This is a genomic window from Massilia sp. PAMC28688 (genome assembly GCF_019443445.1).
In the GTDB taxonomy this organism is placed as follows: Bacteria; Pseudomonadota; Gammaproteobacteria; order Burkholderiales; family Burkholderiaceae_D; genus Telluria_A.
Genome location: NZ_CP080378.1, coordinates 1,545,015 through 1,602,254 on the forward strand (window position 1 = coordinate 1,545,015; position 57,240 = coordinate 1,602,254).

The 57,240-nt window shown below is 61.2% G+C and carries 51 protein-coding genes, 4 tRNA genes and 1 pseudogene (2 of these 56 running past the window's edge); 18 read left to right on the top strand and 38 right to left on the bottom strand.

The genetic code is table 11. The features are described from left to right. From KY495_RS06920 to KY495_RS06940, 5 genes are all read right to left on the bottom strand, one after another. A protein-coding gene (locus KY495_RS06920; RefSeq protein WP_219882951.1) for an SUMF1/EgtB/PvdO family nonheme iron enzyme crosses the window boundary here: on the bottom strand, positions 1–176 show its beginning. 634 nt of this gene lie to the left of the window's left edge; the window shows 176 of its 810 coding nt (coding positions 1–176); it begins with the start codon at positions 174–176; the stop codon falls past the left edge of the window. Between the two features lie 282 nt (positions 177–458). Next, positions 459–2,147 (bottom strand): M14 family zinc carboxypeptidase, encoded by a 1,689-nt coding sequence (locus KY495_RS06925; protein WP_219882952.1) that lies wholly within the window; start codon positions 2,145–2,147, stop codon positions 459–461. A 31-nt stretch (positions 2,148–2,178) separates the two neighbouring features. Beyond that, positions 2,179–3,681: an ATP-binding protein gene (locus KY495_RS06930; protein ID WP_219882953.1), complete on the bottom strand. Its 1,503-nt coding sequence runs from the start codon at positions 3,679–3,681 to the stop codon at positions 2,179–2,181. Continuing rightward, entirely contained in the window at positions 3,678–4,601 is a 924-nt protein-coding gene (locus KY495_RS06935; RefSeq protein WP_229518517.1) for a hypothetical protein, read from the bottom strand. Before KY495_RS06935 ends, KY495_RS06930 begins: the two co-directional genes overlap by 4 nt. Before the next feature lie 20 nt (positions 4,602–4,621). Continuing rightward, positions 4,622–5,272 (bottom strand): response regulator transcription factor, encoded by a 651-nt coding sequence (locus KY495_RS06940; protein ID WP_229518518.1) that lies wholly within the window; start codon positions 5,270–5,272, stop codon positions 4,622–4,624. Between the two features lie 311 nt (positions 5,273–5,583). Between KY495_RS06940 and KY495_RS06945 the strand changes: the two genes are divergently transcribed. The 5 genes from KY495_RS06945 to KY495_RS06965 all read left to right on the top strand — a co-directional run bounded on the left by KY495_RS06945 (position 5,584) and on the right by KY495_RS06965 (position 10,986). Then, the gene (locus KY495_RS06945) at positions 5,584–6,249 is read left to right on the top strand and encodes an energy transducer TonB (protein WP_219882955.1); all 666 of its coding nucleotides are present in this window, start codon (positions 5,584–5,586) and stop codon (positions 6,247–6,249) included. A gap of 170 nt (positions 6,250–6,419) precedes the next feature. Next, positions 6,420–7,094, top strand: coding sequence for an energy transducer TonB (locus KY495_RS06950; RefSeq protein ID WP_219882956.1), 675 nt, complete (start codon positions 6,420–6,422; stop codon positions 7,092–7,094). A gap of 52 nt (positions 7,095–7,146) precedes the next feature. Next, positions 7,147–7,911 (top strand): hypothetical protein, encoded by a 765-nt coding sequence (locus KY495_RS06955; RefSeq protein WP_219882957.1) that lies wholly within the window; start codon positions 7,147–7,149, stop codon positions 7,909–7,911. A gap of 111 nt (positions 7,912–8,022) precedes the next feature. After that, positions 8,023–9,186, top strand: a complete 1,164-nt coding sequence (locus tag KY495_RS06960) for a glycerophosphodiester phosphodiesterase (RefSeq protein ID WP_219884143.1) — start codon at positions 8,023–8,025, stop codon at positions 9,184–9,186. A 165-nt stretch (positions 9,187–9,351) separates the two neighbouring features. Further along, positions 9,352–10,986, top strand: a complete 1,635-nt coding sequence (locus KY495_RS06965; RefSeq protein WP_219882958.1) for a M28 family peptidase — start codon at positions 9,352–9,354, stop codon at positions 10,984–10,986. A 74-nt stretch (positions 10,987–11,060) separates the two neighbouring features. Here KY495_RS06965 and KY495_RS06970 read toward each other — a convergent pair whose 3' ends face one another. Further along, complete coding sequence (locus KY495_RS06970; protein ID WP_219882959.1) at positions 11,061–11,513, bottom strand: tellurite resistance TerB family protein; 453 nt, start codon at positions 11,511–11,513, stop codon at positions 11,061–11,063. A 70-nt stretch (positions 11,514–11,583) separates the two neighbouring features. Further along, a complete protein-coding gene (gene sodC, locus KY495_RS06975) occupies positions 11,584–12,114 on the bottom strand; it encodes a superoxide dismutase family protein (protein ID WP_219882960.1) in 531 nt (176 codons plus the stop codon). 183 nt (positions 12,115–12,297) lie between these two features. Here sodC and KY495_RS06980 point away from each other — a divergent pair, with 183 nt between their 5' ends. Beyond that, complete coding sequence (locus KY495_RS06980; protein ID WP_219882961.1) at positions 12,298–12,855, top strand: hypothetical protein; 558 nt, start codon at positions 12,298–12,300, stop codon at positions 12,853–12,855. Between the two features lie 80 nt (positions 12,856–12,935). Here KY495_RS06980 and KY495_RS06985 read toward each other — a convergent pair whose 3' ends face one another. From KY495_RS06985 to KY495_RS07005, 5 genes are all read right to left on the bottom strand, one after another. Then, on the bottom strand, positions 12,936–13,277 hold the full coding sequence (locus KY495_RS06985) for a hypothetical protein (RefSeq protein ID WP_219882962.1): 342 nt from the start codon (positions 13,275–13,277) through the stop codon (positions 12,936–12,938). Positions 13,278–13,291: 14 nt separating this feature from the next. Continuing rightward, entirely contained in the window at positions 13,292–13,768 is a 477-nt protein-coding gene (locus KY495_RS06990; RefSeq protein WP_219882963.1) for a hypothetical protein, read from the bottom strand. Between the two features lie 123 nt (positions 13,769–13,891). Continuing rightward, the gene (locus tag KY495_RS06995) at positions 13,892–16,009 is read right to left on the bottom strand and encodes a TonB C-terminal domain-containing protein (protein WP_219882964.1); all 2,118 of its coding nucleotides are present in this window, start codon (positions 16,007–16,009) and stop codon (positions 13,892–13,894) included. Positions 16,010–16,285: 276 nt separating this feature from the next. Continuing rightward, positions 16,286–16,576: a DUF1877 family protein gene (locus KY495_RS07000; protein WP_219882965.1), complete on the bottom strand. Its 291-nt coding sequence runs from the start codon at positions 16,574–16,576 to the stop codon at positions 16,286–16,288. Positions 16,577–16,631: 55 nt separating this feature from the next. After that, positions 16,632–17,165, bottom strand: coding sequence for a hypothetical protein (locus KY495_RS07005; RefSeq protein WP_219882966.1), 534 nt, complete (start codon positions 17,163–17,165; stop codon positions 16,632–16,634). 336 nt (positions 17,166–17,501) lie between these two features. Between KY495_RS07005 and KY495_RS07010 the strand changes: the two genes are divergently transcribed. After that, entirely contained in the window at positions 17,502–17,828 is a 327-nt protein-coding gene (locus tag KY495_RS07010; RefSeq protein ID WP_219882967.1) for a hypothetical protein, read from the top strand. Positions 17,829–17,945: 117 nt separating this feature from the next. Here KY495_RS07010 and KY495_RS07015 read toward each other — a convergent pair whose 3' ends face one another. Then, positions 17,946–18,500: a hypothetical protein gene (locus KY495_RS07015; protein ID WP_219882968.1), complete on the bottom strand. Its 555-nt coding sequence runs from the start codon at positions 18,498–18,500 to the stop codon at positions 17,946–17,948. 137 nt (positions 18,501–18,637) lie between these two features. Then, a complete protein-coding gene (locus KY495_RS07020; RefSeq protein ID WP_219882969.1) occupies positions 18,638–19,021 on the bottom strand; it encodes a helix-turn-helix domain-containing protein in 384 nt (127 codons plus the stop codon). 98 nt (positions 19,022–19,119) lie between these two features. Between KY495_RS07020 and KY495_RS07025 the strand changes: the two genes are divergently transcribed. Continuing rightward, on the top strand, positions 19,120–19,947 hold the full coding sequence (locus KY495_RS07025) for a class I SAM-dependent methyltransferase (RefSeq protein ID WP_219882970.1): 828 nt from the start codon (positions 19,120–19,122) through the stop codon (positions 19,945–19,947). Positions 19,948–19,956: 9 nt separating this feature from the next. On the opposite strand, the gene KY495_RS07030 is transcribed toward KY495_RS07025, so the two are convergent. Beyond that, positions 19,957–20,721 (bottom strand): SDR family oxidoreductase, encoded by a 765-nt coding sequence (locus KY495_RS07030; protein WP_219882971.1) that lies wholly within the window; start codon positions 20,719–20,721, stop codon positions 19,957–19,959. Positions 20,722–20,900: 179 nt separating this feature from the next. Here KY495_RS07030 and KY495_RS07035 point away from each other — a divergent pair, with 179 nt between their 5' ends. Further along, entirely contained in the window at positions 20,901–21,767 is an 867-nt protein-coding gene (locus KY495_RS07035; protein WP_229518519.1) for a metallophosphoesterase, read from the top strand. Between the two features lie 97 nt (positions 21,768–21,864). Here KY495_RS07035 and KY495_RS07040 read toward each other — a convergent pair whose 3' ends face one another. Next, a complete protein-coding gene (locus KY495_RS07040) occupies positions 21,865–22,059 on the bottom strand; it encodes a BrnA antitoxin family protein (protein WP_229518520.1) in 195 nt (64 codons plus the stop codon). Positions 22,060–22,415: 356 nt separating this feature from the next. Here KY495_RS07040 and KY495_RS24360 point away from each other — a divergent pair. The 5 genes and pseudogenes from KY495_RS24360 to KY495_RS07065 form a co-directional block, all read left to right on the top strand. Next, a pseudogene (locus KY495_RS24360) lies at positions 22,416–22,589 on the top strand (hypothetical protein); the annotation flags it as partial. 9 nt (positions 22,590–22,598) lie between these two features. Then, positions 22,599–22,979, top strand: a complete 381-nt coding sequence (locus tag KY495_RS07050; RefSeq protein WP_219882973.1) for a hypothetical protein — start codon at positions 22,599–22,601, stop codon at positions 22,977–22,979. Between the two features lie 587 nt (positions 22,980–23,566). Beyond that, positions 23,567–24,229: an ABC transporter substrate-binding protein gene (locus KY495_RS07055; protein ID WP_219882974.1), complete on the top strand. Its 663-nt coding sequence runs from the start codon at positions 23,567–23,569 to the stop codon at positions 24,227–24,229. A 1,028-nt stretch (positions 24,230–25,257) separates the two neighbouring features. Then, a complete protein-coding gene (locus KY495_RS07060; RefSeq protein WP_219881154.1) occupies positions 25,258–26,250 on the top strand; it encodes an IS5 family transposase in 993 nt (330 codons plus the stop codon). Between the two features lie 199 nt (positions 26,251–26,449). Next, positions 26,450–27,247, top strand: a complete 798-nt coding sequence (locus KY495_RS07065) for a hypothetical protein (protein ID WP_219882975.1) — start codon at positions 26,450–26,452, stop codon at positions 27,245–27,247. 80 nt (positions 27,248–27,327) lie between these two features. Here KY495_RS07065 and istB read toward each other — a convergent pair whose 3' ends face one another. Then, positions 27,328–28,104, bottom strand: coding sequence for an IS21-like element helper ATPase IstB (istB, locus tag KY495_RS07070; RefSeq protein WP_219884141.1), 777 nt, complete (start codon positions 28,102–28,104; stop codon positions 27,328–27,330). A gap of 2 nt (positions 28,105–28,106) precedes the next feature. Then, positions 28,107–29,720 carry an IS21 family transposase gene (istA, locus tag KY495_RS07075; RefSeq protein ID WP_219882976.1) on the bottom strand — a complete coding sequence of 538 codons (1,614 nt, stop codon included), beginning with the start codon at positions 29,718–29,720 and terminating at the stop codon, positions 28,107–28,109. A gap of 265 nt (positions 29,721–29,985) precedes the next feature. Between istA and KY495_RS07080 the strand changes: the two genes are divergently transcribed. After that, the gene (locus KY495_RS07080) at positions 29,986–30,894 is read left to right on the top strand and encodes a hypothetical protein (RefSeq protein ID WP_219882977.1); all 909 of its coding nucleotides are present in this window, start codon (positions 29,986–29,988) and stop codon (positions 30,892–30,894) included. Between the two features lie 121 nt (positions 30,895–31,015). Here the strand turns inward: KY495_RS07080 and ltrA are convergent, their stop codons facing one another. The 14 genes from ltrA to KY495_RS07150 all read right to left on the bottom strand — a co-directional run bounded on the left by ltrA (position 31,016) and on the right by KY495_RS07150 (position 46,921). Continuing rightward, the gene (gene ltrA, locus KY495_RS07085; protein ID WP_219879920.1) at positions 31,016–32,383 is read right to left on the bottom strand and encodes a group II intron reverse transcriptase/maturase; all 1,368 of its coding nucleotides are present in this window, start codon (positions 32,381–32,383) and stop codon (positions 31,016–31,018) included. 460 nt (positions 32,384–32,843) lie between these two features. After that, a complete protein-coding gene (gene rpoC, locus KY495_RS07090; RefSeq protein ID WP_219882978.1) occupies positions 32,844–37,076 on the bottom strand; it encodes a DNA-directed RNA polymerase subunit beta' in 4,233 nt (1,410 codons plus the stop codon). Between the two features lie 123 nt (positions 37,077–37,199). Beyond that, complete coding sequence (gene rpoB / locus KY495_RS07095) at positions 37,200–41,306, bottom strand: DNA-directed RNA polymerase subunit beta (RefSeq protein ID WP_219882979.1); 4,107 nt, start codon at positions 41,304–41,306, stop codon at positions 37,200–37,202. Positions 41,307–41,564: 258 nt separating this feature from the next. Next, positions 41,565–41,942: a 50S ribosomal protein L7/L12 gene (rplL, locus tag KY495_RS07100; protein WP_219882980.1), complete on the bottom strand. Its 378-nt coding sequence runs from the start codon at positions 41,940–41,942 to the stop codon at positions 41,565–41,567. A 98-nt stretch (positions 41,943–42,040) separates the two neighbouring features. Next, complete coding sequence (gene rplJ, locus KY495_RS07105) at positions 42,041–42,577, bottom strand: 50S ribosomal protein L10 (protein ID WP_219882981.1); 537 nt, start codon at positions 42,575–42,577, stop codon at positions 42,041–42,043. Positions 42,578–42,843: 266 nt separating this feature from the next. Next, the gene (rplA, locus tag KY495_RS07110; RefSeq protein WP_219882982.1) at positions 42,844–43,542 is read right to left on the bottom strand and encodes a 50S ribosomal protein L1; all 699 of its coding nucleotides are present in this window, start codon (positions 43,540–43,542) and stop codon (positions 42,844–42,846) included. Then, positions 43,542–43,973 (bottom strand): 50S ribosomal protein L11, encoded by a 432-nt coding sequence (gene rplK / locus KY495_RS07115; protein WP_219882983.1) that lies wholly within the window; start codon positions 43,971–43,973, stop codon positions 43,542–43,544. The genes rplA and rplK overlap by 1 nt, the downstream gene beginning before the upstream one ends. 113 nt (positions 43,974–44,086) lie before the next feature. Continuing rightward, positions 44,087–44,710, bottom strand: a complete 624-nt coding sequence (gene nusG / locus KY495_RS07120) for a transcription termination/antitermination protein NusG (protein WP_219882984.1) — start codon at positions 44,708–44,710, stop codon at positions 44,087–44,089. Position 44,711: 1 nt separating this feature from the next. After that, on the bottom strand, positions 44,712–45,098 hold the full coding sequence (gene secE, locus KY495_RS07125; protein WP_219882985.1) for a preprotein translocase subunit SecE: 387 nt from the start codon (positions 45,096–45,098) through the stop codon (positions 44,712–44,714). 34 nt (positions 45,099–45,132) lie between these two features. Continuing rightward, positions 45,133–45,208, bottom strand: a tRNA-Trp gene (locus KY495_RS07130). Positions 45,209–45,311: 103 nt separating this feature from the next. Then, positions 45,312–46,514, bottom strand: coding sequence for an elongation factor Tu (gene tuf / locus KY495_RS07135; RefSeq protein WP_219882917.1), 1,203 nt, complete (start codon positions 46,512–46,514; stop codon positions 45,312–45,314). A gap of 98 nt (positions 46,515–46,612) precedes the next feature. Then, positions 46,613–46,687, bottom strand: a tRNA-Thr gene (locus tag KY495_RS07140). A 30-nt stretch (positions 46,688–46,717) separates the two neighbouring features. After that, positions 46,718–46,791: transfer RNA gene (locus tag KY495_RS07145), tRNA-Gly, on the bottom strand. 45 nt (positions 46,792–46,836) lie between these two features. Then, positions 46,837–46,921 (bottom strand) — tRNA-Tyr (locus KY495_RS07150). A gap of 434 nt (positions 46,922–47,355) precedes the next feature. On the opposite strand from KY495_RS07150, the gene KY495_RS07155 reads away from it, so the two are divergent. After that, a complete protein-coding gene (locus KY495_RS07155; RefSeq protein WP_219882986.1) occupies positions 47,356–48,069 on the top strand; it encodes a PEP-CTERM sorting domain-containing protein in 714 nt (237 codons plus the stop codon). 81 nt (positions 48,070–48,150) lie between these two features. Here the strand turns inward: KY495_RS07155 and KY495_RS07160 are convergent, their stop codons facing one another. From KY495_RS07160 to KY495_RS07170, 3 genes are all read right to left on the bottom strand, one after another. Beyond that, on the bottom strand, positions 48,151–49,680 hold the full coding sequence (locus KY495_RS07160) for an HDOD domain-containing protein (RefSeq protein ID WP_219882987.1): 1,530 nt from the start codon (positions 49,678–49,680) through the stop codon (positions 48,151–48,153). Positions 49,681–49,690: 10 nt separating this feature from the next. Further along, positions 49,691–51,322, bottom strand: coding sequence for a response regulator (locus KY495_RS07165; protein WP_219882988.1), 1,632 nt, complete (start codon positions 51,320–51,322; stop codon positions 49,691–49,693). A 157-nt stretch (positions 51,323–51,479) separates the two neighbouring features. Further along, positions 51,480–53,060, bottom strand: coding sequence for a DUF3369 domain-containing protein (locus KY495_RS07170; RefSeq protein WP_219882989.1), 1,581 nt, complete (start codon positions 53,058–53,060; stop codon positions 51,480–51,482). Positions 53,061–53,340: 280 nt separating this feature from the next. Between KY495_RS07170 and KY495_RS07175 the strand changes: the two genes are divergently transcribed. Further along, entirely contained in the window at positions 53,341–53,841 is a 501-nt protein-coding gene (locus tag KY495_RS07175; RefSeq protein ID WP_219882990.1) for a chemotaxis protein CheW, read from the top strand. 1 nt (position 53,842) lies between these two features. Here KY495_RS07175 and KY495_RS07180 read toward each other — a convergent pair whose 3' ends face one another. The 3 genes from KY495_RS07180 to KY495_RS07190 form a co-directional block, all read right to left on the bottom strand. Next, positions 53,843–54,790, bottom strand: a complete 948-nt coding sequence (locus KY495_RS07180; protein WP_219882991.1) for a J domain-containing protein — start codon at positions 54,788–54,790, stop codon at positions 53,843–53,845. A gap of 160 nt (positions 54,791–54,950) precedes the next feature. Beyond that, positions 54,951–55,265 carry a hypothetical protein gene (locus tag KY495_RS07185; RefSeq protein WP_219882992.1) on the bottom strand — a complete coding sequence of 105 codons (315 nt, stop codon included), beginning with the start codon at positions 55,263–55,265 and terminating at the stop codon, positions 54,951–54,953. Next, the gene (locus KY495_RS07190; protein WP_219882993.1) at positions 55,262–56,410 is read right to left on the bottom strand and encodes a class I SAM-dependent methyltransferase; all 1,149 of its coding nucleotides are present in this window, start codon (positions 56,408–56,410) and stop codon (positions 55,262–55,264) included. The genes KY495_RS07185 and KY495_RS07190 overlap by 4 nt, the downstream gene beginning before the upstream one ends. A 37-nt stretch (positions 56,411–56,447) precedes the next feature. Between KY495_RS07190 and KY495_RS07195 the strand changes: the two genes are divergently transcribed. After that, positions 56,448–57,240, top strand: the 5' portion of a protein-coding gene (locus KY495_RS07195; RefSeq protein ID WP_219882994.1) for an SDR family oxidoreductase. 8 nt of this gene lie beyond the right edge of the window; 793 of the gene's 801 nt are visible here — the first part of the coding sequence; its start codon is at positions 56,448–56,450; the stop codon falls past the right edge of the window.

Sequence of the window (57,240 nt, forward strand, 5' to 3'; positions counted from 1 at the left end):
GTGACTGTGCGTTCCACATACTCATGCTCCGCGCACATCTTAACGTCGGCGGGGCAAGTGATGGTCTTGATTGTGCCGCGCGGGATCTTCACAGTGATTGGCGGAGCAAGGGCGGAGGCAACGCTGGCGTCGCTCGAGAATAGCAAGGCACAGGTGAGCAAAAACGCAGATTTCATGGCTGAACGGACGAAGATAAAAGTAACATTATAGCAATGTTGCGAATGCCGAAGTCTGGGCTTCTGTCGCGTTGCAGCATGACGTCGATCGGGAAACGCATCCATGTGAAGTTGAACATGTCAATCGGCACTGGATTCGGGCGCAGCAGTTTAGCCGCGCCCACGCGCGCATTGCGACAGAATCAATCAGACTGCGCACGAAGGAGACGTGCGGCCCTGACTTGAGGGAGGGCCAGACGCATGGCGGCGCTAGGAATGTTCCGATAGCGCCGCCACGCCAAACTACATCACCGACAGCACCGGATAGCGGCGCCATTCCGGTTCCACGTAGCGCTGGCAGTTCGCGAAGATGAAGTCGAGCACCGCCACCTGGTCCGACAGCTTGTCGGGATTGGCAGCCTTCCAGGCCTCGAAGCTGGCTCGCAGTTGCGGCTCCGATTCGAGCAGTTCCAGCGCGTGGTCCTCGAACACGTAGTCGGAATAGGCTTCCTTCTTTTCCAGCACGCTGTTGAAAAAGCCCCAGCGGAAAAAGCTGTCGTGGCCCTGGGGCTCCAGCGTTTCAATCGCGTAGCGGGCCTGGTCCTGGTCGAGCGGCACCCACCAGTCGCCGGCCTTGAGCGTCAGCTGCACGGTTTCCGCCACCAGCGCCACCTCATCGTGGAACATGTGGCCTTCGTAGGCCCCCGCGCGCGATGTGACGGACTTGATGCGGTAGACCCGCACTTCCTGCACCCGGTCTTCACCCAGCTGCTCCATTTGCACTCCGTTCCACTGCAGGCGCTCGACCGCTTCGCGCCAGGCACGCGGCACCACGTAGGCGCGCGGGGTGGCCACCGTGATATCGGCCGGGAAGTGGTTGTAGTAGGCGATCTCGCGCTCCCACGGCGCGCTGCGGTCATACGACAAGCGCGTGTAGTTGCCCAGTTTACTCGGGCTGTACCTGGCTTCATATCCCTGGAAGCGGAAGCTCGACGGCCGGCTTTCATCCATTGCCCAGTGCACCGGCCACTCGCGTCGCGTCTTGCCTTCATCGCGCGCTGCACGGCGCAGCCGCATGATGTCTGCACCGTTGGCGACGGTGAAGTCCAGCGCCGTGTCGACCAGCGCGCGCATGGAGTCATAGCGCGCCTCGAACGGCTTGAGCATGTGCGTTTCGGGCATGAAGCCGATGGTGTGATGGAGCGCAGCGAAGCCGGTCGAAAAGCGCGCGGTCTCCAGGAACTCCGCAATGCCGTGGTCCGGGCAGTCCTTGACCGGGTTGACGTAGGGGCAGGTTGGCCAGCCACGCCGCGCCATTTCGGCAAACATGTGCGGCAGCATGGTGTCCTGCAAATACGCGCCCAGTGCGCCGCCAAGCTTGTCGGTCTGGGTGTGGATGAGGGTCATGGTGTACGGGTAGTCGGCACCGTTGGAGGTGTGGGTGTCGACCATCACGTCCGGGTCCCAGGCCGTGAAGAACTTGTTGAAGGTCTGGGCGTTGAGCGTGTCGCACTTGATGAAGTCGCGATTGAGGTCCAGGTGCCGCGCGTTGCCGCGAAAGCCGAATTGCTCCGGCCCGTCCTGGTTCACGCGCGAGGTGTTGGCGCGGTTGATGCTGCCGTCCACGTTATACATCGGTACAAACAGGAACACCGTCTTGCCCAATGCCGCCAGCCGCTCGGGCTGGGTGCAGAAGTCGCGCACCAGCGCCATGCAGGCGTCCACGCCTTCCGGCTCGCCTGGATGGATACCGTTATTGTTGAAAAAGACCGGGCGGCCCGCAGCCTTGAGCGTTTCGCGGGCGAACACGCCGTCGGCCGTTACCACCCCGGCGTGGATCGGCAAGCCGCAGTCGGAGGTGCCGATGACGCTGAAGTTAAGCACCTGCGGGTACAGGCGCGCGAGGTTTTCGTACCAGGCGATGCAGTCTTCCCAGGTGGTGGTCTGGTTCTTGTTGCCCTGCTCGTAGGGCGTACGCAGTTCGTTGGACATGTGGTCTTGTGGATGCAATGGTTCGTTAAGATCAGGCGATGATCTCTTCCCGGGTAGGGAGCGAGATGGAAATGACGGTGCCCCGGTCGGGCTCCGAGCTGAATTCGATTTTGCCCCCCAGGGCGTACACGCGCTCGCGCATGCCGATGATGCCGATGCCCGACGAGGTGCTGCCGGTGGAAAAACCGGCGCCGTCATCGTCAATTTCGATGTGCAGCATGTGTTCGGCGTCCGACAGCGTGAGCGTTACCTGGGCATGGGTGGCCCCGGCGTGCTTGAGGATGTTCGACAGCGCTTCCTGGATGATGCGGTAGGCGGAAATGGCCAGCTCGTTGCCCAGGCCCGTGAAGTCACCCTCGGAATGAAACTCGAAGCGGCATTCAGGATGCGCGGTATCGTAGTGGCGGATCATCTCTTCCACCGCGCCGTGCAGCCCGAGCATGTCCAGCACTTCCGGACGCAGGCGCCGCACCAGGCGCCGCCCGCTGGCGTACAGGTCGAGCGTGAGCTTGGTGATGGCGGCCGACTTGGCCTTGATCTCTTCGATGGTGGGATTGGCTTCCAGCTTCGACGCCAGGTGCAGGATGCTTTGCGACTCCAGGCGCGCGGCGATCAGCGAGGCATTGAGTTCATCGTGAATTTCGATGGCGATGCTCTTGCGCTCATCTTCCACGATCGAATTGACCTTTTGAATCAGCTTGCGCTTGTCCGCGTCGGCGCGCAGCGCTTCGTTGCGCGACTCCACCAGGTCCTTGGTGCGCTCGGCAACCTTGTTTTCCAGGTCCTGGCGTGACTGGCCCAGTGCCACCGACATTTCGGTGATCGATTCCTGCAGCTCGCCCACCTCGCCGCCGGTGGTCACGGCCAGCGCCACGCGGTAGTTCCCACCGCGGATTTCGCGCAGCGCGCCGATCGAGGAATTGAGGGGAATGGTCAGGCTGCGCGCCAGGAAGTACGCCAGCGCGCCGCTGACAGCCAGCGCCAGCGCGGCCATCGCCAGCTCGATCTGGAAGCGGCGCGCCTGCTTGTCGAGCATGTTCGATGGCGACATGGTCACGCGCACATAGCCAACCAGCTCGGTCGGAAAGGTGGGCGGCTTGGTGTCGCTGGAACCCGACACGTGCGGCACGCCATTGTCCGAAAACAGGTTGATCCACGTGACCTGTTTCATGATGGGCGCTTCGTAATAACGGTTTTCGGCATCCACCGCTGCCTGCGAGGCCACCGTGATAGCCACTTTCTGGTTCACGTCCACCACATCGATGCGGTAGATGCTCTTGTCCGACTGGACCAGGCCATTGATGGTCAGGCGCAGGTCAGCCAGATTGCCGGAGATGACGTTGTACTCGCTGGTCTCGGCCAGTGCCTTGGCCAGAATGCGGCCACGCTCGGCCAGCTCCTCGGCCACCTGGGCGCGGTGCGAATACCACGAGTAGCCCACAAAGGAGGTGAACAGGAATACCACCGGCAGCATGGTAATGAAGGCCATGCGGGTGCCGATGCTCCAGCTTTGCCAGAAGCGCAGTTTTTTCATGGTCGCCTCGCAGGTGCGGGGACGGGCGGCTCGCGCCCGAATTTGCGCGCCTCGTCGCTCACTGCCACCTGCAGCGAACGGGCCACGCCCTCGTTGATCACGGTGCGGAAGTAGCGCGGAAACTGGGGCGGCGCCAGCTCGCCCGTTTGCACGAATTCCAGCGCCAGATCAGCCACGTGCGCGTTGATATGCTCGATGTTCGAGTAGGTCGTGGCCAGCGCCCCGGCGCGTACCATGTCGGCCGAGAACCCGATCACCGACTGGTTGTGGCGATAGGTCGAGAGCAGCACGTTGCGAAAGTTTTCGGCCGAGTACACGTTCCGGTCCGGCATGGCCAGCAGCACCTGCGCCTGACCCACGCGGTTGAGCGCGAAGTTAATATCGTCACCCTCCACGTAGTCTTCGATTTCCACCTCGGAGCCGGCCAGCACTGGCTTGAGGAAGCTGGTGTCGTGGCTGACGATGGCCGCCACCCGCACCGGGCGCTTGTAAAGCAGCGAGATCAGGCGCAGCTGGTCGGCCGGCGCCGGCTCGGCGTAAATGGCGGTCATGCTCATCAAGCGGGTGGGCGACAGGCCGCCAGTCACGAGGCGCCATACCTGGCTGGAAGTGTAGGCCGCGATGACGACGCAGTCGCATTTGCGGGCCAGGACATTGCGCAGCGCGACCGGGCCGATGGTCACGTAGACCATGCGCCGCTTCTGCGCCAGTTCGGTACGAAAGCCGCCGAAGATCGGCAGCAGGCGCTTGGAGAGGTCGTCGGAAATGCGGCGCGTGACGCTGGAGTCGTCGCCGGTGACGATCTGGAATCGGAAGCCGCCCTTGATATCGACGGCGGAGCCCGCGCCCTGCACCTGGGCGATGGCGGTGCCTGCTGCCGCGCAGCTCCACAACCCCGCAGCCAGAAGAAGCCGCCGCATCCGACTGCGCATGGGGATCACTAGGGCTCGATCAGGCCGTGCTTGACCGCCAGCTTGGTGATGTAGGCCTGCCGGTGCACGCCCAGTTTTTCCTTGACCGACTGGCTGATATTGCTGATGGTCTTGGTGGACAGGTTGAGCTTTTCCGCAATCTCGGCGTTGGTCAGGCCTTCTGCCATGAGCTTGAAGATTTCCAGGCCGCGCTGGTCCAGCTGCGACTGCGGCGAAGCGTCGCCCCGGACCGACAGATTGGCCAGGCGCTCGGCGATCTGCGGCAGGAAATACAGCTTGCCTTCCGCAGCGTGGCGCACGGCCGTGGCCAGGTCGGCCGGGTCGCAATCCTTGGTGACAAAGGCGCGCGCCCCAAGGCGGTAGGTTTCCTTGATCAGGCTGTCCTGGTCGAACTGGCTGAGAAAGACGATCTTTGCTTGAGGGAATTTCTTGAGGATATCCTGGGCCGCATCGAGGCCGGTGAGCTCTGTACCAAACCGTATGTCGATGACCATGACATCAGGCTGCAGTTGCGCGTACATGGCAGTGGCTTCATCGGGCGTCTTGGCCTGGCCCACCACGTCCATTCCCACACCGGCGAGCGACATGGCAAAGCCGGTCATGACGATTGGGTGGTCGTCGGCCAGCATGACGCGAATTGATTTTTGCTCAGTCTGCACTTTTACATCTCCAGTGGGTACGGCAACCCGCGCTTACATCTTCTTACCATTGAATGGCATCAATGTGTGGGAGCTAACGGAATAGGCGAAGCGACAATGAGATTATTTCACACATCGAAGCGCGACGCGAGCAATCTGGCTCCCCGGGCACGGCCGGCCGCATGCCGGATACGGAGGCTGTTTGGCATCCACAGCTACCGCCTCACTTCCTTCAATTTGCCATGATGGCGCATATTTTACTTCTATTAGGTAGAAGGAGGCCCGCGCACGCCGGCCCGATCCCTCACCGGCACAAGAATAAGGAGAACACCATGCACTTTTCACACACAGGGGATGGAACCGGCAGCAAGTTCACCAAGGTTGCGATTGTATCTGCGCTGCACGTGGCCCTGGGCGCGGCACTGATCCACAACATGGATTCCAAGGTATTCACGATGCCAAAGGCAATGGAAGAAATTGTCCTCTTCACGCCGGAGGCCCCAAAACCGCCGCCACCGCCGCCTGAGCCGCCAAAGCCCAAGCCGCGTACCGCCCCGGCCCCCAAGGTGTTCACCCCGCCCGTGGAGGTGGATGTCCCAATGGAACAAATAGTTGAAGCGCCCATCCAGACCACGTCCGAGCCTTCGCCCGAAGTCACGGAACCCGGTCCGGTCACGCCGGACGCGCCGCCGGCACAGGCATCGAACAATCGCGGCGAAATGTTTTCGGCCGCGCTGGCCAACGCCGATGCCTGCGATAAACCCGACTATCCAGCGCGGGCCGCGCGCGAAGGCGTCACTGGCACTGTCGAGCTGGCATTGCTGATCGGCCCTGACGGCCGCGTGACCGATTCCAGGGTGCAGCGCTCCAGCGGCTCGCGTGACCTGGACCGGGCGGCGCAGTCGGCCCTGTCCCTGTGCCAGTTCAAGCCGGCCATGCAAGCCGGTGTGCCCCAGGCCGCATGGGGACAAATTGCCTACGTCTGGACACTCGACTGAATTTTTCGCTCGCACACGCCCCGCTCGGATTGCACCGGGCGGGGCGTTTTTACGTTGGCAAAAACAACACGCAAAGAAAATGCTAGTTAACAGCTTTTCTTTTGCTAGGACATGGCATATATTAACTCCAACAATAAGACTTTCAGCAGTCACATAACGAGGAGACTCTCATGCATGCCCCAGCCCGTCTCACCAGCAGTGGTAGCAAATTCAGCAAAATTGCCATCGTCGCCGCCCTGCATGTTGGGCTGGTCGCCGGCGTCATGAACTCGAAAGTGCTCGTTGGCGCCATGCCGCAAGCGAAGCCATTCGCTTACGTGCCACCCGTGGCGCCCGTTGCGGCACCGACACCGCTCGATCCGCCACCGGTTGAGAAAGCAGCCCCGCCGCCCGTCGTCACGGTGCCGACCCCGATTTTCGAGGTGGCCGAGGCAGCGGGCCCGACCATCACCGTGACGCCCGCGGAAAAGGCCGCCGAGCCGGTGTTGCCTGCGCAGGCTGGTACGGGCACGCCTGGCGGCACGAGCGGGGGCACCTCGGCCCGGGCCACGCCCGACCCGGCGCGTGTCTACAATGCAGCGCTGGCCAACGCCGATGCCTGTGCACTGCCCAGCTACCCTGCGCGCGCGCTGCGCGAAGGTAACACCGGCACAGTCACCCTGGCGCTGCTCATAGGCCCCAACGGCAAGGTTGGCGCCTCGCGCATACAGCGTTCCAGCGGCCATCCTGAGCTCGACCGCGCTGCCGTCGCCGCGCTCAGCCTGTGCACCTTCACTCCCGCCACCACCAACGGCGTGGCGGAGTCGGCCTGGGGGCAGATCGCCTACGTCTGGACGCTCGACTGACAGATTTCAGCAGCCCCGCACGGCCATCGCCGCGCGGGGTCAATGAAAACCAATGACCCTCACTACGTCGCAGCGCATCCACACGCGCGCTGGCGCCATCATCCTCCTGCTTGGGTGCGGCGCCGCCCTCGGCTGGGCGCTGGCTGGTCTCACGGCAGGTGCCATGCCGGGCACCGAGCCCGTGCGCCTTGCGCTGCCATATATTGGCCAGCTCTCCTATGGCCGCGAACTGGTGTGGCCGGTGACCCGCGTGGTGGCACTGATGCTGATACTCGCCTGCTGCCTGGCTTACCGCCATACGGGCATGGCACCGCGCACACTGCTGGCGGGCGTCCTATGTTTTGCCGTCATGGCCGGCGCGCTTGCGGCGACAGGAGCGGCGCTGTGGCATCTGCCGGGCGCTCCGGCGCGCATCTCTTGCATCATGGCCGTGACCTTGCTCGTCATGCCAGTGCAGCGCGCTGTGATCGCAAGGCTCGGCGCACCGGCCACCGTACTGGGCGCCATGCTGGTGCTGCTGGCGATGCTGCTGGTTCTTAGCACCGCGAGTCCCGGGGACAGCTACCTGCTGGCCTGGCCACTGCCCGCCGCCCTGGCGGCATTTGGCACCGGCTACTGCCTTCGGCACGCGGCGCCAAGTCGCCTGGCGGTGGCTGTCGTTGGGTTCCTGCCTGCCGCGCTGCTGATCGGGCCCCGGCTGCTGGTGTCGCCCCTGCATTCGGCCACACACGGCGCGGCCTTCATGCTCGCACTCGCCGCCATGCTCGGCTGTGCGACCGTGCTGGTGGCCAGCACGGACCGCAGACAAGTGCCTTAAATTTCGCGCGCGTCAGCCCCCGTTTCGTCATCGGCCCGTAACGAACGATGGTTACGCTTTCCAGATGCAGGTTTTACAACCTTTCAATTCTGATCTGGAGATTATGTGAAAATGGCCGTACACGACACCACCCGGGTAACCAGGACCATGATTGCCACCGCACTGACCGCCGCCCTGCTTGCTGCATGCGGCGGCGACCTGCCCGAGATCCCGCGCCCCGCTGCCGCCTGGCCACCAGCCCAGGCGGTGGCAGCCCACCGCGGCGCCTCCGCCCTGCGGCCCGAACACACCCTGGCGGCGTACCAGCAAGCCATCGTGGACGGCGCCGACATTGTGGAGCCGGACCTGGTGGTGACCAAGGATGGCGTGCTGGTGGCGCGCCACGAGAACGACATCACTGGCACCACCAACGTGGCCACCGCAGCGCAGTTCGCCGCCCGCAAGACCACCAAGATGATTGACGGGATCCCGGTCACCGGCTGGTTCACGGAAGACTTCACCTTGGCAGAGCTCAAGACCTTGCGTGCAACCGAACGCATCCCGGCCAACCGCCCGGCCAACGTTGCGTATGACGGCCAGTTCGAGGTGCCCACGCTGCAGGAGGTGATTGACCTGGTCAAGAAGGAGAGCGCGGCGCGCAACAAGACCATCGGCATTTATCCCGAGACCAAGCATCCGACTTATTTCAAGTCCATCGGACTGCCGATGGAAAAGCGCCTGGTCGACCAGCTCACCGCCAGCGGCTACAAGGGCAAGGATGCGCCGGTGTTCATCCAGTCGTTCGAGGTGGCCAATCTCAAGGAGATTCGGGCCATGACGGACATGCGCATCGTGCAGCTGATCGACAATCCACGCAACGGCCCGGCCCCCAACGGCGCGCCGCGCAACGCGCCGTACGACTTTGTCGCGGCCGGGAGCAAGCGTACCTATGCGGACCTGGTCACGCCCGCGGGCCTGAAGGAAATCGCCACCTACGCTGACGTGGTGGCGCCCTACAAGGAAGTCATCATCCCGCGCACGGCAGCGAACGAGCTGGGAACGCACACCAGCTTTGTGGCCGACGCCAAGGCGGCCGGGCTGAAGGTGCATACCTGGACCCTGCGTCCGGAAAATCCTTTCCTGCCGGTGAGCATGCGCAAGCCCGATGTAGCCTCCCCGGCCCAGCGCGGCGATTCGGTCGCGGAGATCACGGCGTACCTCAATGCCGGCATCGATGGATTCTTTACGGACGATCCTGCGGTCGGACGTGCGGCGGTCAGCGCTTTCAGCAAATAATCGACAGCATTGCGGCCAGGCGATCCTGCCTGGCCGCGTTACGACCGTACCCGTTCGCGAGGGCTTTGAAGGCTGGTGGTGGAATGGCATACAATAACCGGCACGCCTGCTGCCGCTATCTGCGCCAGCCACGTATTTATCCACCCTTTACCGCACCAGGAACCCATGCAAAAGATGCTTTCCTCACTCGCGACCACGGCGCTGGCTACCAGCCTCGCCCTGGCTTTTCCCGCTCACGCAGCGCCAGCGGCCAAGAACACGGTAGCCACCGTTAAGGAAGCCCCGATACGGGGCCACCTGGCCTTCCTGTCGAACGACTTGCTGGAAGGCCGCGGCACCGGCCAGCGCGGCGGCGACCTAACTGTTGCCTACCTCGAATCCCAGGCCATCGCGGCCGGTCTCAAGCCTGCCAATGGCGACAGCTTCCGCCAGTCGGTCAAGATCGCCGGCGTGAAAGCGACACCGGAGTCGAGCACCGTGGCACTGGAAGCAGGCGGCAAGCCGCTCAATCTCGCCTATGGCAGGGACTGGGTCTGGGGTCCGGGCGACGCCAAGGCGGCGCGCACCATGAATGCGGACCTGGTCTTCGTCGGCTACGGCATCAACGCACCGGAAGAAGGCTGGAACGATTACAAGGACACTGACGTCAAGGGCAAGGTCGTGGTCATGATGGTCAATGACCCGATGCCGACCGCCGCCGAGCCAAACCGCTTTGCCGGCAAGGGTCTCACCTACTACGGCCGCTGGACCTACAAGTTTGAAGAAGCCGCGCGCCAGGGCGCGGCCGGCGTCCTGCTGATCCATACCGACCCATCGGCCTCGTATGGCTGGAGCGTGGTGCAGAACAGCTGGACCAGCGAACAGTTTCAGCTGGCCGAAGGAAAGCTGGGCGCCGGCATGCAGGGCTGGATGACCGATGCCACCGCGCGCAATCTGTTCAAGGCCGCCGGCCATGATCTGGACGCGCTGCGCGCCGCGGCCGAAACCAAGGACTTCAAGCCGGTCGCGCTGGGCGCCAAGGTCAAGGGCGAAATGAAGGCGACGGTGCGGACACTGGAGCAGTTCAACGTGGCGGGCATCGTGCCGGGCACCGATCCCAAGCTCAAGGACGAAGCGGTCATCTACACGGGCCACTGGGACCACCTGGGCAAGCAGGGCGACGGGCCGGACAACATCTTTAACGGCGCCGTGGACAACGCCTCGGGCCTGGCCGGCCTGCTGGCCATGGCGGAAGCTGCAGTCAAGGCGCCGACCAAGCGCACCCAGATGTTCCTGTTCGTGGCAGCCGAAGAACAGGGCTTGCTGGGCAGCTCGGCGTATGCCGGCAGCCCGCTGTGGCCCCTGAACAAGACCGCGGCCAACCTCAATCTGGACAGCCTCAACTTTGTGGGCCCGACACGCGACATTAACACCCAGGGCAGCGAGCGCAGCACCCTTGGCGCCATGGCGGCGGCCACTGCCAAGGCAATGGGCATGAGCGTCAGCCCAGTCGAGCCTGACCTGGCGGGCATCTTCTTCCGCAGCGACCACTTCGCCTTTGCCAAGGCTGGCGTGCCGGCGTTCTCGATCAAGGGCGGCAAGGATTACAAGGGCGACCAGGAAGCGGCCAAAGCCAAGGCTGCCACCTACAAGGCCAAGTACCACCAGGTGGGCGACGAGTATGATCCAAGCTGGGATCTGGCGGGCATGGTGCAGCAGGCCCAGTTCACGCTCAACCTGGGCCGCATGGTGGGCAATGCTCCCGCCATGCCGACCTGGAAACCGGGCGACGCATTTGGCAAGGCGCGCGCCGCCAAGTAAGCAGCGACAGAAAAAAAAGGCCGCCCGGTTTTATCAGCCGGGCGGCCTTTTTTGTTGGTCCAGGGGCGACGCGATTACAGTTCGAACTCCGACGGCTCCACGCCCAGTTCACGGGCGATCTTGCGCGCCACGACCTTTTCGTTTTCATCGAAGTTGCCGTCAGATGCCGCAACTGCAATGATCATGCGCACCAGCAAGCGCGACGCGTCCTTGTTGTTCTTCATCTTGCCCAATGCCTGGTAGGCCTTGGCTTCGCCGATGTCCTTGTCGAATTCGAGCTGGGTGACGGCATCCTGGAACGACTTGATGACGTCGCTCGTCGTGAAGACTGACAGGGCATCGTTGCTTTCGATGAATTTGATCATCTTTTGCTTTTCTTCGGAGCTGACGCTGCCGTCAGCCATGGAAATCAGCGCGGCGCCCGACATGGCGGCGTTGAGGAAATCCTTGTTCTTGAACTTGAGGGCTTCGGTCTTGAGTTCGCCTGCCTTGGTCTTCAAGTTTGAAAGGAAATTGGAAAAACTCATGTGCACTCTCCGGTGGCGTTGATCAATCAAAGCGTTATCATACTCCGCCTTGATTTTTTTGCTACATTGATTACTTGATGACGGCGCAGGCCATGCGTGCCCCGCCACCACCCAGTGGGGCAGGATGGTCGGAATGATTGTCGCCGCCGGCGTGGATCATCAGTGCCTTGCCCTTGATGTCGGCCAGCTTCAGGCGCGGCGCCAGCACCGGCATGGTGGCCGCGCCCTTGGTGTCCACCACCAGCGCGGGCAGGTCACCCTTGTGGCCGCTGCCCCATGGCAGGCCGTGCTTGCCGGTTTTCTCGGGATCATAGTGGCCGCCTGCGGCCAGCGCGGGAACCATCTTGCCATCCTTTTTCTCGGGCGCGCAGCTGCCTTTTTCGTGCACGTGGAAGCCGTGAACGCCAGGGGCCAGGCCGGTGAGCGCTGGGGTGAAGACGACGCCGTACGGTGTCTCTTCGACGGTGACGGTGCCAATGGCAGCGCCAACGCCGCTTTCGGACACGACATTCATCGTGACAGGCTCAACAGCCGCCTTGGACGTGGCCAGCGCTGCGCTGCTGCACAACAGGGCGGCGGACATCAGGATCAATTGTTTCATCTGGCATACCTCTTCGTGAGTGGCAAAGGAAGGATGGTAACGCATGTGAGGAAATGATGGCGCTTGGACAAGATACCTGATTTGGCATCCTTCCCCTTCCATTGCATGAAGGTAATCGACGCCGGGATTACGCCAGGTTTGCTAGCATTTGCATTTCCGCGAGTCTATTGCGATAGGAGAATTATGCTCAAGCACACCGCCATCCTGTGTACGGCCTTGCTGGCCGCCTGTTCCGAGCGCACCGTCGTGCAGAGCCCTGCTGAGCCGATGACTGCCGAGCAAGCTGTGGATGCTGCGCCTGCACCAGACTCTGTCCAGGGCCCGCTGACGCTGGGGGCCGAATCGATCGGCCCGGTCAAATTCGGCAGCAAGCTGAGCGAGGTTGAAAAGGCGCTGAAGGAAAAAGCCGGCGGCGCGCAGACCGAGGAATGTTCATACGTCAAATTCGCGTCCCTGCCTGAGGTGCTGTTCATGGTCGAAAAGGGCATCGTCACCCGTGCCGACCTGCGCGGCGACGTTCCCAACACCACGGGCTTCAAGGTGGGCGACGACCCCGCCGCGCTGAGATCGAAATACCCGGGCGCCGTGGTCACCGGTCACAATTACGTTCCGGCCGGGCATAACATCAAGGTCCAGGGACAAGGCAGGGCCGCGCTGCTGTTTGAAGATGACGGCGAGCGAATTACCAGCGTGCGGGCGGGAATCGAGCCGGCGGTGTCTTACAGCGAGGGGTGCTCCTGACGCTGCGCTGGTGGCGCCGGCAGCGGAAAAATCTTCAGACGCGGCTGCAGAAGTTCCGCCAAGGATCCTGGACCTGGCAGTTACACCAGTGAGAGGATAGCGTACATCACGATTGTGAAAGCGGGGATCATCGCGGCCCAGTATTCCACCGCGAGCATATTGAAGGTATGGCTCCCCCAATGAACCACTTTGTCCTTGCCGAAGCGCTTGATGGTTCGCGGTGATTTTTGTCTGTTGAGGACAGCGCCAGCGATATAGACAAGGGGCGTCGACATTGCGGCGGCCGTCAGGAAAATGAATGCCACCCGACTCAGCCCGATTTCATAAGGGACCAGCAGTTCTGCTGGCACCTGGCTTGCAGCAGCCACTGCGGCCAGCCAGATTGCGGGAACGAGCCAGCCCATGCGCGTAAAGAGGAACATGTCAGACCTTGTGGTTACTGGAGTCCAAGATAGCGGCGCGCCTTGGCCGAGAACGCAAAGGCGTAGAGCCAGTAGCATTCCAGGCCGATGACAAGCATGCGGCCAATCAGCTGGCCGAAGCGGTACGCCTCAGTGCCGCGCTCAAAGCCATTGCCTGCGATCAACTCGGACAGCGCACCGAGGATGAACACGCCAATGGCCGCGCCGCCGAGCCAGCGCACGACCGGCTTGCGGCGGTACGCGGTTATCAGGATCGCCGCCGCCCACGCAAACAACAGCAGGAAAATCGCAGCAGCAATGTACTTCCCCATGCCGCCAGGAGCCGAAGACCCATCGGGAGTGTATAGCGGCAACATCAACCCGAACACCAGTAGTAGCAAGGCCGAGGGAATCAGGAAGATCTGCATGATCAGAAACGAGATGGGCTTTTTTGCCTCGTCTGCCTTCTCGCCAAGGGCGGCATTGGGTGCGGAATAAGGATTAATGGTCATGGATTACGATCGGCAGTGGAATGGGCAAGCCGGCGCATTAAAGCCAATTCATGACATCCGGCGCGCCCGACTCTACCGGACTTTTAACTATTTATCAATGTCACGTCTGGTCCGCGACGCCGATTATTGCAGGCGAATCGCGCTGTCAAATACCCAGGTGCGGCGAATTTCAATGACATCGTACTGCCGCGCCAGCGATGGCGCGAACGCTGCGTACGGCGCCTGGCTTGCGATCACCTTGCGGATCGCATCATCAATGGCTGGCACACCGCTCGATGTGACAAAGGTGACCTTTTCAACCGAACCGTCCGCGCGCACAGCCACCGTGACCACCGGTTGCGTATGGCGCTGCTTGACCAGATCCCGCACCATGTCGAACGTCATGTTCATTTCAATCTTGCGGCTCATGGCTTCCGCATACAACGCGATATCGGTATTGGGGTCACTGCGCCCGAACAGCCAGCCGCGCCGCAGACTGCTGGTGGTAGGCAGCGCATCGCGCTGTGCAGCTTCCTTGTCGAGTTGCTTGCCGATCGCACGCAGCCGCTCTTCCCGCTCGGCTTCCTGCCTGGCACGTTCCTGACTGGCAGTATCTTGCTTGGGAGCTTCTTGTCGCGCGCCTTCTTGCTTGATGGCGTCCTGACGTGCGGCGTCCTGCTGGGCTGCTTCCTGTCGCGCTGCTTCCTGTCGCGCTGCTTCCTGCCGAGTCACTTCCTGCCGCGCTGCCTCCTGCCGAGCCGCTTCCTGCCGGGCTGATTCCTGTCGCACTGCCTCCTGCCGAGCCGCCTCCTGCCGAGCCGCCTCCTGCCGAGCCGCCTCCTGCCGAGCTGCCTCCTGCCGAGCTGCCTCCTGCCGAGCCACTTCCTGCCGGGCTGCTTCCTGTCGCGCTGCTTCCTGTCGCGCTGTTTCCTGCTGCGCGGCTTTTTGCGCCTCCTGGCGCGCATTCTCTTGCCGCAGGGCGTCTTGCCGGACCGCTTCCTGCTTCAGCGCTTCCTGACGAGCTGCTTCTTGCGCCGCCGCTTGCCTTAGGGCTTCCTGCCTCTCGGCTTCATGACGTAAGGCGGCTTGCTTTGCAGCGGCCTGTTTCAAGGCATCTTGCCGCACCGCCTCTTGGGTCAGAGCCAGCTGACGATCCGCTTCCTGCCTCAGCGCGTCCTGACGTGCATGTTCTTGCCGTGTGGCTTGCTGACGCAAGAACTCTTGCCTCTCAGCTTCCTGCCGCTGGGCTTCTTGTTGGACCGCAGCCTGACGGGCGCTTTCCTGCTTGATGGTTTCGGCGCGTTCGGCTTCCTGACGTGCCCTTTCTTGCTCCAATGCGGCCTGGCGGGCCGCATCCGCTCGACGCTGCGAGGCACGGACGGCCTCCGCCTCGGCCTGGCGTGCCTGCTCCTGTTGCATGGCAAGCTGGCGCGCCGCTTCTGCTCGCGCCGTTTGTTCACGCAGGGCGTCCCGCTGCGCCGCCTCTTCCTGGAGCGCCTGCTCCTGCCGCATTACTTCCTGACGGAGATTTTCCTGCTGACGCAGTTGCTCACGCTCGGCCTCAAGGCGCGCTGACGCAACGCGGGCGGCCTGTTCCTCACGCGCGGCGGCTTCTCGTTGCTGCTCGGCGCGAGCGGCTTCCTGTGCAGCAGCCAGCATTTGCCCTTGCTGCAAGCGCAAGGCGCTCTCGCGCTCCTGATCAAGCATGATCTTTTCAAGTGCACGGGCGTTGGCATCCTGCACGATCCGCGCTGGTGCGGGAACGGGTGCACTGGCCACGACACTTTGGCTTTGCGCGACCAAAGCCGGTTTTGGGCGGGCGCGCTTTATGTTTTTGTCCGTACGCTTGTCACGCCGCACCTTTTTGCCCGCAGAGGCGCGCGTCTTTCGAGGTTTGGCAGCAGCGGGCGCAGATGCACGAACTGCGGCCGGTGTCACCGATGCCAAAGGCGGTATAAGAACTGCGCCCGGCCTGTTTGTGCCGGAAGAGGCTGGCGGCATCGTCAGCGGCTTGATATCGGCGGTGCTGGCCATTTTCTCGCTCAAACGTGCCTGCACCGAACGTGGCGAGGCCCCGGACAGGGCCGATGAGCTGTCGGCTTTTTGTTCCACCACATTGCGCGTCGCGCCGGGCACAGCTAATTTGACCGCCGGTGCCGGGGCCAGAATGATCTGCAGATCATCTGCCGCCAGACGTCTTTGCTTCCATGGCAGGTTAAGGCCAGGAAGGCCGAACTGATCGCCAGCGAACTGAATGCTCATTACCAGGGCGTGCGCCAGGAGCGAGAGGCTCAACGCAATGAGCAGTCTCGAGGGTGGGCGTTCAGTAACGGGAACAGTCGTCAAGTTCGATGCCATGGGCCTGCACACAATCTGGAATAGCATGCCCGCATGAATTGCCGAACCGCCATCAAACCGCATAGTGTACTGCCGTTTACGGCTGAGGTAGACCCTATTGAACGCGCGCTCAGCGGCAACAACCGCTTAAGGTCGTCACGGGAAGGCGGCGGCGCCTAGTAGCGTGCCGCGCCCGCTGCATCATTGATCTGCCGTGCACAGGACGTGCCGTCCCTCCGCAGCGGCGGTTTGGTAGAGGCGCGTGACGTGCTGCAGCCACTCTCTGGTGTACTCGAAGTCCTCGTCCGTCAGGTCAAAGCCGTAATCGTCGACATCGATAGCATCGTATCGCTTGCGGAATTTTTCGCGCGTCATCGCGGCAGGTGACTGGACGGCCTGCGCCAGCGTCTTGAGGATTATGATGTAGTCTTCTTCATCATAAATAATGCGCCGGCAATCACCACTGGTCAAGGCGATGTTCACCGCCTTCATGGCCAAGCTGCCCCGCCTGCAAGCGCGCGGCGCGTCGCGCTCCAGGCCGGTGCAGTCAGCGCTTAGCGGTCCCAGCAGGCTGCTTGGCGTGCGCCAGTTGATGCCAGTCGCGCTTGGTCGCCATACCAAGCTCACTGACAAACATGCCAAGCGTCATGAAGATCGCGGCTGGCGGCTCCGATGAACTCTTGTCGAAATCGATGTGGCCGCAACCAAAGCACACTTTCATGGTCCCGATCCGCTTGCGTGCCTTGTACATCTCAATGGTGTGATGGAATTCGGGCATGCACGCTGCCCACGCCTCCCTGGCCGCCGGGTTCATTGCGCGCATGAAGGACACCAGACGGTTCTGTTGCAGCGAATTAAGCTGGCGCGACGTATACGTTTTCTCGGGCACTGTTGGGATTGTCCCGTCGCCGGTGTAAAAATCCATCGGGTCGGAGTGCTCACGAACGACTACCCGGTCCGCGGTTTCGATGGTGCGGACAAGCTGCCTTTGAAACCCTGCCCCACCATTCGATACCGGGAGAAATACGCTTGCACTGGCAAGGCTTGCGACAGACATAGCCAGCACCACGCAGATGTTCATGATTCCGCGGCCAAGGAAGCCAGCGCGCTCCGACTGACCGAGGACACGCCCAACGCCACCTGACGCAATCACCATAACACCTCCTGAAGTTGCCATACTCAAACAGAGCTCGATGAGACCACACTAGCTCGCCCTGCAAGACCTGCAGGAGTCCAGGTGTACCCGGCGCAATCCTGACGGCGCAATTACCTTGTTACTTGACCCCGCTTATGCTCCACGCATAGCGGCCTTGTACTAAGTTCAGACCCGCGCTTCAGACATCCAGATACTGGCGCTGTACCAGCAATTTTGCTGAGGGGTTTGTCGGCCGTGCTGCCGAAACTGAAGGAGAACATCATGCCAACCGTGACGCTGTATATCAGTCCTTACGAGAATCATCCCGGAGAGTACCTGGTCGTTGTCGACGGCGTGGGCTTTTACCAGTCCGCGAATAAGAACGTGGGAGCGCGGCTGCGCGGCGACGACCCATGGTTTGACGACCACATCCTCGGAATGGGTGGCACCGGTCTCGAGCGTGTGAGCCAGCAAGGCACATTTACCTTGTCGGCAATTGCAACGAGTAGCCAGCTCAATGAGGACTGGGGCACCGATGAAATTTATGCGCTCGTTGAGGTGGAAGGCTTGGGCACCTTCCGAACGAATACCATCAAGGCCAGGTTCTAGGAGACGCGTGGCAACGTCAGGTCTTCGCCCGACGCCCTCAAACTCCGTGCGCAGACATTGAACGCGCCCGCGTGGCGCGTTCCGGCCCCGATGCCAGCTGACAGCCTGACCTTGCGCTCAATATGTGCTGCCAGATTCCATCGAAAAAGCGACGACGCCCACAAACAGGATCAACGCTACCGTAGCGAGGACCGCAAACAGCAAGGGCTTGCCCCAACCGCGTTTGATGTAATCTCCCGATTCCTTGACCAGTTGAACTTGCTGGCGGCCACTGCTCATGTACCAGGCGGCCAACAAGGCAATGCCGACGATATTGCCCATGCGGTCGCCCAGACTGCCCGGGGCTGCCATGGCGGAAAACGCAGTCACCACCAGCAGCACCACCCCTGCCATGATTGCCCAGTTCTTCGATTCCCTGGCCTTCTCCGGCCTGCCTAGCGCCTCCCAGTTTTTCATGTGGAGAATGGCGCCGAATACAGGCGTGAACAACAGGCTCCAGCAAGCAGCAGCGTTGGGATTCCAGAGCGGAACACCGGCAAAGGCATCAGTCTTGCTGGAGAGATCGGACTGGGGAGCACTGTATGGATTCGGATTGGAAGTTTCGGCAAAGGGAAGATCGTCACTATGACCGGAAAGGGGCAGGAAGAAAAGTACTTGGCGGCTGTTGCGCACGGCTGTTTACATAAACACACATCGCATCTTGTCTCGCCACTTGCCGGCAGCACGACTCGGCCATTAGGCTGAGGCACGTTTGCTCGCCCCGACCAATGTTTCGCGCGCGGCGCGCCCTCCTGGCTTGGTTCGCGCAGCTACAACAAGTTCCCTGCCCGGTGAACTGGCCATTGTCGTGGCAACAGCCCCTGTTGGCGTCCAGGCGCTTGATCGCCGGAAGCATCCCAGCACGCCGCCCATCGTTCCAGCTCAAAAATAACCGAGCCGAGTGCATCGCCCGCCTCCGTCAGCGCGTATTCCCACACCTTGCCGCTGACACTGCGACGGACGATGCCCGCAGACTCCAGGTGCCTCAGCCGCTGGGCCAGCAGGCTGGTGGACATGGCCGGCACCCCCCGGTGCAGCGCGTTGAAGCGCTTGCCGCCGCACAGCAGCTCTCGCACCAGCAACAAAGTCCAGCGCTCGCACAGCAGCTGCGCGGCGCGCGCCAGGGGGCAAGGCTCAATGCAGCTGAGATCCACGACTGTCTCCCTCGGTGCGAAACGCTTCTGATTCTGGACTGGACGCGCCGAAGCGTCAAGCGCACGCTGGACATCTTAATCCTGCAGATGGAGTTACCATGAGCCAGTTATCACCAGAAATGGATGCACTGAAAGCCCGACTGAAAGCCACATGGATGTCGGGCGACTATGCCCACTTTGCCCAGTATCTGCTGCCTGGCGCGCTGGAGTTTCTCGACCGCCTCAAACTCTTGCCGGGAACCCGCATGCTCGACGTGGGCTGCGGCGCCGGCCAGATCGCCATCCCGGCAGCACAGGCCGGTGTGGATGTCACGGGTGTGGACATTGCCAGCAATCTCATCGAGCATGCACGGCGGCGCGCCGCCACCGACAATGTGCGTGCGCGATTTGAAGAGGGCGACGCCGAAATGCTACCGTTTCCGGACGCGTCGTTCGATGTAGTGGTCAGCCTGATCGGCGCCATGTTTGCACCGCGTCCGGAACTGGTGGCGCGCGAGCTGATCCGCGTATGCCGCCCTGGTGGACGCATTCACATGGCGAACTGGACGCCCGAGGGCCACGTCGGGCAGATGTTCAAGATTATCGGCAAGCATGTGCCGGCGCCACCGTTGATGGTTTCGCCGATCAAGTGGGGCGACGAGGCCACCGTGCGTGACCGACTCAGCAGCGGCACCTTACACGTGGAGACCGTTAAGCGGACCTATCCGATGCACTACCCTTTCCCTCCCGAGGAAGTGACGGATTTCTTCTTTGAATTCTACGGCCCGACGGTGCGCGCCAAGGCCGCACTGGACGAAGCTGCCTTTGCCGCGCTGCGGGATGAGCTGGCGGGACTGTGGCGCGAGAACAATCGCGCCACCGATGGCGGCACGCACGTCAATGCGGAGTATCTGGAGGTGAGTGCGACGCGGGCCGAGACTGTGTAGCGCGTTGCATCACGTGCGATTCACAGAGATGCCTCCGTCGGCCAGCAGGCACGTGCCCGTCGTGAAGCTCGATGCGTCGGACGCCAGGTATAGCGCTGATCGTGCAATTTCCTCAGGTTGTGCCAGACGTTTGAGGGCGTGCAGCCCTTCAACGAATGCCAGGGTTTCCGGGGTATTGCTGAAGGCGCGGCCAAGCGGCGTGTCGGTTCCGCCAGGTAGCAAAGCGTTGGCGCGAATGGCGTTTGCCCCGTACTCCACAGCGATGACTTGCATGAGGCCGATCAATCCGGCCTTGGCGGCCGCGTAGGCGCCCATCCCTGGAAAGGCCGCGGTATTGCCGACGAAAGTCGACGTGAAAATGATGGAACCGCCGCCCCTTTTCACCATGGCAGGAATTTGATATTTGGCGCCATAGAATGCACTGGTCAAATTGGTGTCAATGGCGTCGGCCCAGTCCCTTGCATCCATGTCGGCGACCGATGTGCTCTTTCCAGTAGATCCGGCGTTGTTGAATGCGACATCGAGTCCGCCGAAGCGGCTCATGGCCAGGTCCACCAGCGCGCTGGCCAGCGACTCTTCCCGGATGTCACCCGCCAGGGCAATTGCCTCGCCCCCGGTTCGCTCAATCTCGGCCACCAGATAGTCCAATTCCCTGTCACGGCGCGCGGTGACAACCACCTTGGCGCCTTCCCTGGCAAACAGCTTTGCCGTTTCAAAGCCAATTCCTGAACTTGCACCTGTGACGATCGCCACTTTTCCTGATAGCTGCTTCATTGTCTGCTCCCTGGGCTGATGGAACTGTCAGCATAGGGGGCGTGGGAGCAGGCCTCTATCCGCTTCTTGTTATCACATTAAATAGTCTAAGGAGATAAGCAGCTGGCGCCGGCCGCTGGCAGATGCGCAAGCTTTGCAGCCGCCCCGGCGACAAACGAAGATGGTAAAGTGCGGCCTTCATGTCAAATTCCTCCATGCCACTTCGACCAAAGCCGCGCCGGCACCTTGCCCACAGGATCATCGACCGCGTCGTCAGCACCATGCTCATGAAGGGCAAAGTGGCCGCGTGGAGCTATCGCCTGGGCTGGCACGGCGAGCTCGGCGTTGTTGAATACGGTGTGACCCTGAGCGAGGAAAAAACCTTGCCAGCGCCGCTTCGCATCGGGTTCGTTTCGGACCTGCACGCGGGACCATCAACCCATGGTGGGCTGTTTGCGCAACTGCGCGATCAGTTGCAAGCGCTGCGTCCGGATGTGCTGCTGCTTGGCGGTGATTATGTGGCCTTTAATGCCCGACATGTCGAGTTGTTGCGCGATCTGTTGACCGGATACGCGCCAGTGCTCGGAACTTATGCCGTGATCGGCAATCACGACATTCGGGGCGGCCGGGAATCAATAGAGAGCGCTCTGCGGGGCATGGGTGTGGAAGTCCTGGTCAACCGCAACATCGCCTTGCCCGCGCCTTTCGACATGATCAGCATTTGCGGCATTGACGACCCATGGACAGGTGACGCGGACGCGGGCCCGACGTTTGCTCAATCCGGCCCGGTCAAACTGTTTCTGACGCATTCCCCCGACGGATTGCTGCACCTTGGCGAAGCAAGCTTTGACCTTGCCTTCGCTGGTCATACGCACGGCGGGCAGGTCGCTCGTCGCGATGGCGCGCCGGTCGTGCAGCCAACCGGACCGTTATCGCGGCAATATTGCTATGGCGAGTTTGCCGTGCCAGGCAACGGCACGATGTTCGTCAGCCGCGGGTTTGGATGCACCTTGATTCCATTGCGTATCAATGCCGATCCGGAACTGGTGATCTGCACGCTGGTGTAGTTGCTGAAGCGGGTAGGTCCCTTTATTCGCTGAAGCTGCGGGGAGATGCAGGCTGCGACAATGTCGGGGCCTGACCGTTGGATGCACTGCGTGCGGGCTATTCGGAATGCTCGCGGACGTAGGCTTTCAACACCTCATCCATCCTGGTCTGCCAGCCCTCCCCTGTGCTCTTGAAGAAGGCAATGACCTCGGGGCTGTATCGAACCGAGGTCAATATTTTGGTGGACTCTGAGCGCGGCCGGCCCTTCGCGGCTGCAAGAGGTACCAGATTAGCGAGCTGTTGAGGCGTCATGGGTTGCGCCTCTGGATCGGCCTTTGGCGCCTGCGAGAATGACCTGATCCTCCTCGATGGTCGGCATCCCTATGCTGGCTGGATTAAAGACTTTCGACATAGCTTTCACCTCACTCCTACGTGATCGCCGAAAACTGACGCCCCTGCGGTCCCGATGATCCCGGCCTCTACTTGTCGCTGCGCAACAAACATGCGATCGCAGCATGCAAAATAGTGCAACACATTTATGGAGACGCCATGTCCAACGCACAATCCATCGACGACCGATATTTTTTCATCCTGCCGCAAGGCTACGAAGGAGGCGGTTACTATCGTATGGTACCCCGTCTGAGGGGAAAGGTTAGTTCGCGCATCCGCGCATGATTTCACTAATTCAACAGGTCGCTTTCCGATGGTGCGCTGTGGATTCCCGCAAGTTCGGCGTAGGTAATATATCCCTTGCCAACGGCCGAGAATTCGAGCCCCACAGTACTCATCGCAGTGGGTTGGAAGTCGATATCCGCTTGATACGCTTAGTAGCCATCAACTGAAAGCTCGAAATGTCCAAAGTATTCAGGAAAATTGCCGCCATATTCGCGGCCCTCGCTGCTGCAACGCTAGCTTCGGTCGGACAAGCGGATGCAGGTTATCGCGCAGTTGCCGGCGTTTTCCAGATTTATGGCGGTGAGCTAGGTGATCCGGTGGCGGCTAGCAAAAAAGACGCGAAGATTGCCTTCTCGATCAAGGGGCAAGCTGCAATTGAAATGTTCAATGCCATGGGGCCGGACGCAAAAGATTCATGTACCCAGGGCAGTGGGACTCGCGTGCGGAAAAAGGACAACGAAAATCTCGTCTGTCTGCGTTTTGCAGAGGGCCTATACAGCTGCCGCTTTGGCTTCGACCTGAAGTCCGGCCGAAGCATCGGCGGAAGCCTGTGCTGAGCGCAGCGGCCTCGTTTCGTCCCGCCCATCCACCATTTATCCGGAATCGAGCTTGCATTAGGCGAGCTGACGACGGATGTTGCCCGGCCGATTTTCGCGCCGACTCGCCATTAATGCTCAGTCCGTCTCCGTTTGGCGGCACTGCCCCCCTACCCGCCGCCGCCCCCCTGTCCGCCGCGATGGGGCGCCTAGTGCAGCCGACGGGGACCGTTGTCGCGGCAATATTGCTATGGCGAGTTTGCCGTGCCCGGCAATGGCACCTTGATCATCAGCCGAGGATTTGGCTGTACATTGATTCCCCTGCGCATCAATGCTAATCCGGAAATGGTTATCTGTACCATGCTGGAACTGGAATGTGACTTAGCGAAAAATGAATTTGACACGGCAAATAGTGCGCGGTAATCTCGAAGCCGATATGTCCTGAACAAAACGGGGCAAATGGAGAGCATGCCCCCGGGCTTTTCGAGGAGTACATTGCAGTGCGCTGGTCTGGCTTTCGATGGAGTTCCGGGTGGCTTTCTGGAGTACATGCTACCTGTACGGGGGCGCTCCTGCTCTGCTGCAGCATGGCGACAGCAGCGTCGCCCATGTTGGTCGGCGTGCGGGGCGGATTCCCTTTAGCCTCCGTTGAGGCCTCGGGTGACAAATCGGGCTTGTATGTCGAAGTGCTCGAAGCGATCGCAGCCCACGCAGACACAAGTTTCGATGTGCAGTTGCTACCGTTTCCACGCCTGCGGCAGTATTTGAAAGAAGGCCGGCTTACAGCGGTCCTGGCGGTGCCAAACAACGCCATGCTCGCCGACTCGGTCGCCGTTGGCGACGTCATGGAATTTGATGTCGTTGCCGTTGGCCGCCGTGGTACGCGCGTGCGCACGCTTGAAGAACTAAGAGGGAAAAAGATTTGTCTCACGAGGGGCAGCTCCCTGGTGCCGGAACTGTATGCGGACAAGCGCTTCTTGCTGAAGGAAGTGTCGAATCATGACTCCTGTCCCAAAATGCTCGACGCCGGACGGGTCGATTTTATTATCAGCCTGCCGATCGGGCTGGCGCACCTGCTCCCGAGGATGGGCAAAACGCCAGCCGATTTTGGCGAGCCTTACCTGATCAAACGCGTGCCAGTGCAATTGCTGGTTTCGCGCTGGCATGCTAACCAGACAACTGTTCAGACGCTGCGAATGGCACTTGAGCGGGCCAAGGGCGCGGGGTCAATTGCATCGATTCAAAGCAGGTACGAAAAAGCGGCACAGTGACCGGAGATGGTCCGTCAGTGCTAACCGACCGGTTACTTCTCAGATTGTAGGGACGCCGGATCTTCCCCCCGTCAACTTCGCATTGCCTCGCCCGTGTCGGGATGTCTTGTCTGTCTGCGTTGCAGACGGCGAATACAGCTGCCGATTCGGTTTTGACCTGAAGTCTGGCCGAAGCATCGGCGGGAGCCTGTGCTGAACGCGGCCGCCTCGTTGCGTCTCGCTCACCCACCATCGCTCCGGATCGAGCTTGCATTACGCGTGCTGATGACGGGTTTATTGTCCCCCGCCAATTTTCACGCAGATTCACTTTTAATGCTCAGTCCGTGTCCGCTTGGCGGCACTGACCCCGTCGATTTCCCCACTTTTAATGCTCAGTCCGTGTCCGCTTGGCGGCACTGACCCCGTCGATTTCCCCGTGTCCGCTTGGCGGCACTGACCCCGTCGATTTCCCCTGACCCCGTCGATTTCCCTTGGCGGCACTGACCCCGTCGATTTCCCCCGTTGCACCTGTTGAACTCGTGTCGCAATGTCGGCACCGACCCCGTTGGTGCTCGTGTCGCAATGTCGGCACCGACCCCGTTGGTGCTCCCTTGAGTTCGTGTTGAGATGTCAGCACCGCCCCCGTGCGCTTGCGCCCGCAGAGCGCGAGGCTATAGACCGCGTAGTCCGCCAATACTACTCCCATTGTTGTATCGTGTTAACGCAAGCGGCGGTAATCGTGGAACGAGCGCTCTGCTGACTGAGTAGCTGCTGTGCTCATGTCGAGATGTCGACACCGGCGCCTTGCACCAAGGCGAGCGGGTGTAATCACGTGTGTGGAAAGGATACGGCTTTGCCAAGCTCGCGATTCTATATCACCAAGAATGACAATTATTCTGATTAGCGTTTGCAAAGCATTCAATTTCCGGCATCATCAATAGATGAGCAAGAAGACAACAGCTAAGGGAAGCACTGATTTAATCGACGAGTTGACTCCGCGCGCCGTTCTGAACTGGCACAATAACGCATCCCACTTTCAGCCTGAAATCATGAAACAAACGACCTTTTCGGATGTCGAATTTGCCGGCAAAAAGAAGTCGACGCGGCGTGAGCGCTTTCTGGCGGAGATCGACGCGGCGACGCCGTGGCCGGCTCTGGTGGCGGGATTGCTGCCGTACTACCCAAAGGGAGACGGGCGTGGACGTCCGCCAATTGGCCTGGAACGCATGCTGCGCATGTACATTGCGCAGCAATGTCTGGGGCTGTCCGACGAGGGCATCGAGGACGCGATTTACGACATCAGCTCGGTACGTAACTTTGTTGGCGTCGACCTCACTCACGAATCGGCGCCAGACGCGACAACGCTACTCAAGTTTCGCAGACTGCTCGAAGACAACGCACTGACCGCCCGTGTGTTCGATGAAATCAAGGCGCACCTCGCCAGCAAGGGTTTGTCGATGCGTGAAGGGACCATCGTCGATGCCACGCTGATCGCGGCACCGCCTTCGACGAAGAACAAGGATGGCGAGCGTGATCCGGAAATGCACCAGTCGAAAAAGGGCAACGACTGGCACTTCGGCATGAAGGCACACGTTGGCGTGGACATGGCTACTGGCTTGGTTCACACGGTCGTCGGCACAGCCGGCAACGTGTCCGACGTGACGCAGGCGCATGCGCTGCTGCATGGCGGCGAAAAGGTTGTCCTGGGCGACGCCGGCTATCAGGGCGTAGCGAAGCGCCCTGAGAATGCTGACAAAGCAATCAGCTGGCACACAGCAATGCGGCCGGGCCTGCGCAAGGCGCTCAAGAAAAACAAGCTGGGTCGCGCGAAAGAAACGCTGGAGCACACGAAGGCCAGTGTGCGCGCCAAGGTTGAGCATTGCTTCCATGTCGTGAAGTGCCTGTTCAAACATCGCAAGACTCGCTACCGTGGACTTGCCAAGAACAATGCGCAGCTGCTCACGTTGTTCGCACTGGCGAATCTGGTGCTGGCCCGCAGGTACCTGGGCAGCGCGCATACCCAAGTTGCGTCCACTGCATGAAAAATAGGGGGCAATCGCTGCTGAAATCTCGATTTGCAGCCCTTGCCGGTCCCGAAGATGGGTCAAGACAGAAGAATCTCGCCGAACAGGCGCCAACACGAAAATCGACCTCAAAACCTGATTAGTTCAGCACTTCCCTAAGCTTCGGACCGCAAACCAGAAGGTAGACCAGACCGATATTTTGCGGCATCTACTTGATGTGGATACTCCTGAATCCAAAAACCTTCAGCTCATCGATGAAATCAGAGTGAACCGGTTTTACGCCGACGAGGCTGTCGCAAACGCCTTGGCGGCCCACAGCTATTCGCCCTTCAACCGCCTTGCCAGAGAGGCGCAGGCAATCCAAACCATCGAAAACAAACTCTTGAAGGAAATAGGAACGATATCAGCGCGCTTTTCCTCGCGTTCAGATGAGCTGGTGCATGTGCTTTATGCGCTGGAAGCCGCGCAAAGACAGCGTTTCGATCTGCCAGTATGGAAGCCACTATCGATAAGAATCGAGGACCGCAATCCTGACGGCAAGCTGTACGAAAGTGAATTCGACGCAATATCTGCACTGGACTACTTTCTGGTATACATAGGCGTCGTCATGAAGTCGATGATTGGACAGGGGCTGCCGGAAAATGCCCCTGAAGCTAGCGCGGAGAAGGTAGGCGTAGCAGCTGGCCATATGGCGCTTGCATCAGATTGGCAGATCTTTCACGAGATGCGGACATTCTGGACGCACGGATGCACCAGGGTAAGCGAAAACGGCCAGGAGTTCGACAGCTCGGACAGCGAACTGGTGGCCGCTTTCCGCATTTCGCTATCGCGCCTAAGGGCGTTTCGAGTTATTCGAGCCACCGATCGGTTAAACGAAAAGCTAATAACTGATGGGACTCGTGTGCTCCCGATAGAAGGTATTCGTTCAAAGCGCGAACTGATCTCGGCATATTTGACCACACTTCAGTTTTATTCTACCGACCTCACGCAGAGGGTCCCCCGTTGGCCAGGTTAAATTCCCCCACCTTTGGCCAGGTCAAACTCCCCCAGGCAGGACAGTCCGGATTGTAGTCCATGTTCCTGCCGGCAGCTTTGTCAGTCCTGCTTAACGTCGGCAGACGTCAAGCGCGTCAGCCGTGACGCTGCCTCCTTCAGCCGGTAGCTTTTCCCCTCGAACTCAAGGATGTGCGCCCGATGCATGAGCCGGTCAAGGATGGTGGTGGCCATGGTGTTGTCGCCGAGGTACTTGCCCCAGTCCTGCACGACCCGGTTGGAGGTGACCACGATGCTGCGCTTGAGCTTGTAGCGCTGGTGCACCAGCGTCTGTAGCAGCTCGCCGGCCTTGTCGCTGATGCGGCGCGCGAGGAACAGATCGTCCAGCACCAGCAGGTCGGCGTCTACCAGGGTGCGTAACTGCTGCCGCTGCTCGTCCTCGCTCCCGAGCGCATAGGCCGCGAACGCGCCATCGGCCTCCAGGTAGCGCACGTTGTGCCCTTGCAGCGTTCCCTGGTAGGCCACGGCCTTGGCGATGTGGCTCTTGCCCGTGCCCGGTCGGCCGATGATTAGCGCGTTCTGCCCCTCGGCGACGAACTTGAGGGTGTGCAGATCGAAGCACGCAGCCCTTGGCACCTTGGGGTTGAAGCGCCAGTCGAAGTCAGCCAGCGACATGCGCTCATCGAGCCCGCTCTGCTTGTAACGCCGCTCCATCAGGTGCGAGCGGCGCCGGTCAAGTTCGTCCTGCAAGATCAGCGCGAAGGTGTCGAGGAAGGGCTCCTGGGTAGCCTGTGCCTGCAGGATGCGGGTGTCAAGCGTGGCGCGGATGCCGGACAGGCGCAGCTCGCGCAGGGCGCGTTCGATTTCGTTCATGCTCATGCTCATGGTGTCTCCTTGGTCGTATCAATGGCGGCGCTGGCGGTGGCCGCGCGCGCAAACAGGTCGGCGTAGTCCTCACCTTCGCCGATCAGTGGATGGTGCTGTTCCAGATCCAGCTCGGCCTGCAGTGGCGCGTCAATCTCGGCCAGCGCCTTCGCCAGCAGGCGTTCGGTGAGGTTCTTGATCGACTTGTAGTTGCGTACGTTCTCCTGCAGGGCCTGAGCGCACGCCTGATCGATCAGGCGGCGCGGGAAGCGCTTGGCCAAGCCCACCACGCCGCGCAGCTTGCGCTGGCCCACCCTGCCTTCATGCTCGAACCATTGCTGGCACAGCGCCAACGTGGCGTCGCCGATGTCGCCGGCCTGCGCCAGGATGCGGCGCGTCTCGCGCGAGGGGTTGAAGGGCCGCTCGTCGTCGGGCAGCAGCACGCTGCCAGGGCGCTGAGCGCGCGGGTGCGTGCGCAGCAGGCCCAGCGTGAGGCGGTCGCGGATCTCGACGTGGCGCTCGAACAGGCGCACCAGCACCCGGCTGCCGATCTTCGCCGGGCGTGCCGCGTAGCTGCCATGGTCGATGCGGATGCAGGTGTCGTCGGCGACGGTGCGCTCGCACTCGGTGTAGTAGCCGAAGCCCTGCAGCGGCAGCGCACCGAGGTGGGCGCGCTCCTCCTGGAACATGGCCTCGACCTGTCGCCTGGCACTGCCATGGATGCGCGGCGCGGCCCACTTGGTTTCCCACTGTTCCAGGAACGTGTTCTGCTCGTCGATGGTCTCGAAGCGCCGGCCCTTGAGCGCGGTGCTCTGGGTATGCTGGATCGCGTTCTCGACCGTCCCCTTGCGGTTGGGATCGCGCACCCTGGCAGGGTCGGCGACGACGCCGTAGTAGGCCAGCACGTCCCTGTAGACGGGGTTCAGTTCCGGTTCGTACAGATCGGGCTTGATGACGCCTTCCTTGAGGTTGTCGAGTACGACGTAAGCGGTGGTCCCACCGAAGTACCGAAAGGCCTGCTCGTGCAGCTGAGCCCAGGTCTCCTTCGACGAGTTCCAGACCACGCGGCGGAAGCTGCGCCGCGAGTAGCGCAAGGTCATGACGAACAGGCGCGGCCGGCGGTAACGGTCACTGCCGGGGATGCGCGTCAGCGCGCCCTCACCGTAGTCGACCTGGGCCTCCTCGCCGGGCCCGAACTCAAGCCGGTCGAACTGCTCCGGCTCGCGCTGCACCAGCCGGCCGGCGAAGCGCTTGACGCTGTTGTAGCGGCCCGTAAAACCGAACTGGTCGACCAAGTCCTGGTAGATCGACGTGTAGTTGCGGCGCAGGCGTAGCTGGGCCTCGATGAAGACGCGGTGTGGTTCGCACAGCGATTGCGGTCCGCTGTCGATTGCCGGTGGCCGGGGTGGGGGAATTTCAACGCCAGAGCCGGTGGCCGGGGTGGAGGAATTCGGTGCGGCTGCGCCGGTGGCCAGGGTGGGGGAATTTGGCTCTGGTCCCGTGCGGTCCAATGCCAGGCGGCGGATTGTTTTACGGTCTACCCCGGTGAGCCGCGCTATCTCGCGCTGACTAGTGCCGGTGGCCAACAGCGTGGCCACTGTGGTTCGTTTGTTTGGTTTCAAGACGTTCACCCTCCATGCCCCCTTCGATGGTCGAAGGGGTAAGGTTACGTCCTGCCAACGGGAATGCCCTCCGGCGACCAGGTGCCGGCTTTAAGGCGGCGCTAAACGGTCAGGAGGTGGGGGATTTTGACCCGGCCAGGGGTGGGGGATTTTGCCCGGCCAACGGGGGGTCCACGGTGCGTCCCTGGCTGAATGGCTTAGAGCCTACTCGATTGTCCTGGAATTGGCCGCGGAAACGATCGCCTCGCGGAAAGAGATAAGCGCGCCAGAAGACATGCTTCTCCGCGGCGCAGCCGCTTATTTTGTAGATGAATTCGTGCGCCGCGGGGGACTCGATCCCAAAACTGCTCGAAGTATCCTGAGCCACCTCACTTTCAAAAAGACCTCAAAGGACTTGCTGGACGCGCCCTTTGTTTCAATTGGCGGCGAGCTCATCCTGATGCCTTCTGTAGCGTTCCTTATCGAACCTGCGTTCTCGATCGAATCGCTACTTAAGTCTATTCAAAAACATGATATTAATCATGAGCTAGCGTTCATCGGCGATGGATTCGAGAAAATCATTAAGAAGGATCTGTCAGGTGCCAAGCTTATTGCCCGCAAGGTTAAGCACCGATCCTATGAGTGCGATGTCGCTTTCGTGCTGGACTCAGTGCTTTTTCTTTGCGAGTGCAAAGGGCGATTGGTGCCCAGTGAATTCTGGAGCTACGCAAAATTGGAACATTACTTGACCCATGATGCGGTGGAGCAGCACACTCGCACCTGTGACTACTTCGCTGAACATTTACAATATGTACGAGGGAGCCTCAAGCTGCCACCGGACTGGCATCCTAAAGAAATTCGACGGATTATAGTAACGTCTGCCAAACTCGGACGTGCCATCACCAAAAATGGCATCATCATTGTGGATGAAAACACCTTCCACGCGTTTTTCTCCCGCATGCACCTGACGACGCGCGATCAAGACGGCGCCATTGTCGATAAGTCGATCGACTCGCGCCTTGTAGGCGAGCTAACAGCTGAAAATTTTATCGACTTCATTTCGGTTCCACGGTCCATCGTGCTCCACGAAGGTTTTCTTGCGCATCGCGAAGTCACTTTGCACTCGTTAGCGGACCGCGTGGTTATTCGCGATGTGGAATGCTATGGCGAAGTTAAACTCAGTACAACTGCCTCGGAAACGTGAGTCCCGGTGCATCCGTCTCACTTTCAATTACTGATCGGCATAGGGGGCAGCCCTGAAGGGCTGCTCCCCTGCCACACCACCCGGCATGCGGGTCCGCACCGGGCGGTTCGAATAGTTGAGGTCAGGACAGGCGGGGTACGCCAAGCCGGTCGAAGTAGGCAATCGTAAGGACCGTCTTCAACAACCGGTCCGCATTGCGCCACCAGCAACGGCTATTTGCCGCCACCGTCCGCGCCACTTGGGACGCGGCTCCAAGCTGGATCAGCTCCCGATACATGGTCTTGCCGCGTTTCCAGTGCTTGAGCTGGATCGCTCGCAGCCTGTGACGCAGCCATTCATCGAGTTCTCGCCAGATCTTGGGCGTCTCCGCCAACTTGAAGTATCCCTTCCAGCCAAGCATGTAGGTACGCAGCTTCTCGACGATCTGGCCCATACTGCGGCCCGCTGAGCGTCCAGTCAATTCACGGATGCGCTGCTTGAACGTTGCCAGCGGCTTTTCAGCGACCTTCAGTTTGACCACTTTCCCACGTGCCACCCACAGGCTGTAACCGAGGAACTTGCGACCGAAAGCACTGCCGACCGCGCTCTTGCTTTCGTTGACCACGAGGTGCAACTTGTCATAGAGGCGGCGCAGCAGCGCCATCACCCGCTCGCCAGCACGTTTACTGCAAACATAGACGTTCGCATCATCGGCGTAGCGTGCGAAGCAGTGACCGCGTCGTTCCAGTTCTTTATCCACTTCATCGAGCAGAACGTTGGCAAGCAGTGGAGACAGGGGGCCGCCTTGTGGCGTGCCCTCATGCCGCGCCTGCACCACGCCATGGTCCATGATGCCGCTGTTCAGATAGGCACGAACCAGACGGATCACTCCGGTGTCGTCGATGCGTTTCCTTAGGCGGTCGATCAGGATGTCATGGTTGACCCGGTCAAAGAACTTCGACAGGTCCACATCCACCACGGTCCTGCGTCCCGATTGGACATATGCTTTGGCGGCAAGTACCGCATCCTGCGCACGCCGGCCCGGACGGAAGCCGTAGCTGTGCTCGCTAAATGTGGGATCAAGAATCGGTTGTAGCACTTGGAGCAGTGCCTGCTGGATCAGCCGATCCGTCACCGTCGGGATGCCAAGCTCACGCTCGCCACCGTCGGGTTTGGGGATCGTCACCCTGCGTACCGGGCTAGGCCGGTACGTCCCTGCCAGCAATTGTTCACGTATCTCCGGCCAAGCCACGGCCAGATAGCGAGAGGTTTCGTCGATATCCCGACCATCCACCCCGGCCGCGCCCTTGTTGGCGCGCACACGTTTGAACGCCTGCAGCAGGTTTTCTCTTCTCAACGCTGCGCGCAGCAGCATTGATCCTGCGTCTCCTGACACATGTCGCGGGCAACAAGCTTCGTCGCTGGAAGTTGCGGCCAGAGCTTCACCCTGACGTACGGCCTCCCGCCCCGCCTTCGCGGACATCTGACGCATTGCCTGTCGCATCGACATGTCGGATAACACTCCTACTCGTTCGGTCCTTCGTTAGCGGGGTCGAGCCTTCCCGGCGCTACCACCAACTACTATGACCTCTGCTGAGACCCTGCTACGGCAATGCCGCCGTCCTTTCAGACGTGAGGCAGGGCGTCCCCAGGTAAGGGCCGCACTCCTTCACCACACAGCCGCCGCATCTACGCCGCCTCGCCTTGACCACAAGAGCTTCGCGGTTTGTGGCCCGCTCGCCCTGCTCGGCAGCGCCTTCTATGCGATTCTTGTCCATCGGCTCATGATTTACGATTCACGCTTCCTCCCCACGGTCGATTACTCTTCCGCAGTTGCGCTTCACTTCGCTCGCTGTGGTCAGCTCGCGGCGGGACTTTCACCCACAGGAGTGCGCCCATGCTGGGCGCACCACAAAAAAACGGCACCGGGATCTCTCCTCGGTGCCGTTTTCATTTGCGCTGAAAGCTGATTACGCTTCGTCGCTATGCGGTGCAGTGTTGTCTTCCATCGCCTGCAGTTCTGCCGACATGGAAGCCTTCTCCGCGTCCAGCAGCGCCTTGCGCTCTTCGACTTCCCACAGTTCCTTTTCCTTCTTGGCGCGGTGGAATGCCAGACCCGTACCACCTGGAATCAGGCGGCCGACAATGACGTTTTCCTTCAGGCCGCGCAGCGAGTCGCGCTTGCCCATGATCGCAGCTTCGGTCAGAACACGCGTGGTCTCCTGGAACGATGCAGCCGAGATGAACGAATCGGTCGACAGCGATGCCTTGGTAATACCCAGCAGTACGTTTTCGTACGTGGCCGGGATCTTGCCGGCGGCGATCACGCGGTCGTTTTCGTCCAGCAGCTCCGAACGCTCGACCTGTTCGCCGACGATGTAGTTCGCATCGCCTGCTTCCACGATCTGCACACGGCGCAGCATCTGGCGCACGATCACTTCGATGTGCTTGTCGTTAATCTTCACGCCCTGCAGACGGTACACGTCCTGCACTTCGTCAACGATGTAACGCGCCAGCGCTTCGATACCCAAGAGGCGCAGGATGTCTTGCGGATCGGCCGGGCCGTCCACGATCATCTCGCCCTTGTTCACTACCTGGCCGTCGTGTACCAGCACTTGCTTGTCCTTGGTAATCAGGAACTCGTGCTTGTTGCCGTCCATGTCCGTGATTTCCAGACGCTGCTTGCCCTTGGTTTCCTTACCGAATGCAACCGTACCGGTCACTTCGGCCAGCATACCGGCATCCTTCGGCGAACGCGCTTCGAACAGTTCGGCTACGCGTGGCAGACCACCGGTAATGTCTCGCGTCTTCTGCGATTCAGTCGGGATACGTGCCAGCACTTCACCTTTGCTCACCACCTGGCCATCCTTGACCATGATCAGCGCGCCAACCTGGAAGCCGATCGTCACGGCGTGCTCGGTGCCGCTGATCTTGACTTCTTCGCCAGCTTCGTTGAGCAGCTTGACCTGCGGACGCAGCGTCTTGGTCAGCGAACCGCGGCGCTTGGCGTCAATTGCCACCAGCGTCGACAGACCGGTCACTTCGTCGACCTGACGGGCAACGGTGACGCCTTCTTCCACGTTCTCGAAGCGGATCGTACCGGCATATTCGGTAATGATCGGACGGGTCAGCGGATCCCAGGTTGCCAGCGGTGCGCCTGCCTTGATCTGCATGCCATCCATGACGATCAGGGTCGCGCCGTACGGCACCTTGTGACGCTCGCGCTCACGGCCATGGTCGTCCGTGATCAGCACTTCGCCGGAACGGGAAATGACGATCTGGGCGCCCTTGCCGTTGGTGACGTAACGCATGGTGGCGCTGAAACGCACGGTACCATTCGATTTCGCTTCCACCGACGAGGCCACTGCCGCACGCGATGCCGCACCACCAATGTGGAAGGTACGCATGGTCAGCTGGGTACCAGGCTCACCAATCGACTGGGCAGCGACCACACCGACTGCTTCACCGGCGTTGACCAACAGGCCGCGGCCCAGGTCGCGGCCGTAGCACTTGGCGCACAGGCCAAAGCGCGTGTCGCAGGTCAGCGGGGTACGTACTTTGACTTCGTCGATCGACAGGCGTTCGATTTCTTCAACCATGTCTTCGTCCAGCAGCGTGCCGGCTTCGTACAGGGTTTCCTGGTTTTCAGGATTGACCACGTCGTGCACGTTCACACGGCCAAGGATACGGTCGCGCAGCGGCTCGATCACTTCACCGCCTTCGACCATCGCCTTCATCAGCGCGCCGTTGGTGGTGCCGCAGTCGTCTTCAATCACCACCAGATCCTGGGTCACGTCGACCAGGCGACGGGTCAGGTAACCGGAGTTCGCCGTTTTCAGCGCGGTGTCGGCCAGACCTTTACGAGCGCCGTGGGTCGAGATGAAGTACTGCAATACGTTCAGGCCTTCGCGGAAGTTCGCGGTAATCGGCGTTTCGATAATCGAACCGTCCGGCTTGGCCATCAGTCCTCGCATACCAGCCAACTGGCGAATCTGGGCTGCCGAACCGCGGGCGCCCGAGTCGGCCATCATGTAAATCGCGTTGAACGATTCCTGCGTCGACTTGGTGCCGTCGCGCTTGATGACGTCTTCTACTTTGAGCTGGTCCATCATGGCCTTGCCGACTTCGTCTGAGGTCTTGCCCCAGATGTCGACGACCTTGTTGTAACGCTCGCCGGCAGTGACTAGACCGGACGAATACTGCTGTTCGATCTGCTTGACTTCCTGCTCGGCCGCCGCAATCAGGGTGACCTTTTGCGGTGGTACCAGCATGTCGTCCACGGCAATCGAGATACCGGCGCGCGTTGCGAGACGGAAGCCCGACTGCATCAGCTTGTCGGCAAACACGACCGTGGCACGCAGGCCGCACTTGCGGAACGACGTGTTGATCAGCTTGGAGATCTCTTTCTTCTTCAGAGCGCGGTTCAGCACGCTGAACGGCAGGCCTTTCGGCAGGATCTCGGACAGGATTGCACGGCCAACCGTGGTTTCGTAGCGCGTGACGGTGCGCTCGAACTCGCCGGTTTCGGTGTTCTTTGGATGCTCGACGATACGGACCGTGATGCGGGTGGTCAGTTCGACTTCCTTGTTGTCGTAGGCACGGATGACTTCCGACACGTCAGGGAACAGCATGCCTTCGTTCTTGGCATTGATCGCTTCGCGCGTGGCGTAGTACAGACCGAGCACGATATCCTGGGACGGCACGATCGAAGGTTCGCCGTTGGACGGGAACAGGATGTTGTTCGACGCCAGCATCAGCGTGCGCGCTTCCATCTGTGCTTCGATCGACAGCGGGACGTGGACAGCCATCTGGTCACCGTCGAAGTCGGCGTTGAACGCGGCGCAGACGAGCGGGTGCAGCTGGATGGCCTTGCCTTCAATCAGGACCGGCTCGAACGCCTGGATACCGAGGCGGTGCAGCGTAGGCGCACGGTTGAGCATGACCGGATGTTCGCGGATCACGTCTTCCAGGATGTCCCACACGACCGGTTCCTGGATCTCGACCAGCTTCTTGGCGGCCTTGATCGTGGTTGCCAGGCCCATCAGTTCGAGCTTGTTGAAAATGAATGGCTTGAACAGTTCCAGCGCCATCAGTTTCGGCAGGCCGCACTGGTGCAGCTTGAGCTGTGGACCGACCACGATGACCGAACGGCCCGAGTAGTCGACGCGCTTGCCCAGCAGGTTCTGACGGAAACGGCCGCCCTTACCCTTGATCATTTCAGCCAGCGACTTGAGCGGACGCTTGTTGGCGCCGGTCATCGCTTTGCCGCGACGGCCGTTGTCCAGCAGCGAGTCCACTGCTTCCTGCAGCATGCGCTTTTCGTTACGCGTAATGATTTCCGGCGCGCGCAGTTCCATCAGGCGCTTCAGGCGGTTATTACGGTTGATGACGCGGCGATACAGGTCGTTCAGGTCGGAGGTCGCAAAGCGGCCGCCGTCCAGCGGCACCAGCGGACGCAGTTCCGGCGGCAGCACGGGCAGCACTTCCATGATCATCCAGTCCGGCTTGATGCCCGAACGCTGGAATGCCTCGAGCACCTTGAGGCGCTTGGCGTATTTCTTGATCTTCGCTTCGGACTTCGATTCCTTCAGCTCCACGCGCAGGGCTTCGGCATCGCGGTGGATGTCGATCGAGCGCAGCAGTTCACGGATGCCTTCGGCGCCCATGAATGCGGTGAAGTCGTCGCCGTACTCTTCGTACTTGGCGGCGTAATCGTCTTCCGACATGATCTGGCACTTCTTGAGCGGGGTCATGCCAGGATCGGTCACGACATATGCTTCAAAGTACAGCACGCGCTCGATGTCGCGCAGCGTCATGTCCAGGACCATTCCCAGGCGCGACGGCAGCGACTTCAGGAACCAGATGTGCGCGGTAGGCGAAGCCAGTTCGATGTGGCCCATGCGCTCGCGGCGCACCTTGGCCAGCGTGACTTCCACGCCGCACTTTTCGCAGATGACACCGCGGTGCTTGAGGCGCTTGTACTTGCCGCACAGGCATTCGTAGTCCTTGATCGGGCCAAAGATCTTGGCGCAGAACAGGCCATCGCGCTCCGGCTTGAAGGTACGGTAGTTGATGGTTTCCGGCTTCTTGACTTCGCCGTAGGACCACGAACGGATTTTTTCAGGCGACGCCAGACCGATCTTGATCGCGTCAAACGTCTCGTTTTGCTGAACTTGCTTGAATAGATCGAGCAGAGCTTTCATGTATCACTCCAGGTGATTAAATTGCTTAAAACCGGGGTGACCACTTGCGTGGTCATCACCCTAGTGCTGGTCTGATCAGTTGAGGACCGACCAGGAAACCTGGTCCGTCCCGCAACTTGTTAGTTAGTTTCGTTCCAGGTCGATATCGATACCCAGGGAACGAATCTCTTTCACCAGCACGTTGAACGACTCAGGCATACCGGCGTCGATCACGTGGTCACCCTTGACCAGGTTCTCGTACACCTTGGTACGGCCGTTCACGTCGTCCGACTTGACAGTCAACATCTCTTGCAGCACATACGATGCGCCGTACGCTTCCAGTGCCCACACCTCCATCTCACCGAAGCGCTGGCCGCCGAACTGGGCTTTACCGCCCAGTGGCTGCTGCGTTACCAGCGAGTAAGGACCGGTCGAACGCGCGTGCATCTTGTCGTCTACCAGGTGGTGCAGTTTCAGTACGTGCATGTAGCCAACAGTTACCTTGCGCTCGAAGGCTTCGCCGGTGCGGCCGTCGTACATCGTGACCTGGTTCTTGGACTCGGTCATGCCCAGCTTGGTCGCGATCGGCTCCGGGTAGGCCAGGTCAAGCATACGCTTGATCTCGGATTCATGCGCGCCGTCAAAGACTGGCGTGGCAAACGGCACACCCTTCTTGAGGTTCTCGGCCAGCGTCATGATTTCGTCATCGCTGAAGCTGTCCAGGTCTTCCGACTTGCCGGTCTCGTTGTAGATCTGGCCGAGGAACTTGCGCAGATCGGCAACTTTGGCTTGCGCCACCAGCATTTCGCCGATGCGCAGGCCCAGGCCCTTGGCAGCCCAGCCCAAGTGGGTCTCGAGAATCTGACCCACGTTCATTCGCGAAGGAACGCCCAGTGGGTTCAGCACGATGTCCGCTGGCGTACCGTCGGCCATGTATGGCATGTCTTCGACTGGCACGATACGGGAAACCACACCCTTGTTACCGTGACGGCCTGCCATCTTGTCACCCGACTGCAGGCGGCGCTTGACGGCCAGGTAGACCTTGACCATCTTCTGCACGCCTGGCTGCAGTTCGTCGCCCTGGGTCAACTTCTTGCGCTTTTCTTCAAAGGCCAGGTCGAACTGGTGACGCTTCTCGGCGATCGATTCCTTGATCGCTTCGAGGGCGGTGGCAGCATCATCGTCGGCCGGGCGGATGTCGAACCAGTGGTACTTGTCGAGATCGTCCAGGTATTCCTTGGTGATCGCCACGCCCTTGGCCAGCTTCTTCGGTCCGCCATTGACAACTTTGCCAATCAGCATTTTTTCCAGACGCTGGAAGGCATCGCCTTCCACAATCCGCATCTGGTCGTTCAGGTCCAGGCGGAAACGCTTGAGTTCATCATCGATGATCTGCTGGGCGCGCTTGTCGCGAACGATGCCTTCGCGGGTGAAGACCTGGACGTCGATCACGGTGCCGACCATGCCCGAAGGCACGCGCAGCGAGGTGTCTTTCACGTCCGATGCCTTCTCGCCGAAAATGGCGCGCAGCAGCTTTTCTTCCGGCGTCAGCTGGGTCTCGCCTTTTGGCGTGACTTTACCGACCAGGGTGTCGCCGGCTTGCACTTCAGCACCGATGTAGACGATACCGGACTCATCCAGACGAGCCAGCTGGTTTTCCGCCAGGTTCGAGATGTCGCGGGTAATTTCTTCGGCACCCAGCTTGGTGTCACGGGCCACGACGGACAGCTCTTCGATGTGAATCGAGGTGTAGCGGTCATCCTTGACCACGTTTTCCGAGATCAGGATCGAATCTTCGAAGTTCAGACCGTTCCATGGCATGAACGCCACCAGCATGTTCTGACCCAGGGCCAGTTCGCCCAGATCGGTCGATGCGCCGTCGGCAATCACGTCACGCTTGGAGACGCGGTCGCCAACCTTGACGATCGGACGCTGGTTGATGTTGGTGTTCTGGTTGGAACGGGTGTACTTGATCAGGTTGTAGATATCCACGCCGACTTCGCCCGCCTGCGCTTCGTCGTCGTTGACGCGAATCACCACACGGCCTGCATCGATGTAGTCCACCACGCCGCCACGCAGGGCTTGCACGGTGGTACCGGAGTCGACAGCAACAGTACGCTCGATACCGGTACCGACAAATGCTTTTTCAGGGCGCAGGCAAGGGACGGCTTGGCGCTGCATGTTGGCACCCATCAATGCGCGGTTCGCGTCATCGTGCTCGAGGAACGGAATCAGGGATGCCGCCACCGAGACGATCTGGCCCGGGGCCACGTCCATGTACTGGATGCGCTCTGGCGAGACCAGGATCGTTTCGCCGGCTTCACGGGCCGAGACCAGCTCGTCGGAGAGCTTGTTCTCGGTATCGATGGTCGCGTTCGCCTGGGCGATGATGTAGCGGCCTTCTTCGATGGCCGACAGGTAATCGATCTTGTCGGTGACGACACTGTTTTCCACCTTGCGGTAAGGCGTCTCGAGGAAGCCGTACTCGTTCAGGCGGGCAAACAGCGCCAGCGAGTTGATCAGACCAATGTTTGGTCCCTCTGGCGTTTCAATCGGGCACACGCGGCCGTAGTGGGTCGGGTGCACGTCGCGCACCTCGAAGCCGGCACGTTCGCGGGTCAGACCGCCAGGGCCGAGGGCGGACACGCGGCGCTTGTGCGTGATTTCCGACAGCGGGTTGGTCTGGTCCATGAACTGCGACAGCTGGGACGAACCGAAGAACTCGCGGATGGCGGCCGAGATCGGCTTGGAGTTGATCAGGTCGTGCGGCATCAGGTTGTCCGCTTCGGCCTGGCCGAGGCGTTCCTTGACGGCGCGCTCCACGCGCACGAGGCCGGCGCGGAACTGGTTTTCAGCCAGTTCGCCCACGCAGCGTACGCGGCGGTTACCGAGGTGATCGATATCGTCGACTTCGCCGCGGCCATTGCGCAGTTCCACCAGAATCTTGATCACGGCCAGAACGTCTTCGTTCGACAGCGTCATCATGCCAGTCAGTTCATCGCGGCCGATGCGGCGGTTGAACTTCATGCGGCCCACGGCCGACAGGTCATAGCGCTCAGGGCTGTAGAACAGGCCGTTGAACAGCGCTTCGACCGAGTCTTCCGTTGGCGGCTCGCCTGGACGCATCATGCGGTAGATGGCCACCTTGGCAGCCATCTGGTCGGCGGTGTCGTCAATGCGCAGGGTCTGCGAAATATAGCCGCCCTGGTCCAGGTCGTTGGTGTACAGGGTCTGGATTTCCGTCACGTCGGCGTCGCGCAGCTTGCCGAGCACGTCTTCGGTCAGCTCGTCGTTGGCCGAAGCGATGATTTCGCCCGTTTCTGCGTCAACAATGTTCTTGGCCAGCACGCGGCCGAGCAGGTAGTCTTCAGGCACGGAAATGTGCTTGATGCCGGCCGCATCGATATCGCGCACGTGCTTGGCGTTGATTCGCTTGTCCTTCAGGACCAGCGTCTTGCCCGACTTGTCGACGATGTCGAAACGTGCCACTTCGCCACGCAGGCGCTCGGCGACGAATTCCATTTCCGCGCCTTCGGAGCGCAGGTTGAAATTGTCAAATACAAAGAAGTTGGCCAGGATTTGCTCGTGCGACATGCCAATGGCTTTGAGCAGGATCGTGACCGGCATCTTGCGGCGACGGTCGACGCGGAAGAACAGGATGTCTTTCGGGTCGAACTCGAAGTCAAGCCAGGAGCCGCGATAAGGAATGATCCTTGCCGAGAACAACAGCTTGCCCGAGGAGTGGGTCTTGCCGCGGTCATGCTCGAAGAACACGCCAGGGGAACGGTGGAGCTGCGACACGATGACGCGCTCGGTACCATTGATCACGAACGAACCGGTGGTCGTCATGAGCGGCAATTCGCCCATGTAGACTTCCTGCTCCTTCATTTCCTTGACAACAGGCTTGGTAGGCGATTCCTTGTCCAGGATCACCAGACGCACCTTGGCACGGAGAGGCGACGCGAACGTCAGTCCACGCTGTTGGCATTCCTTGACATCGAAAGCCGGGTCACCCAGGACATACGACAGGAACTCGAGGCGCGCAAAGCCATTGTGCGACACGATAGGGAAAATCGAGGTGAAAGCCGACTGCAGGCCATCATTCTTGCGGTTCGATACGCTGGTATCGGCCTGCAGGAAGTTCTCGTAAGATTCAAGCTGGGTAGCCAGAAGGAAGGGAACGTTGTGAACGTTGGCGCGCTTCGCGAATGATTTGCGAATGCGTTTCTTCTCAGTAAATGAGTAGTGCATGGACACTCCGTGAGTGACAGAAAGGATGAGAATTCAGGAATTGCCAGTGCGAGCCACCACACGCAAGGCCTCAAGTCTCGAACTTCCACGTCAAGGTGATAAGAAGAACTGCAAATACTGCCGCCTGCAACTTAAGGACGGCTTTAATTCGGTACTTATACGACAGGGACGACAAAAGAGCCAAAGCCGCATCCCCGCCCTTTCGGGAGGGGACCGCAAGCTTTGACTCCGGCGCGAAACGTTGCGCCAACTACTGAATTACTTGATTTCGGCTTTCGCGCCAGCTTCTTCCAGCTTCTTCTTGCCGGCTTCTGCGTCTGCTTTCGAAATTGCTTCTTTGACGGTCTTCGGTGCGCCATCGACCAGATCCTTGGCTTCTTTCAGGCCCAGACCGGTGATTTCGCGAACTGCCTTGATGACGCCAACCTTGTTCGCGCCGAAGTCGGCCAGAACCAGGTTGAATTCGGTCTGCTCTTCAGCAGCTGCTGCAGGACCTGCACCAGCGCCGCCGCCAGCAACTGCTACTGCAGCAGCCGATACGCCGAACTTTTCTTCGAATGCCTTGACCAGGTCGTTGAGGTCCATTACGGACATTTCGCCAACTGCTGCCAGGATGTCGTCTTTGCTAATTGCCATTTGAAACTCCAGTTATTTACTTGAGGACTGGCCAGCTTGCTGGACCGGCCCTGCAATATGTGTATAAGGTTGGTATTGACTAAAAAAGCGGCAGTGGCTTAAGCCGCTGCTGGGGCTTCTTCTGCTGGTGCTTCTGCAGGAGCGGCGCCTTCGCCTTTTTTGGCTGCCAGAGCAGCCAGACCACGTGCAAAGCTCGATACCGGCGTCAGCATCAGACCCATGATCTGGGCGATGAGGACTTCGCGGGAAGGAATGCTTGCCAACGCGGAAACAGCTTCTTTATCAAGCTGCTTGCCTGCGTAGTTACCTGCCTTGATGACCAGCATGTTGTTGGTTTTTGCAAAGTCATTGATGACTTTAGCAGCAGCAACAGCATCGTCCGAGATCGAGTAGATCAGCGGGCCGGTCATGGAATCGGCGAGGGCGGCAAACTGCGTACCTTCAACAGACTTGCGCGCCAGCGTGTTCTTCAGAACACGCAGGTACACACCCTGGGTACGCGCTTTGGCACGAAGTTGCGTCAAGTGACCAACCTGGATGCCACGATATTCGGCCACGACGATCGTTTGCGCAGTTGCTACTTTTGCGGAAACTTCGGCGACGACGGCCTTTTTGTCATTCAGATTGAGACCCACGGTCAACCTCCTAAAATGATGCGCGGCAAATGCCTTGCATCGGTTCGAACAACGGCGTCCGACGTTTAGAAGTACAACTGAGCGGATGAATTCACGCAGCGGGACTAACAAAACATGCTCGGGTTCACCATCTGCGTTGGGTGGCGTATTAACCTCCGGCCTGCCTGCTGCCTTTGGCCCAACGGTCTTTGATTGTCTGCCCGGCCTTGCAGCCGGACATCCCAAAGATTCGCCACGGCTTGTTCAGCCGTGGACTTGATTCTGTATTACTGGGCTGCCAGCGAAGCCTGGTCAACACGGACGCCTGCGCCCATGGTCGACGAGATCGCTACTTTGCGCAGGTACACGCCCTTCGACGTTGCCGGCTTGGCCTTGTTGAGCGCTTCGATCAGCGCCAGCAGGTTGGCCTTGAGGGCGGCGTCGTCAAACGACTTGCGGCCGATGGTCGCGTGGATGATACCTGCCTTGTCGGTACGGTACTGCACCTGACCAGCCTTGGCATTCTTGACGGCGGTAGCCACGTCAGGCGTCACGGTGCCGACCTTCGGGTTAGGCATCAGGCCACGTGGGCCCAGTACCTGGCCGAGGGTACCGACGATACGCATGGTGTCTGGCGAAGCGATAACGATATCGAAAGGCATGTCGCCGCCCTTGATACGCTCTGCCAGGTCTTCCATGCCGACGATGTCGGCGCCGGCGGCTTTGGCCTGCTCAGCCTTTTCACCGGTGGCGAAAACGGCAACGCGCACTTCCTTGCCGGTGCCCGAAGGCAGCACGACGGAACCGCGCACAACCTGGTCCGACTTCTTCGGATCCACGCCCAGCTGCACCGAGACGTCGATCGACTCGTTGAACTTGGCGGTTGCGAATTCTTTTACCAGAGCCACTGCATTGTCAAAGCCGTAGGCCTTGTTGCGGTCAACCTTGGCCTTGATTGCCTTGACGCGTTTGGAAAGCTTAGCCATTACATCCCCTCTACCGTGATGCCAATCGAACGAGCGGAACCGGCGATGATGCGCACTGCAGCATCCATGTCGGCAGCGGTCAGATCCGGCTGTTTGATTTTTGCGATTTCTTCCGCCTGGGCGCGGGTCAGCTTGCCGACCTTGCTCGTGTGCGGGGTTGGCGAACCCTTGGTGATGCCGGCGAACTTCTTGATCAGGTAGGTCGCTGGAGGGGTCTTCATCACGAAGGTGAAGGACTTGTCCGCGAAAGCCGTGATCACGACCGGAATCGGCATGCCTGGCTCCTGGCCCTGGGTCTGGGCGTTGAACGCCTTGCAGAATTCCATGATGTTCAGGCCGCGCTGACCCAGTGCTGGGCCGATCGGTGGGGATGGGTTTGCTTTACCAGCTGGCACTTGCAGCTTGATAAAACCAATGATTTTCTTTGCCATGATGGCTCCTGTCAGTATGAGTAGTAGCGCCCCGCCGGGTGAAACATGGCAGGGCTCCTCTTACCGGATATCGCTGAGACTGCGTGCGGCGCTCCGGATCGGCGCTGAAAACCTTACACCTTTTCGACCTGCCCGAATTCCAGCTCCACCGGGGTGGCGCGGCCGAAAATGGTGACCGAGACGCGGACCTTGGCTTTCTCGTAATTGACTTCTTCGACATTGCCGGAGAAATCGGTGAACGGGCCATCCTTGATACGCACTTGCTCGCCCACTTCGTACAGCACTTTCGGGCGGGGCTTCTCGACACCTTCCTGCATCTGCTGCATGATCTTGTCGATCTCGCGCGCAGGAATCGGGGTCGGCTTGTTGCTCTTGCCACCGATAAAGCCGGTGACCTTGCTCGTGTTCTTGACCAGGTGCCAGGTCTCGTCCGTCATTTCCATTTCAACCAGGACATAGCCCGGGAAGAAACGACGCTCGGTCACCGAACGCTGGCCGTTTTTCGACTCAACCACTTCTTCGACCGGGACCAGGATCTGGCCAAACTGGTCTTGCATGCCAGCGCGTTCGATGCGCTCGGTCAGGGCGCGCATGACGCTCTTTTCCATGCCGGAATAAGCGTGCACGACGTACCAGCGTTTGTTGCTGACCGGGACGCTCACTGCCGGTGCGGCAGCTGCATCAACCAGACCTTGCGCGGGATTGCCGGCCGCACCTTCTTCAACGTTGTCACTCATTCTATTTCCAATCCAGAATCAGGTTGTACAGGACAAACTGAATCGCCTGGTCCGTGAGCCACAAGAACAGCGCCATGACGGCAACGAAGGCGAACACGATCATGGTGATCTGGCGCGCTTCCTTGCCGGTGGGCCAGACGACCTTTTTGGTCTCGCGTACGGCTTCCTTGGCGAAATTGAGGAAATCGCGGCCCGACGAGGACGTCCACAAAATCAGCACGGCAATAGCCAAACCAGCCACCAGTGCACCTGCGCACATGTAAGCTGGTTTGTTCAAGCCCTTCAGGTAGAAAAACCCGACGACGCCTGCAATCGCGGCAACGATGGCCAGCGCGATCTTGATCTTGTCGTTCGACGTGCTGACAGTTTGCACGGATTGATTAGACATACGTTTTTACTTTCGGTGCCCTGCACCAGAACGGTGGCAGGGACGGAGGGCATCGAACCCCCAACCTTCGGTTTTGGAGACCGACGCTCTGCCAATTGAGCTACGTCCCTACGTAAAACTTCAGTGGAATCGACTATTCTAGCACCAGGCACGCGCCCGGGCAAGTAGTGATTTCAGAGGGGAGCGCCTTGCAGCGCTCCCCCGGTACTGCAATTACTTCGATGCTTCGCCGAGGATCTTGGCAACAACACCTGCACCAACGGTGCGGCCACCTTCGCGGATGGCGAAGCGCAGACCTTCTTCCATCGCGATCGGGTTGATCAGCTTGACGGTGATCGACACGTTATCGCCTGGCATGACCATTTCCTTGTCCGCTGGCAGCTCGATCGAACCGGTCACGTCCGTGGTACGGAAGTAGAACTGTGGGCGATAGTTGTTGAAGAATGGGGTGTGACGACCGCCCTCGTCCTTCGACAGCACATAGATCTCGCCGGTGAAGTGGTTGTGCGGCTTGATCGAACCTGGCTTGGCCAGAACCTGGCCACGCTCCACGTCTTCACGCTTGGTGCCGCGCAGCAGCAGACCAACGTTGTCGCCAGCCTGACCCTGGTCCAGCAGCTTGCGGAACATTTCCACGCCGGTGCAGGTGGTCTTGACGGTGTCCTTGATGCCGACGATTTCAATCTCTTCGCCAACCTTGATGATGCCGCGCTCAACACGACCGGTCACCACGGTACCGCGGCCGGAGATCGAGAACACGTCTTCCACTGGCATCAGGAAGGCGCCGTCAACAGCGCGCTCTGGCGTTGGGATGTAGCTGTCCAGTGCTTCGGCCAGGGCCATGATGGCCTGCTCGCCCATTTCGCCGGCGTCGCCGTCCAGGGCCATACGAGCCGAACCCTTGATGATTGGCAGGTCGTCGCCTGGGAACTCGTACTTCGAGAGGAGCTCGCGCACTTCCATTTCAACCAGTTCCAGCAGTTCTGCATCGTCGACCAGGTCGCACTTGTTCAGGAACACGATGATGTAAGGAACGCCAACCTGGCGTGCCAGCAGGATGTGCTCGCGGGTCTGTGGCATTGGGCCGTCAGCAGCCGAGCATACCAGGATCGCGCCGTCCATCTGGGCAGCACCGGTAATCATGTTCTTGATGTAGTCGGCGTGGCCTGGGCAGTCAACGTGCGCGTAGTGACGATTGGCGGTCTCGTACTCGACGTGAGCGGTGTTGATGGTAATGCCGCGTGCTTTTTCTTCTGGTGCTGCATCGATCTGGTCGTAAGCTTTTGCTTCGCCGCCGAATTTCTTCGACAGAACGGTAGCGATAGCTGCAGTCAGGGTGGTCTTGCCGTGATCAACGTGTCCGATGGTACCGACGTTGACGTGCGGCTTGGTCCGTTCGAATTTACCTTTTGCCATTTTAGACTCCTAACGATTTTTGATAATTCCCAGGCACGTCACGTGACGCTCCAGCCTGACTATGTTGAGATTACTGCCGACCAGCTGATACTAAATTCTGGTGCCCTTTACGTGGATTGAACACGTGGCCTCTCCCTTACCAAGGGAGTGCTCTACCACTGAGCTAAAAGGGCTAATTTGATGCGATATGTCTGCGAAAAACCTGGAGCGGGTGAAGGGAATCGAACCCTCGTCGTAAGCTTGGAAGGCTTCTGCTCTACCATTGAGCTACACCCGCGAGGACACTTCTTTTTTCACCTGCTGCAACTTTCCCGCAACAACTTGGTGGAGGGGGCTGGATTCGAACCAGCGTACTCATAGAGAACAGATTTACAGTCTGTCGCCTTTAACCACTCGGCCACCCCTCCGCGAGGAACCGCAGAGTATGAAGCAAGCACAAATAACTGTCAACTTTATTTGCCCGGTGTTTTGAGCAGAAGCGTTGACGTCTTGCTTCGGGGCGTGATTGTAGCGGAAGGGAGAATGGAAGTGCAAGGGCCAAACGGCGGAAAAGCCAATCTTTTTGCATTCCCCTTATCGGCTCGCGAGGGCGTGCTACCTGGCTAGTGTTTCATGGGCCGGCGCGAAGGCGCGGCAGGGCGCCGGCGCCCCAGGACCTGTTCACTGCGCGGGAAGCGGCACCGCTTCGGCCGACCCGGTGTCGGCAATATTTACATCCGGCGCCCGCTGAATATGTCAGAAACTGCAACCTGTTGAAAAATATAAAGTTTTCACACCGGCACAGTTATTGCTGAATTGCCAGCGCTGCAACCCCTAAAACAACTACACCAGGATCCTGAAAATGTTCAATATCAAGAAAAGCATCATCGCCGCGTCGCTGGCGTTTGCCGGCCTGACCGCGGCCGGTTCGGCCGCTGCCGATGTGATCGGCCTGTACGGCAGCAACAACAACGATGCCATTATTTCCTTCCTGACCGCGAACGGGCACACCGCCTATAACCTGGGCGGCCTCGATGCTGGCAGTCTCGGTGGGGTCGATGCCGTCATGCTGCTGCGCACCGATGGCAACGCTTCGCTGGCCAACTTTGTCCAGAACGGCGGCATGCTGATTACCGAATGGAGTGGCGCGACCTTCGGCATGGGCCTGCTGGGCGGCACCGCATCGCAGGTGGGCTATGTTGGCACCGATACGCCAATCACCTTTACCGCTGCAGGTACCGGCGCCGGCCTGTCCACCGGCCTGGGTACCTCCTACGCGGGCGGCCCCGGTACGGAGTTTTTCTACAACATTGGTTCGCTCGGCACCGCTACCCAGTTCGCCACCCGTCCTGGCGACCTGACTGCCATCGCCGGCGGCAAGGTCGGCGCCGGCTATGTCTACGTGAACGCCTATGACTGGGCCGACACTGCCATCACTGCCAGCACCCAGACCCTGCTGCTGAACGAACTGGCCAACCGCGGCGCCATTGAAGAAGTGCCCGAGCCGGCATCGATCGCCCTGTTCGGCCTGGCCCTGGCCGGCCTGACGGCGCGCCGCAAGAGCGCAAAGAAGTAACTCACCGCCCGCCCTGCGGTAACAAAAGCGGACTCACGCAAGGCGTCGGTCCGTTTTTTTCCGCCGGCCGGCGCTGCCGGCTCAGGGCGCCAGCGCGGCCAGGACCTGTCCCTTGAGCGCCTTGATCAGCGAAGTCTCGTCGGGCGGCACGCCCTCCGGCGCGGCGCTCTTGCGGTCGGCATAGAACAATCCCAGCTGCACTTTTCCCACCACCAGGGGCAGCACGATGAAGCTGCGCGCGTCCGGCAGCAAGGCCTTGTGCCAGGCCGGTACCAGGTCGCGGATCTTCTGGGTGGAAGCGTCCGAGATCATCAGGTCCGCATCATTTTCCATGGCCAGGTGAAACAGGTCGCGCGCCGAGGTGGCGGGAAAGGCAAAGCCTTGCATCAGCGGCTGGTGATTTTCGCCAAATGCCAGTCGCGCCCGGTACTGCCCGCTGCGCGCATCCTTTAGGCACACGGTGGCAAAGCGAAACCCCATGCTGGTGTAAAGCGTTTCGAGCACCGCGAAGATCAGTTCATTGACGCGGCTCTTGCCCGAGGCGCGCATCTGGGTGACATCCTGCACCCCGGCCAGCAACAGTTCGCGCGCATTGAGCGGCTTGCCGCTCGGGTGACAGCCACCCTCCCCGTCATCGCCCCCCATGGTGGCCAGCAGCAGCACATTGGGCAGGCCCTCGTGTTCGGGCGCCGGGTCGAAGCGCGTCTGCGGCTGCATGTTCATGCTCTGCAGCAGGCCCGCCATTTCATTCTTGACCGTTTCCAGCAGTTCGCCCATCTGCCCCGCATCGAGGTTGAGCGAAAGTCCATAGCGCTGCTGCATGGCGCGAAACTCGCTGCTGCGCAGCGGGTCGCCCGCGCGCGCCAGCAGGCGCGCGGCCTCGACCGCAAACGAGGCCACCTGGCGCATCCATTCACCGCGGTTGGCCGGCACCTTGAGCGTGCCTGCCGGCAGGGGCGAGAGCGAACGCACGATCACTTCCGGCAGCTTCCATTCGCTCATCACCGCCTCCGACAGGGTGTCGTAGGTGCAACCGAGGATCATCTGCGAGGCCTGCGCCGCACTGTGCTGGCCGCTGGCGACCAGGGCATTGATTTCGCGGTAGCGCGCGTGTTCGTGCGAGGCCACCAGCAGCGGCCCCAGGTTCTTGAACAGCGACCCGATCGATGCTTCCTCGGCACCCTGGTAAAAGCTGTGGCGCGCCATTTCCCGCCCTACCAGGCTGGCGCACAGGGCCGCCTCCAGTTCCACCCGCACGCTCTGCTCGTGTTCGCTGTTGCCCAGCGCGTCCACCAGCAGCATGGCCAGCGCCGTGGTCTTGACGTTGTCAAAGCCCAGCAGTGAGATGGCGCGCGAAATGGTGGTGACGTTGTTGCCGCTTGCCGTGCGGTAGTTGGCGGTATTGGACAGGCGCAGGATGCGCTGGGTCAGCGCGGCGTCGCCCAGCACATAGTACGCCAGGTCATGCGTGCCCTGGTCGTCGGAACTGGCCATCTGCACCACTTGGGCGATCGAGGCGCCGAGCGCGAACATGGCGTCATCGCCGCACACCTTGCTGAGCAGGCCGGCGCGGACCTTGCGCGTTTCCTGGCTGGTGGAAGGGGCAACCATCGGATGCGGGCTACGCCTTCTTGGCGCGCATACCCTTGTCGTATTTCTTCAGGATTTGCTGATGCAGGCTGGCCAGTGCAGGCAGCTTGGGATTGACCGGGTCAAGCCGGCGCACGGTATCGATCAGGTTGCGCGCGTACTGCCCCAGGCGCTCTTCCCAGCCCACGTTTTCCAGGCACTTGAGCACTGCCAGCGCGGCATTGAACACCACCTGCGGATTGTCGGGCAGCTTGTTGACCGCCTCGATCATGAGCGCCACCGCGCCCCGGTAGTCGCCTTCGCGGGCCTTGACGGCGCCGGCGGCCACCAGCTCCACCACCGCCTGCCGGCTTTCCTGTGCAATCTCGTTGGCCAGCTCGCCCTTGCCGGCCTTTTCGAACACTGCGATCGCCTTGGCCATGGCGGCATTGTTGGAGGCATTGCGCATGACGTCGCGCATGACGTCGGCCGCGCCCTCTTCCATATTGTTGTGCAGGCAGTTGCGTGCCAGCTCCAGCTTGGCATCGCTGGACAAACCCTGGCTTTCCTTGCAGGCCGCCAGGGCCGCGCCGAGCGACTCGGCCAGGCGCGTTTCATTGCCCGTGTATTCATGCACCATGGCCGAGGCAATGGCGCTGCACACACTGGTGTTGCGCTGCCCGCCCATCGATTTGTCGAGGTCGCGAATGACGGCCGCCGCCTGCACCGGGTCGCCCTTCTTGACCAGCGTCTGCACCAGCTTCATGTGGTCTTCCGGATCGCGAAATTCCGAATACTTGGCCTTGCTGACCACCTGCTTGAGCACTTTTTCGGCGGTGTCGGTGTCGCCCGTTTCCAGTGCCACTTCGCCCAGCCGGCGCAGGCGCCGCACCGCGTGCGGCGACACCGAGACCGCTTCGGCCAGCACAGCCTGGGTGCGCTCGAGCGAACCGATGGCGGCGTAGGTCTTGGCCAGCCAGTCATAGGCGTCGACAAACTTCTTGCTGTTTTCTACCAGCGACTCGAGGATATCCCTGGCCTCTTCGTAGCGCTCGCGCATGAACAGGGTCTTGGCCACGCCAAGGCGTGCCCAGCCGATCTGGCGCGCCTCGAACAGTTGCTGGTAGATCGGCTCGGCCTCGGCCGGCTCGCCCAGGAACATGTGCAGCTCGGCGCGCAGGCGCATGAAGTCGACCGCATAGCGCGGATTGGCCTGCATCCCGCTGATGCAGGCGGCAATGGCGTCGCGCTGGTTGCCGATATCCATGAGCTGGTAGACAGGCATGAAGGCATTGCGCTTGTCGAGCGCGCGCGCGATCCGTTCGAGCAGGCGGTCGGCCGTAAACGGCTTGAGGATGTAGTCGGTGGGGGTGAGCTCGGCCGCGCTGACCACCTTGCCGTAGTTGCCTTCGGCCGTGACCATGAAAAACATGGTCGACAAGGCAATGAGCTTGTGGTGACGCATGTCTTCAAGCAGCTGCTGGCCATCCTGACCGCCATCGAGGTCGTATTCGCACAGGATCAGGTCGAACGATTTGGCCGTCACCAGCTTGACGGCAGCATTCGAGCCGCCCGCATGGTCGATCTTCGTCAAGCCGCACAGGTTGAGCATGTTGTGAATGCTGGTGCGCATCCCCTGATGGGGTTCGATGATCAGTGCCGACAGTCCGTCAAGTTCATTCATTGCATATATCCAATCGCTGCGGCGGCGCCTGCGGCAGCACGCCCGTGTCAGCCCAGTATATTACGTCAGGGGAACAAAAACGCTTGCGGCAGGTGAAAGCGGCACTGCCGTGCGCGCTTTCGATGCTGGAATGCGACACAGGCGCGGCGCGCCTTGCCTATTCGTTATCGGCTGGATCGGGCGGGTGGCGTTCGATCACGTCCAGCAGCGCATCGAGCACTTCCGGGTCGAACTGGGTCCCGCGCCTTTCGCGGATATAGTTCACCACGTCCAGGTAGGGCCAGGGCTCCTTGTAGGGACGCCGGTGCAGCAGGGCATCAAACACATCGACTACCGCCACGATGCGGGCGCACAGGGGAATGGCCCGGCCCTTGAGGCCATTAGGATAGCCGGCGCCGTCGAAATGCTCGTGGTGGCCGCCCGCGATCTGGGCGCCGTAGGTCAGGTAGCTTACGCCATCGACCATGCGCGCGGCGCGCTCGAGGATGGCGCGCCCAATCTGGGCATGGGTCTGCATCACGCGCCGCTCTTCGGGGGTATGCGCCGCCGGCTTGAGCAGTATCTGGTCGGGCGTGGACACCTTGCCCACATCGTGCAGGATGCTGGCCAGGCCAATCATTTCCAGCAGCTGGGGCGTCAGTTCCGGGTCGTCCGAGCCGCGCTCCTTCATGCGCTGGGCGATCTGCGAGGTCAGGTTCTGCACCCGCCGCACATGGCCGCCGGTGCCGTGGTCGCGGAACTCGGCCAGGTCGGCCAGGGCCACCACGGTCGCCTCCTGGGCCCGGCGCAGCTGGCCAAACATGTACAGGTTGTCAAAGGCGGCGGCAATGCGCTCGCAGAACACTTCCAGCAGGTCGCGCTGGATCGCTGCCAGGGGCCACGGCGGCGTGACCGAGATGCACAGCTCGCGCGCTTCCATGGTGTGGATGAACAGGACATTGGCCGGATGCTCGAACTGGCTCTGCTTTTCGGCAAAGGCCTTGGCAATGGCGGGCAGCAGCGGGTGGCTGGCGGGCATGACTTCATCGTCGGCCAGCGGGGCATAGCCGCCGGTGGCCGCCACCACGGTGGGCGTGCCGCTGTCGGCCGCCATCACGCACAGCACGCCGTCGGCGCCCACGTCGAGGATGGCGCTCACCTGGTTGAGCACGCCGGACGCAAATTCGCGCAGCGAATGGATCTGGTACAAATTGGTGGCGCCGGCCAGGATCTTGCCCAGGCCAATGCGGCTGCGCTCGAGCATCATCAGGCTCTCGTAGGCGCGCAGGGCCGAAATGACCGTGGTAAACAGCTTCTGGGTGGTCAGTTCGGTCTTGGCCTTGTAGTCATTGATGTCGTATTCAATGATCACGCGCTGCTCCGGCGCCTGGCCCGGCTGGCCGGTGCGCAGGACCACGCGCACGATCTGGTTGCCCAGCTCTTCGCGGATGCGGCGCGCCAGCAGCAGGCCGGCGTCGTCCGTTTCCATCACCACGTCGAGCAACACCAGGGCAATGTCGGGCGTGTCGCGCAGGATCTGGAAGCCTTCCTGGCCACTGTAGGCGGAAAACAGTTCGAGCTCACGGCCCTTGAATGTCACATTGCGCAGCGCCAGCCGGGTCACGGCGTGCACGTCCACATCATCGTCGACGATGAGCACGCGCCACAGGCGCTGGTCGATCGCGGCCGGCACTTTGGCGGCCTCGTCATCCTCGTCGAGCAGCCAGTTGTCATCGGCTTCGGCGGTCTGGTCGGTCATACAGGCTCCTCTGTGGGGGCATTCGTGCGCAAATAAAACCAGGGCATCTCATCCTGCCGACCTGGCGGCGCGTCACATCCGCGCCGCATATTTCACAATTTGATTATAAACAAAGTCACCACCAAGTCCAGCCTCGCCCATGTAAATTTTGAAAGATGGCAACAGATTCCGGTCCCCGCCCGCACTGGTGTTGCTCGTCAATGGGACAAGAGTCTGCTACGCTTGAAGCGCGGTGGCAGCTGCCGCCGTGCGTTCATGTTTTTTGAATAAGGATCGACCGATGAGCCAAGCTCTTTCCAACGCCACCGCCAGCAAGGATGGCGCCGGCCGCGAGTTTCTCGCCTTTACGCTCGGCTCCGAAGAGTACGGGATCGACATCCTGAAGGTGCAGGAAATCCGCGGTTACGAAGCGGTCACGCGCATTGCCAATGCGCCGGAATTCATCAAGGGCGTGATCAATCTGCGCGGCATTATCATTCCCGTGATTGACATGCGCATCAAGTTCAACCTGGGCACCCCCGTGTACGACCAGTTCACCGTGGTCATCATCCTCAATATTGGCGGGCGCATCATCGGCATGGTGGTCGACAGCGTGTCCGACGTGACCACCCTCACGCCCGAACAGGTCAGGCCGGCACCGGAAATGGGCGCCGCCTTTGACGCCAATTACATGATGGGACTGGGCACGGTGGACGAGCGCATGCTGATCTTGCTCGATATCGACAAGCTCATGTCGTCCAGCGAAATGGGGCTGATCGACAGGATCGGCAGCCAGGCCTGATTCAGGCTGCCGGCCCGTTTCCGCCAAGCGCCGGACGGGGCCGCGCAATGCAGGCCTCGGCGCTGCCGCCCACCTGCAGGTTCTGGTAGCGCACCTCGTAGCGCCCGGCTGCCAGATTGTCGACCGTCATGCTCGCGCCCGGCTGCAGGAACAGGTGGCGCACCGCCGCCCCGCGTGCGCTGTCGATCACCTTGACCAGCACCGGCGACGGGTTGGCCGCGTTGTCAATCACCACCTGTACCCCCGAGCCCACATTGTCCAGCGGGAAGCCGTCCAGGTAGCCGGACGCTTCCGGCCAGTCGAGGCCGCCGGGTGCAGCCAGGCCGCGCAGCGCCTGATCGCAATCTGGCGCGCGCGCCGGGATCACCACCTGCGACAGTGCCACCACCTTCACCTGGGGCGGGACCGCCTCTTCGCCCGGCGGCTGGTCCACGGCCCAGCCATCGGGCAGGGGATCAGTGCGCCGCGGCGACGCGGCCTGTGGCGCGGCCGCCGCCCCGCCCAGGGCGCTGGCCACGGCCGCCGGCACGGCCCGGGTATGGCTCATCAACAGCAAGCCCGCCACCACGCCGGCGGCAAGCGCCGCCGTCATGCCCAGCCACCAGTGCGGATCGCGCAAGGCCCGGTACGGCGCAGGCTGCGGCACGGCTTCCGGTTCCCACTCCGGCTCTGCGGCTTCGCGCCCGTCGTCGGCCTGGGTGCTTTCCAGCCAGGCAATTTCCCATTCCTCGGCCGCGATCCACTCATCGTGTTCGCGCCTGCGCACCGGGTCGGACAGGCTGGCATAGGCGCTGTTGAGAATGGCCATGATGCGGGCGGCCTTGGCGTCGCCCGGGTTCTTGTCGGGATGGTATTTCTGGCTGAGCGCCTTGTAGGCTGCCCGCACGACCTCCTGCGGCGCGCCGCGCGACACTTTCAGGTTGTCGTAGTGGGTGTGGATCCGTGCCATGGGTCAAAGCGAAATGGTGATGCGTAGTTGCCGCTGAACATTCATCATAGCGCATCAGCAGGCTGCGGCCCATGCCATTGCAGCGCGGGTGCAGCGCGGGTGCAGCGACCCGCCACACGCCTGGCAGCCTGTCGGGGCCTGTCGTCCGATCCAACGTGGCTTAGTGGACTGATTCGAGGCGGCAAATGCATTGGGCGCGGTCGGCGCTGACCACGGCGCGCGCGGTGCCGCGCTCGCCCTTGACCAGGAAGTAGAAGGAGCGTTCCCCGGGCCTGGCCGTCTGGCCGCTCAGCCAGGAACTGGTGCCGGCCGACACCACCTTGCCCGTCCTGGCCGTGACGGCCGGCGCGCTCTGGACCAAGGCGCGCGCCTTGTCCAGGCAGCTGTCATCGCGCGTGAGGAACCAGGCGAGGGCGCCCACGGCCATGGCGATCACCACCGCGCCGATGGCAAAGTCGCTGATGCGTGCGTTCATAGCCGATGCGTCCGGTCGGCCTGCATGAGCGGCTGCGGCAGTGTCACGCCCTGGCCCACCACCAGCACCTTGAACAGTTCGCCCATTTCCGCCGGCGACACCAGCTTTTGCAGGGCATTGGCCTGCGGCAGGTAGCGCATGGGGTCGGCCGGATCCAGGCGCAGCAGCAGTTCGCCAATGCCGGCCGCCAGCAGGAAGGCAGCCTGGTTCATATAGGCCAGGACCTCGGCTCCCGCATCCTGGGCTGCCAGCGCCATGGCGGTGAAGTCGACATGGGCCGTGATGTCCTGCAGCCCGGGCAGGTAAAACGGCTCGGTGTGGGCATGGTGGCGGTAGTGGCACATCAAGGTGCCGGTGCTGCGCTGCGGGTGATAGTACTCGTGGGCGGGAAAGCCGTAGTCCACCAGGATGGCGGCGCCCTGCCCGGCCGCCAGCATGCGCCCGAGCGTGGCCATGAAACCGGCGCCGACCGCATGCACTTCGGTCAGGTAGCCCTCGGGCAAGGCGTCGGCGTCGCTCAGCTGGGACCCGATGCGCTGCGCCAGGTCCGCATCGGGCGCGTGCGGCACCAGGGCAAAGGCGCCATCGTCAATGGTCACCATCAGGCGGCGCCACTGGCCGTCATCCTTGCGCACCAGTTCCACCGGCATGGCATCGAGCACTTCGTTGGCCAGTACCACGCCGGAAAACGCCTCCGGCATGGCGTCGAGCCAGACCACGCACGGAAAATCGCGCAGCGCTTCCTGCTGGCGCGCGCGCAGGGAGCCGGACAGTTCGAGGATGGCGTACTGCTCCAGCACCACCCCGGCCTCGGCCAGCGCCGTCAAGACATCGCGTGCCAGTTTGCCCGTGCCGGCGCCAAATTCGAGGATCCGGGGCGCACTTTGGGCGATAATAGCGGCTGCAACCTGCGCCAGCGCGGCGCCGAACAGGGACGACATCTCGGGCGCGGTCGTAAAATCGCCGTCCGCTCCCAGCTTGGCCGCGCCACCGCTGTAGTAACCGAGCCCCGGGGCGTACAGGGCCAGCTCCATGAAGCGCGAAAAGGCAATCGCGCCGCCTTCTTGCTCAATCTCGGCGGCGATGTGTCGTTGCAGGGCATGGGACGCGGCCAGCGCGTCGCTGTCGGGGGCAGGTAGGGACATTCCGGCATTGTAGCCACAACAGGACAACTGAACCAGTATGCAGCCACACAGCACGCCGTCAGGCACCGATTCGAGCACCAGCGCCCCCGGGGTGGCACTGGTGACGGGCGCCGGGCGCCGCCTCGGGCGCGCCATCGCGCTGGGCCTGGCCGCTGCCGGCTGGGACGTGGCGCTGCACTGGCGCGCCTCGGAAGACGACGCGCGGGCCACTGCGGCCGCCATTGAAGCGCTGGGCCGGCGCGCCGCCCTCTTGCAGTGCGACCTGGCCGACGAAGCGGCCGTGCGCGCGCTGCTTGGGCGCGCCGCCGCCGCGCTCGGCCCCGTCACCTGCGTGGTCAACAATGCGTCGCAGTTCGACTACGACAGCGCGACCGATTTTTCCCCGACCCTGCTGGCGGCCCACATGCAGGCCAATGTCAGCGCGCCCATCCTGCTGGCCCAGGCCCTGCACGCGGCCACGCCAGCCGGCAGCCAGGCGGTGGTGATCAACCTGCTCGACCAGAAGCTGTACAACCTCAATCCCGACTACCTGTCCTACACCCTGTCCAAGGCGGCCCTGCACACGGCCACCACCATGCTGGCGCAGGCGCTGGCCCCGCGCGTGCGGGTGGTGGGCGTGGCGCCCGGCATCACGCTGGTGTCGGGCGAGCAGACCGAGGATGGTTTCGCCAAGGCGCATCAGGCCACGCCGCTGGGCCACTCCAGCCGCCCACAGGATATCGTGGACGCCGTGTGCTACCTGGCCGCAGCGCGCGCCGTCACCGGCACCACCTTGCTGGTCGACGGTGGCCAGCACCTGGTGCCGCTGCAGCGCGACGTCATGTTCCTCA

Excerpts from the sequence above, each read along its gene's own strand:
- KY495_RS06925 (WP_219882952.1), bottom strand. The coding sequence starts at position 2,147 with ATGTCCAACGAACTGCGTACGCCCTACGAGCAGGGCAACAAGAACCAG.
- KY495_RS06930 (WP_219882953.1), bottom strand. The coding sequence starts at position 3,681 with ATGAAAAAACTGCGCTTCTGGCAAAGCTGGAGCATCGGCACCCGCATG.
- KY495_RS06935 (WP_229518517.1), bottom strand. The coding sequence starts at position 4,601 with ATGCGGCGGCTTCTTCTGGCTGCGGGGTTGTGGAGCTGCGCGGCAGCA.
- KY495_RS06945 (WP_219882955.1), top strand. The coding sequence starts at position 5,584 with ATGCACTTTTCACACACAGGGGATGGAACCGGCAGCAAGTTCACCAAG.
- KY495_RS06950 (WP_219882956.1), top strand. The coding sequence starts at position 6,420 with ATGCATGCCCCAGCCCGTCTCACCAGCAGTGGTAGCAAATTCAGCAAA.
- KY495_RS06955 (WP_219882957.1), top strand. The coding sequence starts at position 7,147 with ATGACCCTCACTACGTCGCAGCGCATCCACACGCGCGCTGGCGCCATC.
- KY495_RS06960 (WP_219884143.1), top strand. The coding sequence starts at position 8,023 with ATGGCCGTACACGACACCACCCGGGTAACCAGGACCATGATTGCCACC.
- KY495_RS06965 (WP_219882958.1), top strand. The coding sequence starts at position 9,352 with ATGCAAAAGATGCTTTCCTCACTCGCGACCACGGCGCTGGCTACCAGC.
- KY495_RS06970 (WP_219882959.1), bottom strand. The coding sequence starts at position 11,513 with ATGAGTTTTTCCAATTTCCTTTCAAACTTGAAGACCAAGGCAGGCGAA.
- sodC (WP_219882960.1), bottom strand. The coding sequence starts at position 12,114 with ATGAAACAATTGATCCTGATGTCCGCCGCCCTGTTGTGCAGCAGCGCA.
- KY495_RS06980 (WP_219882961.1), top strand. The coding sequence starts at position 12,298 with ATGCTCAAGCACACCGCCATCCTGTGTACGGCCTTGCTGGCCGCCTGT.
- KY495_RS06985 (WP_219882962.1), bottom strand. The coding sequence starts at position 13,277 with ATGTTCCTCTTTACGCGCATGGGCTGGCTCGTTCCCGCAATCTGGCTG.
- KY495_RS06990 (WP_219882963.1), bottom strand. The coding sequence starts at position 13,768 with ATGACCATTAATCCTTATTCCGCACCCAATGCCGCCCTTGGCGAGAAG.
- KY495_RS06995 (WP_219882964.1), bottom strand. The coding sequence starts at position 16,009 with ATGAGCATTCAGTTCGCTGGCGATCAGTTCGGCCTTCCTGGCCTTAAC.
- KY495_RS07000 (WP_219882965.1), bottom strand. The coding sequence starts at position 16,576 with ATGAAGGCGGTGAACATCGCCTTGACCAGTGGTGATTGCCGGCGCATT.
- KY495_RS07005 (WP_219882966.1), bottom strand. The coding sequence starts at position 17,165 with ATGAACATCTGCGTGGTGCTGGCTATGTCTGTCGCAAGCCTTGCCAGT.
- KY495_RS07010 (WP_219882967.1), top strand. The coding sequence starts at position 17,502 with ATGCCAACCGTGACGCTGTATATCAGTCCTTACGAGAATCATCCCGGA.
- KY495_RS07025 (WP_219882970.1), top strand. The coding sequence starts at position 19,120 with ATGAGCCAGTTATCACCAGAAATGGATGCACTGAAAGCCCGACTGAAA.
- KY495_RS07030 (WP_219882971.1), bottom strand. The coding sequence starts at position 20,721 with ATGAAGCAGCTATCAGGAAAAGTGGCGATCGTCACAGGTGCAAGTTCA.
- KY495_RS07035 (WP_229518519.1), top strand. The coding sequence starts at position 20,901 with ATGTCAAATTCCTCCATGCCACTTCGACCAAAGCCGCGCCGGCACCTT.
- KY495_RS07040 (WP_229518520.1), bottom strand. The coding sequence starts at position 22,059 with ATGACGCCTCAACAGCTCGCTAATCTGGTACCTCTTGCAGCCGCGAAG.
- KY495_RS07050 (WP_219882973.1), top strand. The coding sequence starts at position 22,599 with ATGTCCAAAGTATTCAGGAAAATTGCCGCCATATTCGCGGCCCTCGCT.
- KY495_RS07055 (WP_219882974.1), top strand. The coding sequence starts at position 23,567 with ATGTTGGTCGGCGTGCGGGGCGGATTCCCTTTAGCCTCCGTTGAGGCC.
- KY495_RS07060 (WP_219881154.1), top strand. The coding sequence starts at position 25,258 with ATGAAACAAACGACCTTTTCGGATGTCGAATTTGCCGGCAAAAAGAAG.
- istB (WP_219884141.1), bottom strand. The coding sequence starts at position 28,104 with ATGAGCATGAACGAAATCGAACGCGCCCTGCGCGAGCTGCGCCTGTCC.
- KY495_RS07080 (WP_219882977.1), top strand. The coding sequence starts at position 29,986 with ATGCTTCTCCGCGGCGCAGCCGCTTATTTTGTAGATGAATTCGTGCGC.
- ltrA (WP_219879920.1), bottom strand. The coding sequence starts at position 32,383 with ATGTCGATGCGACAGGCAATGCGTCAGATGTCCGCGAAGGCGGGGCGG.
- rpoC (WP_219882978.1), bottom strand. The coding sequence starts at position 37,076 with ATGAAAGCTCTGCTCGATCTATTCAAGCAAGTTCAGCAAAACGAGACG.
- rpoB (WP_219882979.1), bottom strand. The coding sequence starts at position 41,306 with ATGCACTACTCATTTACTGAGAAGAAACGCATTCGCAAATCATTCGCG.
- rplL (WP_219882980.1), bottom strand. The coding sequence starts at position 41,942 with ATGGCAATTAGCAAAGACGACATCCTGGCAGCAGTTGGCGAAATGTCC.
- rplA (WP_219882982.1), bottom strand. The coding sequence starts at position 43,542 with ATGGCTAAGCTTTCCAAACGCGTCAAGGCAATCAAGGCCAAGGTTGAC.
- rplK (WP_219882983.1), bottom strand. The coding sequence starts at position 43,973 with ATGGCAAAGAAAATCATTGGTTTTATCAAGCTGCAAGTGCCAGCTGGT.
- nusG (WP_219882984.1), bottom strand. The coding sequence starts at position 44,710 with ATGAGTGACAACGTTGAAGAAGGTGCGGCCGGCAATCCCGCGCAAGGT.
- secE (WP_219882985.1), bottom strand. The coding sequence starts at position 45,098 with ATGTCTAATCAATCCGTGCAAACTGTCAGCACGTCGAACGACAAGATC.
- tuf (WP_219882917.1), bottom strand. The coding sequence starts at position 46,514 with ATGGCAAAAGGTAAATTCGAACGGACCAAGCCGCACGTCAACGTCGGT.
- KY495_RS07155 (WP_219882986.1), top strand. The coding sequence starts at position 47,356 with ATGTTCAATATCAAGAAAAGCATCATCGCCGCGTCGCTGGCGTTTGCC.
- KY495_RS07160 (WP_219882987.1), bottom strand. The coding sequence starts at position 49,680 with ATGGTTGCCCCTTCCACCAGCCAGGAAACGCGCAAGGTCCGCGCCGGC.
- KY495_RS07165 (WP_219882988.1), bottom strand. The coding sequence starts at position 51,322 with ATGAATGAACTTGACGGACTGTCGGCACTGATCATCGAACCCCATCAG.
- KY495_RS07170 (WP_219882989.1), bottom strand. The coding sequence starts at position 53,060 with ATGACCGACCAGACCGCCGAAGCCGATGACAACTGGCTGCTCGACGAG.
- KY495_RS07175 (WP_219882990.1), top strand. The coding sequence starts at position 53,341 with ATGAGCCAAGCTCTTTCCAACGCCACCGCCAGCAAGGATGGCGCCGGC.
- KY495_RS07180 (WP_219882991.1), bottom strand. The coding sequence starts at position 54,790 with ATGGCACGGATCCACACCCACTACGACAACCTGAAAGTGTCGCGCGGC.
- KY495_RS07185 (WP_219882992.1), bottom strand. The coding sequence starts at position 55,265 with ATGAACGCACGCATCAGCGACTTTGCCATCGGCGCGGTGGTGATCGCC.
- KY495_RS07190 (WP_219882993.1), bottom strand. The coding sequence starts at position 56,410 with ATGTCCCTACCTGCCCCCGACAGCGACGCGCTGGCCGCGTCCCATGCC.